48 protein-coding genes and 5 tRNA genes (1 of these 53 running past the window's edge) are annotated in these 54321 nt (G+C 71.7%); 40 read left to right on the top strand and 13 right to left on the bottom strand.

Going from position 1 to position 54321, the window contains the following annotated elements:
• A partial coding sequence (locus ABT084_RS09605) for a sensor histidine kinase (RefSeq protein WP_351040093.1) occupies positions 1 to 2577 on the bottom strand: 2577 nt, incomplete at its 3' end.
• A 583-nt stretch (positions 2578 to 3160) separates the two neighbouring features.
• On the opposite strand from ABT084_RS09605, the gene ABT084_RS09600 reads away from it, so the two are divergent.
• The 9 genes from ABT084_RS09600 (at position 3161) to ABT084_RS09560 (ending at position 7184) form a co-directional block, all read left to right on the top strand.
• Positions 3161 to 3355 carry a hypothetical protein gene (locus tag ABT084_RS09600; protein ID WP_351040090.1) on the top strand — a complete coding sequence of 65 codons (195 nt, stop codon included), beginning with the start codon at positions 3161 to 3163 and terminating at the stop codon, positions 3353 to 3355.
• 132 nt (positions 3356 to 3487) lie between these two features.
• Positions 3488 to 4291 carry a fumarylacetoacetate hydrolase family protein gene (locus ABT084_RS09595; RefSeq protein WP_351040087.1) on the top strand — a complete coding sequence of 268 codons (804 nt, stop codon included), beginning with the start codon at positions 3488 to 3490 and terminating at the stop codon, positions 4289 to 4291.
• Positions 4284 to 5759, top strand: coding sequence for a glutamate--tRNA ligase (gene gltX, locus ABT084_RS09590; RefSeq protein WP_351040084.1), 1476 nt, complete (start codon positions 4284 to 4286; stop codon positions 5757 to 5759). Before ABT084_RS09595 ends, gltX begins: the two co-directional genes overlap by 8 nt.
• A 94-nt stretch (positions 5760 to 5853) precedes the next feature.
• A complete protein-coding gene (locus tag ABT084_RS09585) occupies positions 5854 to 6606 on the top strand; it encodes an HAD family hydrolase (RefSeq protein ID WP_351040081.1) in 753 nt (250 codons plus the stop codon).
• Between the two features lie 86 nt (positions 6607 to 6692).
• Positions 6693 to 6764 (top strand) — tRNA-Gln (locus ABT084_RS09580).
• A gap of 27 nt (positions 6765 to 6791) precedes the next feature.
• Positions 6792 to 6864 (top strand) — tRNA-Glu (locus tag ABT084_RS09575).
• 60 nt (positions 6865 to 6924) lie between these two features.
• Positions 6925 to 6997: transfer RNA gene (locus tag ABT084_RS09570), tRNA-Glu, on the top strand.
• A gap of 24 nt (positions 6998 to 7021) precedes the next feature.
• Positions 7022 to 7093 (top strand) — tRNA-Gln (locus tag ABT084_RS09565).
• Positions 7094 to 7111: 18 nt separating this feature from the next.
• Positions 7112 to 7184 (top strand) — tRNA-Glu (locus tag ABT084_RS09560).
• A gap of 172 nt (positions 7185 to 7356) precedes the next feature.
• Here the strand turns inward: ABT084_RS09560 and ndgR are convergent.
• Positions 7357 to 8073, bottom strand: coding sequence for an IclR family transcriptional regulator NdgR (gene ndgR / locus ABT084_RS09555; RefSeq protein ID WP_073911130.1), 717 nt, complete (start codon positions 8071 to 8073; stop codon positions 7357 to 7359).
• Between the two features lie 119 nt (positions 8074 to 8192).
• On the opposite strand from ndgR, the gene leuC reads away from it, so the two are divergent.
• The 4 genes from leuC to ABT084_RS09535 all read left to right on the top strand — a co-directional run bounded on the left by leuC (position 8193) and on the right by ABT084_RS09535 (position 11391).
• Positions 8193 to 9620, top strand: coding sequence for a 3-isopropylmalate dehydratase large subunit (leuC, locus tag ABT084_RS09550; RefSeq protein WP_351040078.1), 1428 nt, complete (start codon positions 8193 to 8195; stop codon positions 9618 to 9620).
• Positions 9621 to 9622: 2 nt separating this feature from the next.
• Positions 9623 to 10216, top strand: coding sequence for a 3-isopropylmalate dehydratase small subunit (gene leuD, locus ABT084_RS09545; protein WP_351040076.1), 594 nt, complete (start codon positions 9623 to 9625; stop codon positions 10214 to 10216).
• A 125-nt stretch (positions 10217 to 10341) separates the two neighbouring features.
• Entirely contained in the window at positions 10342 to 10569 is a 228-nt protein-coding gene (locus tag ABT084_RS09540; RefSeq protein WP_330332835.1) for an SCO5555 family protein, read from the top strand.
• Positions 10570 to 10713: 144 nt separating this feature from the next.
• The gene (locus ABT084_RS09535; protein ID WP_351040072.1) at positions 10714 to 11391 is read left to right on the top strand and encodes an HU family DNA-binding protein; all 678 of its coding nucleotides are present in this window, start codon (positions 10714 to 10716) and stop codon (positions 11389 to 11391) included.
• A gap of 96 nt (positions 11392 to 11487) precedes the next feature.
• Here ABT084_RS09535 and ABT084_RS09530 read toward each other — a convergent pair whose 3' ends face one another.
• The gene (locus ABT084_RS09530; protein ID WP_351040069.1) at positions 11488 to 11694 is read right to left on the bottom strand and encodes a hypothetical protein; all 207 of its coding nucleotides are present in this window, start codon (positions 11692 to 11694) and stop codon (positions 11488 to 11490) included.
• Positions 11695 to 11703: 9 nt separating this feature from the next.
• The gene (gene cofC / locus ABT084_RS09525; RefSeq protein WP_351040066.1) at positions 11704 to 12345 is read right to left on the bottom strand and encodes a 2-phospho-L-lactate guanylyltransferase; all 642 of its coding nucleotides are present in this window, start codon (positions 12343 to 12345) and stop codon (positions 11704 to 11706) included.
• A gap of 221 nt (positions 12346 to 12566) precedes the next feature.
• On the opposite strand from cofC, the gene ABT084_RS09520 reads away from it, so the two are divergent.
• Genes ABT084_RS09520 through ABT084_RS09510 form a run of 3 tightly spaced genes read left to right on the top strand, consistent with a single transcriptional unit; the run spans position 12567 to position 15523 of the window.
• Positions 12567 to 13319: a lysophospholipid acyltransferase family protein gene (locus ABT084_RS09520; RefSeq protein WP_351040064.1), complete on the top strand. Its 753-nt coding sequence runs from the start codon at positions 12567 to 12569 to the stop codon at positions 13317 to 13319.
• A complete protein-coding gene (locus tag ABT084_RS09515; protein ID WP_351040062.1) occupies positions 13316 to 14326 on the top strand; it encodes an NAD(P)H-dependent glycerol-3-phosphate dehydrogenase in 1011 nt (336 codons plus the stop codon). Before ABT084_RS09520 ends, ABT084_RS09515 begins: the two co-directional genes overlap by 4 nt.
• Positions 14327 to 14365: 39 nt before the next feature.
• Complete coding sequence (locus ABT084_RS09510) at positions 14366 to 15523, top strand: D-alanine--D-alanine ligase family protein (protein ID WP_351040060.1); 1158 nt, start codon at positions 14366 to 14368, stop codon at positions 15521 to 15523.
• A gap of 66 nt (positions 15524 to 15589) precedes the next feature.
• Here ABT084_RS09510 and ABT084_RS09505 read toward each other — a convergent pair whose 3' ends face one another.
• Entirely contained in the window at positions 15590 to 16090 is a 501-nt protein-coding gene (locus tag ABT084_RS09505) for a DUF3515 domain-containing protein (RefSeq protein WP_351040058.1), read from the bottom strand.
• Positions 16091 to 16113: 23 nt separating this feature from the next.
• Positions 16114 to 16347: an Lrp/AsnC ligand binding domain-containing protein gene (locus ABT084_RS09500; protein ID WP_351040055.1), complete on the bottom strand. Its 234-nt coding sequence runs from the start codon at positions 16345 to 16347 to the stop codon at positions 16114 to 16116.
• Between the two features lie 236 nt (positions 16348 to 16583).
• On the opposite strand from ABT084_RS09500, the gene ABT084_RS09495 reads away from it, so the two are divergent.
• Both ABT084_RS09495 and thiD read left to right on the top strand, forming a co-directional pair.
• Positions 16584 to 17561 (top strand): thiamine-phosphate kinase, encoded by a 978-nt coding sequence (locus ABT084_RS09495; RefSeq protein ID WP_351040052.1) that lies wholly within the window; start codon positions 16584 to 16586, stop codon positions 17559 to 17561.
• On the top strand, positions 17558 to 18355 hold the full coding sequence (gene thiD, locus ABT084_RS09490) for a bifunctional hydroxymethylpyrimidine kinase/phosphomethylpyrimidine kinase (RefSeq protein ID WP_351040050.1): 798 nt from the start codon (positions 17558 to 17560) through the stop codon (positions 18353 to 18355). The genes ABT084_RS09495 and thiD overlap by 4 nt, the downstream gene beginning before the upstream one ends.
• 131 nt (positions 18356 to 18486) lie before the next feature.
• On the opposite strand, the gene rpmB is transcribed toward thiD, so the two are convergent.
• Positions 18487 to 18672 carry a 50S ribosomal protein L28 gene (rpmB, locus tag ABT084_RS09485; protein WP_073911113.1) on the bottom strand — a complete coding sequence of 62 codons (186 nt, stop codon included), beginning with the start codon at positions 18670 to 18672 and terminating at the stop codon, positions 18487 to 18489.
• A gap of 147 nt (positions 18673 to 18819) precedes the next feature.
• Here rpmB and ABT084_RS09480 point away from each other — a divergent pair, with 147 nt between their 5' ends.
• The 9 genes from ABT084_RS09480 (at position 18820) to mutM (ending at position 28080) form a co-directional block, all read left to right on the top strand.
• Positions 18820 to 20607 (top strand): DAK2 domain-containing protein, encoded by a 1788-nt coding sequence (locus ABT084_RS09480; protein ID WP_502968879.1) that lies wholly within the window; start codon positions 18820 to 18822, stop codon positions 20605 to 20607.
• A 68-nt stretch (positions 20608 to 20675) separates the two neighbouring features.
• On the top strand, positions 20676 to 22889 hold the full coding sequence (gene recG / locus ABT084_RS09475) for an ATP-dependent DNA helicase RecG (RefSeq protein ID WP_351040045.1): 2214 nt from the start codon (positions 20676 to 20678) through the stop codon (positions 22887 to 22889).
• 67 nt (positions 22890 to 22956) lie between these two features.
• On the top strand, positions 22957 to 23535 hold the full coding sequence (gene rsmD, locus ABT084_RS09470) for a 16S rRNA (guanine(966)-N(2))-methyltransferase RsmD (protein WP_351040043.1): 579 nt from the start codon (positions 22957 to 22959) through the stop codon (positions 23533 to 23535).
• Between the two features lie 29 nt (positions 23536 to 23564).
• Positions 23565 to 24044 (top strand): pantetheine-phosphate adenylyltransferase, encoded by a 480-nt coding sequence (gene coaD, locus ABT084_RS09465; protein ID WP_351040129.1) that lies wholly within the window; start codon positions 23565 to 23567, stop codon positions 24042 to 24044.
• 95 nt (positions 24045 to 24139) lie between these two features.
• The gene (locus ABT084_RS09460; protein WP_351040126.1) at positions 24140 to 25255 is read left to right on the top strand and encodes a cell division initiation protein; all 1116 of its coding nucleotides are present in this window, start codon (positions 24140 to 24142) and stop codon (positions 25253 to 25255) included.
• A 155-nt stretch (positions 25256 to 25410) separates the two neighbouring features.
• Positions 25411 to 26058, top strand: a complete 648-nt coding sequence (locus ABT084_RS09455) for a YceD family protein (RefSeq protein WP_351040123.1) — start codon at positions 25411 to 25413, stop codon at positions 26056 to 26058.
• A gap of 2 nt (positions 26059 to 26060) precedes the next feature.
• Positions 26061 to 26234: a 50S ribosomal protein L32 gene (gene rpmF / locus ABT084_RS09450; RefSeq protein WP_003965982.1), complete on the top strand. Its 174-nt coding sequence runs from the start codon at positions 26061 to 26063 to the stop codon at positions 26232 to 26234.
• A 19-nt stretch (positions 26235 to 26253) separates the two neighbouring features.
• Positions 26254 to 27093 carry a ribonuclease III gene (gene rnc, locus ABT084_RS09445; protein WP_351040040.1) on the top strand — a complete coding sequence of 280 codons (840 nt, stop codon included), beginning with the start codon at positions 26254 to 26256 and terminating at the stop codon, positions 27091 to 27093.
• A 120-nt stretch (positions 27094 to 27213) separates the two neighbouring features.
• A complete protein-coding gene (gene mutM / locus ABT084_RS09440) occupies positions 27214 to 28080 on the top strand; it encodes a bifunctional DNA-formamidopyrimidine glycosylase/DNA-(apurinic or apyrimidinic site) lyase (RefSeq protein WP_351040037.1) in 867 nt (288 codons plus the stop codon).
• Here the strand turns inward: mutM and ABT084_RS09435 are convergent.
• The gene (locus ABT084_RS09435) at positions 28053 to 28460 is read right to left on the bottom strand and encodes a winged helix-turn-helix transcriptional regulator (protein WP_351040034.1); all 408 of its coding nucleotides are present in this window, start codon (positions 28458 to 28460) and stop codon (positions 28053 to 28055) included. The two genes, mutM and ABT084_RS09435, sit on opposite strands and share 28 nt — an antisense overlap.
• A gap of 105 nt (positions 28461 to 28565) precedes the next feature.
• On the opposite strand from ABT084_RS09435, the gene ABT084_RS09430 reads away from it, so the two are divergent.
• Positions 28566 to 29183 (top strand): flavodoxin family protein, encoded by a 618-nt coding sequence (locus tag ABT084_RS09430; protein ID WP_351040031.1) that lies wholly within the window; start codon positions 28566 to 28568, stop codon positions 29181 to 29183.
• A 57-nt stretch (positions 29184 to 29240) separates the two neighbouring features.
• Here the strand turns inward: ABT084_RS09430 and ABT084_RS09425 are convergent, their stop codons facing one another.
• The gene (locus tag ABT084_RS09425; protein ID WP_351040029.1) at positions 29241 to 30119 is read right to left on the bottom strand and encodes a CAP domain-containing protein; all 879 of its coding nucleotides are present in this window, start codon (positions 30117 to 30119) and stop codon (positions 29241 to 29243) included.
• Between the two features lie 124 nt (positions 30120 to 30243).
• Between ABT084_RS09425 and ABT084_RS09420 the strand changes: the two genes are divergently transcribed.
• From ABT084_RS09420 to ABT084_RS09405, 4 genes are all read left to right on the top strand, one after another.
• Positions 30244 to 30525, top strand: a complete 282-nt coding sequence (locus ABT084_RS09420; RefSeq protein WP_283459998.1) for an acylphosphatase — start codon at positions 30244 to 30246, stop codon at positions 30523 to 30525.
• A 314-nt stretch (positions 30526 to 30839) separates the two neighbouring features.
• The gene (locus ABT084_RS09415; RefSeq protein ID WP_351040026.1) at positions 30840 to 31055 is read left to right on the top strand and encodes a hypothetical protein; all 216 of its coding nucleotides are present in this window, start codon (positions 30840 to 30842) and stop codon (positions 31053 to 31055) included.
• A gap of 224 nt (positions 31056 to 31279) precedes the next feature.
• A complete protein-coding gene (locus ABT084_RS09410) occupies positions 31280 to 35584 on the top strand; it encodes an AAA family ATPase (RefSeq protein WP_351040023.1) in 4305 nt (1434 codons plus the stop codon).
• Positions 35585 to 35824: 240 nt separating this feature from the next.
• On the top strand, positions 35825 to 37267 hold the full coding sequence (locus ABT084_RS09405; RefSeq protein ID WP_502968878.1) for a sugar porter family MFS transporter: 1443 nt from the start codon (positions 35825 to 35827) through the stop codon (positions 37265 to 37267).
• A 45-nt stretch (positions 37268 to 37312) separates the two neighbouring features.
• Here the strand turns inward: ABT084_RS09405 and ABT084_RS09400 are convergent, their stop codons facing one another.
• Positions 37313 to 38299: an LLM class flavin-dependent oxidoreductase gene (locus ABT084_RS09400; RefSeq protein WP_351040020.1), complete on the bottom strand. Its 987-nt coding sequence runs from the start codon at positions 38297 to 38299 to the stop codon at positions 37313 to 37315.
• A gap of 71 nt (positions 38300 to 38370) precedes the next feature.
• Entirely contained in the window at positions 38371 to 39840 is a 1470-nt protein-coding gene (locus tag ABT084_RS09395; RefSeq protein ID WP_351040017.1) for a cytosine permease, read from the bottom strand.
• A gap of 227 nt (positions 39841 to 40067) precedes the next feature.
• On the opposite strand from ABT084_RS09395, the gene ftsY reads away from it, so the two are divergent.
• The gene (gene ftsY, locus ABT084_RS09390; RefSeq protein ID WP_351040014.1) at positions 40068 to 41291 is read left to right on the top strand and encodes a signal recognition particle-docking protein FtsY; all 1224 of its coding nucleotides are present in this window, start codon (positions 40068 to 40070) and stop codon (positions 41289 to 41291) included.
• An 84-nt stretch (positions 41292 to 41375) separates the two neighbouring features.
• Here the strand turns inward: ftsY and ABT084_RS09385 are convergent, their stop codons facing one another.
• Positions 41376 to 42044: a bifunctional DNA primase/polymerase gene (locus ABT084_RS09385; protein WP_351040011.1), complete on the bottom strand. Its 669-nt coding sequence runs from the start codon at positions 42042 to 42044 to the stop codon at positions 41376 to 41378.
• A 397-nt stretch (positions 42045 to 42441) separates the two neighbouring features.
• Between ABT084_RS09385 and nsdA the strand changes: the two genes are divergently transcribed.
• The 6 genes from nsdA (at position 42442) to ftsH (ending at position 52422) form a co-directional block, all read left to right on the top strand.
• Positions 42442 to 43968, top strand: coding sequence for a transcriptional repressor NsdA (gene nsdA, locus ABT084_RS09380; RefSeq protein WP_502968877.1), 1527 nt, complete (start codon positions 42442 to 42444; stop codon positions 43966 to 43968).
• A 280-nt stretch (positions 43969 to 44248) separates the two neighbouring features.
• Entirely contained in the window at positions 44249 to 45592 is a 1344-nt protein-coding gene (locus ABT084_RS09375) for an ammonium transporter (protein ID WP_351040008.1), read from the top strand.
• On the top strand, positions 45589 to 45927 hold the full coding sequence (locus tag ABT084_RS09370; protein WP_351040006.1) for a P-II family nitrogen regulator: 339 nt from the start codon (positions 45589 to 45591) through the stop codon (positions 45925 to 45927). The genes ABT084_RS09375 and ABT084_RS09370 overlap by 4 nt, the downstream gene beginning before the upstream one ends.
• A gap of 17 nt (positions 45928 to 45944) precedes the next feature.
• Positions 45945 to 48380: a [protein-PII] uridylyltransferase gene (locus ABT084_RS09365; RefSeq protein ID WP_351040004.1), complete on the top strand. Its 2436-nt coding sequence runs from the start codon at positions 45945 to 45947 to the stop codon at positions 48378 to 48380.
• A gap of 393 nt (positions 48381 to 48773) precedes the next feature.
• Entirely contained in the window at positions 48774 to 50345 is a 1572-nt protein-coding gene (gene ffh, locus ABT084_RS09360; RefSeq protein WP_351040002.1) for a signal recognition particle protein, read from the top strand.
• Positions 50346 to 50463: 118 nt separating this feature from the next.
• Positions 50464 to 52422 carry an ATP-dependent zinc metalloprotease FtsH gene (gene ftsH, locus ABT084_RS09355; RefSeq protein ID WP_502968876.1) on the top strand — a complete coding sequence of 653 codons (1959 nt, stop codon included), beginning with the start codon at positions 50464 to 50466 and terminating at the stop codon, positions 52420 to 52422.
• Positions 52423 to 52469: 47 nt separating this feature from the next.
• On the opposite strand, the gene ABT084_RS09350 is transcribed toward ftsH, so the two are convergent.
• Positions 52470 to 53153, bottom strand: a complete 684-nt coding sequence (locus ABT084_RS09350; RefSeq protein ID WP_351039998.1) for a methyltransferase type 11 — start codon at positions 53151 to 53153, stop codon at positions 52470 to 52472.
• Between the two features lie 132 nt (positions 53154 to 53285).
• On the opposite strand from ABT084_RS09350, the gene proS reads away from it, so the two are divergent.
• Positions 53286 to 54321 carry the 5' portion of a proline--tRNA ligase gene (gene proS, locus ABT084_RS09345; RefSeq protein ID WP_351039996.1) on the top strand. The gene runs 377 nt beyond the window's last position, so only the first 1036 of its 1413 coding nucleotides appear in the window; the start codon lies at positions 53286 to 53288; its stop codon lies beyond the right edge, outside the window.

The raw sequence follows: 54321 nt of genomic DNA, 5'->3' as shown, positions 1-54321 counted from the left end.
GGTCCGTGGGGCAGTCCGCCGAGGCCGGCCGGCTGCGGCTGCTCGCCGACGATCTGGTGGCGCTGCTCGACACGCAGATGCCGCACCTGGTCGCGGCTGACCCCGGCCGCCCTGCTGGTTCTGCTGGCCCTGCTGTCCCTGGGGACGCTGCTGGCCGGAGCTGTCGCGACCCGGCAGCGCGGCGCGCTGACCGCCGCCGGCGACCTGGCCGCGCTGCGGCGCCGCGCCCACGGGGGGACGCGCGCCCTGACCCGCGACCGCGCCCTGCTGGCCGGCCGCGCCCGGGATGCCCGGGGCGCCCTGGCCCGCCATGGGAGCCGGCTTCTTGCCGCCCTGGGCCACATCGACCGGGAGCATGACGAGTGCCGTCGTACCGCCCGAGTCGGAGGGACGCAGCTGGATCCGGATGCCGTGTCGCAGGGACAGGCGGCCGACCACGAACAGGCCCATGCGGCGCGAGACCGAGACGTCCACGGTGGGCGGCGAGGCGAGCCGCTCGTTGATCGCGGCCAGGTCCTCGGGGGACAGGCCGATGCCGGTGTCGTGGATCTCGACCAGCACGCGGCCGTCGGGCAGTGCGTGACCGGTGACCTTCACCTTGGTCTGCGGGGAGGAGAACGACGTGGCGTTCTCCAGCAGCTCGGCGAGCAGGTGCACGAGGTCGTTGACGACGCGGCCGGCGACGTCGGTGCCGGGCACCGACGAGAGTTCGATGCGCTCGTACTGCTCCACCTCGGACGCCGCGGCGCGGAGCACGTCGACGAGCGGGACGGGGCGGGTCCACCGGCGGCCCGGCTCCTCGCCCGCGAGGACGAGGAGGTTTTCGCCGTTACGGCGCATGCGGGTCGCGAGGTGGTCGAGCTTGAAGAGCGAGGACAGCTGGTCCGGGTCGGCCTCGCGCGACTCCAGCTCGGAGATGAGCGAGAGCTGGCGCTGGATGAGGCCCTGCGAACGGCGCGAGAGGTTGGTGAACATCGCGTTGACGTTGCCCCGCAGGAGGGCCTGCTCGGCGGCGAGGCGGACGGCCTCGCGGTGCACGTCGTCGAAGGCCGCGGCCACCTGGCCGATCTCGTCGCGCGAGTGCACACCGACCGACTCCACGGAGGTGTCGACGTCCTGCGGGTCGGTCTCCGAGAGCTGCTTGACCAGCTCGGGCAGACGTTCCTGGGCGACCCGGGTCGCGGTGTCCTGCAGGCGGCGCAGCGAGCGGATCATCGAGCGGGCCATGACGAAGGCGCCGACGAGGGAGACACCGAGGACGAGGAGGATCAGCGCACCGTTGATGATGGCGTCCTGCTGCGACTCGGTCTTGAGCTCGCGGGCCTTCTGCTCCATGTCGTCGAGCAGGGTGAGCTCGATGACCTTCATGGCCGCGAGCTTGGTGTCGTCGGCGTCGTACCAGTCCATCCAGGACCGGTTCTTCTCCTTGCCGAACTGGCCCTCGGTGGTCAGCACGCGGCGGGCGTAGTGGTCGGCGGTGCCGATCTCGCTGTTGCCGTCGCCGAGCGACTGGAGGAGCTCTTCGGGCTTGCCCTGGTAGACGAGTTCGAAGGTCTTCTTCGCCTGGCTCTCGCCGCGCTGGGCGGCCAGGGCGTACAGACGGTCGTTCTCGCTGAGCTTGCCGGGCTTGTCGCCGGTCTCGGGCAGCGCCGCGGCGATGACCGCGCGCTGGATCGAGGCGTACTCCTTGGCGGAGGAGAAGGCGGCCAGGGCGCGCGTGCGCTTGATCATCTCCGGGCTGGAGGTGGCCTGGGCCATGTCCTGGGAGAGCGAGAGCAGTGAGACGATCAGACCGTTGTACTCGGAGACCGTCTGCTGGGCGCTGTTCTGGTACGCCTTCTTGCGGATGTCCTCGATGCCCGAGAGCTGGCGGCCGATCTGCAGGACGTTGTTGCGGATCGACTTGAGGGTGTCGTCCTTGTCCTGGGCGCTGTCGATCTTGTCGGTCGCGCTGGCGAAGGCGGTCGCCGCGGCGTCCGTCTGGTCGCGCACGCCCTCGACGAGGCTGTTGGCCTGAGCCGGCGCCGCGGGCTGGCCGGCCGTGCCCGCCTGGCCCGCCTGCGCGGCCGCGGCGGCCTTGGCCACCGACAGCGGACCCGCGGACTTGTCGCGCTCCTCCTGGAGCGCGGCGGCCAGGTTGGTGGCCTGCCGGGTCATCGTCGTCAGCAGCTGCATGTGGTCCAGCTGCGCGATGTCGTTCATCGAGTCGTTGATGCGGAAGCCACCGAGCGTGGTGGCGGCGACGACCGGCAGGGTCAGCAGCGACACCAGTCGCGTGCTGATGCGCCAGTTCTGCAGGGCGAGCCGGGATCCGGGCCCACTGGGGGCCTTCGGTATCGCCTGGTCCCGCTCGGCGGACTCCTCCAAGGCGGTCTTGCCGCTCGCCTTGGCCTTCGTCTTCGCCTTGGGGGTCTTGCCCCTGCCCTTCGCCTTCACGGCGGGGGGCGTGTCGGGGCCCGTGCCACCGGCAGCCGGCCCGCGGTTCTGGGCGTGCTGGGGCGAGGAGCCACGGTCGGTCCCGCTGCGCGGCTCCTGCTCCGCCGCAGCGCTGCCATCCCTCTTGAAACGTCCCTGCACTAGCTCGCAACCTCTGGACCAGGCGTCCCTCCGGGCGACCGGCGGGACGGTGTCGAGTCGTGGGGCACTGACGGCCCCATGGTGGTCGTCGGTGACCGGCGCGTCTCCCTCTCCTTACCGCCGCGCTCGGCGCTGAGTCGCGCCGCTTGCGCGCCGGCTGATTCCCGCGGCGGTCCCGCGAATTCCAGCACAGTGCCGGATCTCCAACAAGGTGCGAGGGCTCCCTCGGAGAGTCGGTGACGACTTGTGACAGAGGTGCTACCGGTTGTGGGACCGCTTTCGGGAGAAAGCGGACTTTAACTGTGTAAACGCTATGACCGACCCGGTGTCCCAGTCGCGATGATCGGGAGCGGAATGGCGCATTCAGTGGCGCAATGTCCGTTTCTGGAACTTGAATTGACTGACCGTAATGACCGGAATGCCCGGTCGTTGGTGAGCAAACTCACACAGCCATGGCCATTACTTCTCCGTTCCTCGGGGGATTCAGATGTTTAGCCTGGCTCTTTACAGGGATGGCACGCCCGACAACCGGCGCCCACGAGGTGCGTCCGGTCCACAACCGACCGAGGGTTCCGATACTCCGATGAGTACGCAGAAGACGACGATGATGTTCCGCAACATAGCCAACCCGCGCCGCACCACCCTCGCGCACCTGAAGGACGCCGAGGAGCTGCAGTCGGTTGAGACGCCGGAGCACTCGGTCGACCTGCCCACCCAGACCGCGAACCCGCGCCGCACCATCCTGATGGACGCCCCGGTGGCCCCCGCCGCGCCGTAACCCCGCACCGAGGTCACCCCGCAGCGCGCGGAAACCGAGCGAAGTGCCCCGGTCCGCCGCGTTAGCCTGGAGTCCGCAGACTCCGGCCCACACGGGCCGCGCAGCGGACGGACAGAGGGGCAGACGCAACACGTGCGCATCGCCAGGTTCTCGATCGACGGAAATGTCGCCTTCGGCGCGGTCGAGGGCGACGCAGCCCCCGGCGCCGAGGGCGGGCTCGTCCTCGACATCATCAAGGGCATCCCGTACGGGGACTTCGAACTGTCGGGGACGAAGGTCCCGCTGGACCCGTCCTCCCGGGACCGGGTCCGGCTGCTCCCGCCCGTGCTGCCGAGCAAGATCGTGGCCATCGGCCGCAACTACGCCGAGCACGCCGCCGAGCTGGGCAACGAGGTCCCGGACGCGCCGATCACCTTCTTCAAGCCCTCCACCTCGGTGGTGGGCCCGGGCGATCCGATCGCGTACCCCTCCTTCTCCCAGGACGTCCACCACGAGGCCGAGCTGGCCGTGGTGATCGGCCGGATGTGCCGTGACGTCCCGCGCGAGCGCGTCAAGGACGTCATCCTCGGCTACACCTGCGCCAACGACCTCACCGCGCGCGACGTCCAGCAGCGTGAGAAGCAGTGGGCCCGCGCCAAGGGCTTCGACGGCGCCTGCCCGCTCGGCCCCTGGATCGAGACCGACCTCGACCCGAGCGACCTGGCCATCCAGTGCACCGTGAACGGCGAACAGCGCCAGCTCGGCCGCACCAGCGACATGGTCCGCTCCATCGAGGACCTGATCGTGCACATCACCGAGGCCATGACGCTGCTCCCGGGCGACGTCATCCTCACGGGGACCCCGGCCGGAGTCGGACCCCTCAACGTCGGCGACGAGGTCGCCGTCACCATCGAAGGCATCGGCACTCTCACCAACAAGGTGATCAAGCGTGGTTAACGCACCAGTCCGCGTACGTTTCTGTCCCTCCCCGACCGGCAACCCCCACGTGGGTCTGGTCCGGACGGCTCTGTTCAACTGGGCGTTCGCCCGCCACCACGGCGGTACGTTCGTCTTCCGCATCGAGGACACCGACGCGGCCCGCGACTCCGAGGAGTCCTACGCCCAGCTGCTGGACTCGCTGCGCTGGCTCGGCTTCACCTGGGACGAGGGCCCCGAGGTGGGCGGCCCGCACGCCCCGTACCGCCAGTCCGAGCGCATGGACATCTACGCGGACGTCGCGAAGAAGCTCCTGGACGGCGGCTACGCCTACGCGTGCTACTGCACCACGGAGGAGCTGGACGCGCGCCGCGACGCCGCCCGCGCCGCCGGCAAGCCCTCCGGCTACGACGGCCACTGCCGTGAGCTGAGCGCCGAGCAGGTGGCGGCGTACCAGGCCGAGGGCCGCTCCTCGATCGTCCGCTTCCGGATGCCCGACGAGACCATCACCTTCACGGACCTGGTCCGCGGCGAGATCTCCGTCACCCCCGAGAACGTGCCGGACTTCGGCATCGTCCGGGCCAACGGCGCTCCGCTGTACACCCTGGTCAACCCGGTCGACGACGCGCTGATGGAGATCACGCACGTGCTGCGCGGCGAGGACCTGCTGTCCTCCACCCCGCGCCAGATCGCGCTCTACGGCGCCCTCATCGAGCTCGGCATCGCCAAGGCGGTCCCCGCCTTCGGGCACCTGCCGTACGTGATGGGCGAGGGCAACAAGAAGCTCTCCAAGCGCGACCCGGAGTCCTCGCTCAACCTGTACCGCGAGCGCGGCTTCCTCCCCGAGGGCCTGCTGAACTACCTCTCGCTGCTCGGCTGGTCCTTCTCCAAGGACCAGGACGTCTTCTCGATCGAGGAGATGGTGGCGAAGTTCGACATCCCGGACGTCAACGCCAACCCGGCGCGCTTCGACCTCAAGAAGGCCGAGTCGATCAACGGCGACCACATCCGCATGCTGGACGTGAAGGCCTTCACCGAGGCCTGCACCCCCTGGCTGCGCGCCCCGCACGCCCCGTGGGCCCCCGAGGCCTTCGACCAGGCGGCCTGGGAGGCCATCGCCCCCCACGCGCAGACCCGCATGGCGGTCCTGTCGGAGATCACGGCCAACGTCGACTTCCTCTTCCTCGACGAGCCGGTCTTCGACCAGCCCTCGTGGGACAAGGCGATGAAGGGCGAGCCCGCGGCCCTGCTGACCACGGCCCGCGCCAACCTGGAAGCGGCCGACTGGAGCGACCCCGAGTCGCTCAAGCAGGCCGTCCTGGCCGCCGGCGAGGTCCACGGCCTCAAGCTCGGCAAGGCGCAGGCCCCGGTCCGCGTCGCGGTCACCGGCCGCACGGTGGGCCTGCCGCTCTTCGAGTCGCTGGAGATCCTGGGCAAGGACAAGTCCCTGTCCCGCATCGACGCGGCCCTGGCGAAGCTGTCCGCGTAGACACCACCCCGCATCACGCATCACGCACCACCTCCCCGGGGGCGGCAGCCGCAAAGGCCGCCGCCCCCGCGGCTTTGCGACGTAGGGTCGGGGCATGGCGATACGCGCGGTGCTGTGGGACGTCGACGACACGCTCTTCGACTACACCGGGGCCGACACGGCCGGCCTCCGCGTCCATCTGGAGCGCGAGGGGATCGCCGGGCGGTACGGGGCGCCGCACGAGGCGCTGGCGCTCTGGCGTGCGCACACCGACCGGCACTGGGCCCGCTTCGCCGCCGGTGAGACCGACTTCCAGGAGCAGCGCCGGGACCGGGTGCGGGACTTCCTCGGCCAGCCCGCGCTGAGCGGCGCCGAGGCCGACGCGTGGTTCGCCCGGTACGTCGAGCACTACCAGGCCGCCTGGACCGTCTTCCCGGACGTGGTGCCCGTACTGGACGCGCTGGCCCGCAGCCACCGGCACGGCGTGCTCTCGAACTCCTCCCTGGTCAACCAGGACCCCAAGCTGCGCCGGCTCGGCCTGCGCGAGCGCTTCGAGGTGCTCGTGTGCGCCGTCGAGCTGGGCGTCAGCAAGCCCGAGGCGGGGGCGTTCCTGGCGGCCTGCGAGGCGCTCGACCTCGCGCCGGAGGAGGTGGCGTACGTGGGGGACCACCCGGAGATCGACGGGCGCGGGGCGCGCGACGCGGGGCTCGTCGCGGTCTGGCTCGACCGGGCCGGAGGCCACGTTCCCGCGGGCGGTCCGGGGCGCGGGCCCGCACCTCAGGGGGTGTACCGGATCACCGGTCTCGCACAGCTTCCGGCCGTGCTGGCCGGGGATACCCGTTTTGGAGCACGGTCAGGCATCCGGTAATGTTCTTTCTGCGCCGCCGGTGCGGGCCGCAAGGCCGGAACGGAAGCGCAACCCAAACAAACCCCCCGCAAGGGGTTGTGTTTTGGTGGGCTATAGTGTAATTGGCAACACGAGGGTTTCTGGTTCCCTTATTCTAGGTTCGAGTCCTGGTAGCCCAGCGCAGTGCAGAAGTAACGCAGTGCTTTGCCCCCGTTGTGTAGCGGCCTAGCACGCCGCCCTCTCAAGGCGGTAGCGCCGGTTCGAATCCGGTCGGGGGTACAGATCCTTCCCGCGAGATCTCCAGGGTCGCACCCGGACTCTTGATGCAGGATCGCTAGGGCCCCCGTTGTGTAGCGGCCTAGCACGCCGCCCTCTCAAGGCGGTAGCGCCGGTTCGAATCCGGTCGGGGGTACTGTCTAGCTGGTCTAGACCACTATGGGCTATAGTGTAATTGGCAACACGAGGGTTTCTGGTTCCCTTATTCTAGGTTCGAGTCCTGGTAGCCCAGCGCAGTAACTGCAGGCAGGCCCCCGTTGTGTAGCGGCCTAGCACGCCGCCCTCTCAAGGCGGTAGCGCCGGTTCGAATCCGGTCGGGGGTACATACAGAAGAGGCCCTCCGCGATCATCGCGGAGGGCCTCTTCGCTGTTTCCGGCACCGGTCCGGCCCGGGCATAAGTACGGGCCCGGAGGCGCGCGTTCGGACGTGTGCGGCGTCGTACGCGCCCCCGGGCCCGGGGGAGTGTGAAGGGGAAGGTCGCAGGCCGGGAGGGCTCAGCCGGAGCGGCGCAGGGCCTCGCTCAGCCGGGCGGCCGCGTCGATGACGGCCTGGGCGTGCATGCGCCCCGGGTGCCGGGTCAGCCGCTCGATCGGCCCGGAGACCGATACGGAGGCCACCACCCGGTTCGAGGGGCCGCGCACCGGCGCCGACACGGAGGCCACGCCGGGCTCCCGCTCGCCGATCGACTGGGCCCAGCCGCGGCGACGTACGCCGGACAGGGCCGTGGCCGTGAACCGCGCGCCCTGCAGGCCCCGGTGGAGCCGCTCGGGCTCTTCCCAGGCCATCAGGATCTGCGCGGCCGAACCGGCCTTCATCGGAAGCGTGGAGCCGACCGGGACGGTGTCCCGCAGACCCGACAGCCGCTCGGCCGCCGCCACGCAGATGCGCATGTCGCCTTGACGCCGGTAGAGCTGAGCGCTCTCGCCCGTCACGTCACGGAGGTGCGTGAGCACCGGTCCCGCCGTGGCCAGCAGGCGGTCCTCGCCGGCCGCGGCGGCGAGCTCCGCCAGCCGCGGTCCGAGGATGAACCGGCCCTGCATGTCCCTCGCCACCATCCGGTGGTGTTCCAGTGCCACGGCAAGGCGATGTGCCGTGGGTCGTGCGAGCCCTGTCGCCGCGACCAGCCCGGCGAGGGTGGCCGGACCGGACTCCAGTGCGCTCAATACCAGAGCTGCCTTGTCGAGAACGCCGACGCCGCTAGAGTTGTCCATGAAACGATATTCGCGTCTCACACTGTGAAACGCAAGTTCAATTTTTCCAAGAAACAGCGAGTCTGTATGTACGGGTCCACGAACCACTGGGTCCGGGACGGTGAGCCGGAGGGAAAGCGATGGGTAGGACACTCGCGGAGAAGGTCTGGGACGACCATGTCGTCCGGCGCGCCGAGGGCGAGCCCGACCTCCTCTACATCGATCTGCACCTGCTGCACGAGGTGACCAGCCCCCAGGCCTTCGAAGGCCTGCGGCAGGCGGGCCGCCCGGTGCGGCGCCTCGACCTCACCATCGCCACCGAGGACCACAACACCCCCACGATCGACATCGACAAGCCGATCGCGGACCCGGTCTCCCGGGCCCAACTGGAGACGCTGCGCAAGAACTGCGCGGAGTTCGGCGTCCGGCTGCATTCGCTGGGTGACGTCGAGCAGGGCGTCGTCCACGTCGTGGGACCCCAGCTGGGCCTGACCCAGCCGGGCACCACCGTGGTCTGCGGCGACTCGCACACCTCCACGCACGGCGCCTTCGGCGCGCTGGCCTTCGGCATCGGCACCAGCCAGGTCGAGCACGTGCTGGCCACCCAGACGCTGCCGCTGGGCCGCCCCAAGACGATGGCGATCACGGTCGAGGGCGAACTGGCCGAGGGCGTCACCGCCAAGGATCTGATCCTGGCGATCATCGCCCGGATCGGCACCGGCGGCGGCCAGGGCTACATCCTGGAATACCGCGGCGCCGCCATCGAGAAGCTGTCGATGGAAGCCCGCATGACCATCTGCAACATGTCGATCGAGGCGGGCGCCCGCGCGGGCATGATCGCCCCGGACGCCACCACCTTCGCGTACCTCAAGGGCCGCGACCACGCCCCGGTCGGTGCCGAGTGGGACGCGGCGGTCGCCTACTGGGAGACGCTGCGCTCGGACGACGACGCGGCCTTCGACGCCGAGGTCGTCATCGACGGCACCACGCTGTCCCCCTTCGTCACCTGGGGCACCAACCCGGGTCAGGGCGCGCCGCTGTCGGCCAACGTCCCCGATCCCGCTTCGTACGAGGACGCTTCGGAGCGCAACGCCGCCGAAAAGGCCCTGGAGTACATGGGGTTGACCGCCGGACAGCCGCTGCGCGACATCAAGGTCGACACCGTCTTCGTAGGTTCCTGCACCAACGGCCGCATCGAGGACCTGCGCGCCGTCGCGGGCATCATCGAGGGCCGCAAAGTCGCCGACGGCGTACGGATGCTGGTCGTCCCGGGTTCGGTCCGGGTCGCGCTGGAAGCGGTGGCCGAGGGCCTGGACAAGGTCTTCAAGGAGGCCGGCGCCGAATGGCGGCACGCGGGCTGTTCGATGTGCCTGGGCATGAACCCCGACCAACTGGCCCCTGGCGAGCGCTCCGCGTCCACCTCCAACCGCAACTTCGAGGGCCGGCAGGGCAAGGGCGGACGGACCCACCTGGTCTCCCCGCAGGTGGCCGCGGCCACCGCGGTGCTCGGCCATCTGGCCTCTCCCGCCGACCTGACCGACGCCAACGCGACCGCCGGAGCCCGATAACCATGGAAGCCTTCACCACCCACACCGGCCGGGCCGTGCCGCTGCGCCGCAGCAACGTCGACACCGACCAGATCATCCCGGCCCACTGGCTGAAGAAGATCACCCGCGACGGGTTCGAGGACGGTCTCTTCGAGGCCTGGCGCAAGGACCCCTCGTTCATCACGAACCAGCCGGAGCGCGCGGGCGCGACCGTCCTGGTCGCCGGTCCCGACTTCGGCACCGGTTCCTCCCGCGAACACGCCGTCTGGGCCCTGCAGAACTTCGGCTTCAAGACCGTGATCTCTTCGCGCTTCGCCGACATCTTCCGCGGGAATTCCCTCAAGAACGGTCTGCTGACCGTGGTGCTGCCGCAGGAGACGGTCGATCGGCTGTGGGCGCTGACCGAGGCCGATCCCACCGCCGAGATCACGGTGGACCTGGTCGCCCGGGAGGTCCGAGCCGAAGGCGTCGTGGCTGAGTTCGAACTGGACGACAATGCCCGTTGGCGTCTTCTGGAGGGTCTGGACGACATCTCCCTCACCCTTCAGAACGAAGCGGACATCGCGACCTACGAAAGCGTCCGGCCGAGCTTCAAACCGCGCACGATTCAGGCCTGATCAGCGCTTATTCATCCGGGGCTAACGCGTCCCGGCTCCTGTGCCCCCCGCCTTCCGGCGGGGGGCACAGCCGTTTGTTGAGGCCCCATGAGGCGACAACTCGCCCCAGATGGCACAATCTGTGCATGGAACGCGACAGTCAACTCGAGCTCTACGGACTTGTCGCGGACCGGCTGAAAGAAGCGCACACAAGGGTGCGCTCGCTGCAAGTCCCGGAGGGCGTAAGGATGGCGCTGTCCCGGAAGCTGTTGGTCGCCACGGCAGCGGCGAAGCACGATCTCGCCGATGCGGCAAGGCGCCTGGACAGGTTGATGAAGGACCTCGACGAGGGTCGATTCCCTGAAGGCGACTGATGCGAAGGAACTCCGTAACGGCCTACATCGTTGCGGCACTAGGGTGATTAGCCCGTTTCGTGTTTGATTTGCGGTATATATCCGCCTAACGTGCGAAATAAGCTTGAACACATTCGTTCTGGCGAAGTCTCCGAAGGGGAAGACGTGAACAAGGCGCAGCTCGTAGAAGCGATTGCCGACAAGGTGGGCGGCCGTCAGCAGGCCGCGGACGCTGTCGACGCGGTACTCGACGCGATCGTCCGTGCGGTGGTCGCCGGCGACCGGGTCTCGGTCACGGGCTTCGGCTCGTTCGAGAAGGTCGACCGCCCGGCCCGCTACGCCCGGAACCCGCAGACGGGTGAGCGCGTCCGGGTCAAGAAGACCTCGGTTCCCCGCTTCCGCGCGGGCCAGGGCTTCAAGGACCTGGTCAGCGGCACCAAGAAGCTCCCCAAGGGTGGCGAGGTCTCGGTCAAGAAGGCGCCCAAGGGCAGCCTGACCGGCGGCGCTTCCGCGACGGTCAAGAAGGCCGCCGCCAAGAAGGCCACCACCGCCAAGAAGGCGGCGGCGAAGACCGCGGTCGCCAAGAAGACCACGGCGAAGAAGACCACCGCCACGGTGGTCAAGAAGTCGGCCGCGAAGACCACGGTCGCCAAGAAGGCCACGCCGGCCGCCAAGAAGGCCAGCACGGCCAAGAAGGCCGTCGCGACCGCCAAGAAGGCCACGGCCACGGCCAAGAAGACCGCTCCGGCGGCCAAGAAGGCCACCGCCGCGACGAAGGCTCCGGCGAAGAAGACGGCGACGCGCAAGGCCACCGCGAAGAAGACCACCGCCCGCAAGAAGTAAGCAGGCGTACGTCACACACGTCGGGCCGGCCCCCCACGGCAGGGGGGCCGGCCCGCGGTGCTGTCCGGACCCGGACGGCCCTGCGCGAAGGCGCCCCTAAACGAAGGTCTGCAAGGTGATCAGGGTGATCCGCAGGTCCGCGCCCGCGCCCTCGGTCTCGATCCGCACCCGCTGTCCCGCGCGCAGCAGCCGCAGGCCGCCCGCGTCGAACGCCGCGGCCCCGAAGGGCACCGGGGTGCCGTCGTCTAGCAGCACACTTCCGCCGCGGGTCTGGGAGTCGTAGGTGAACGCCGTTGCCTGCATGAGCGCAGGCTATCGGGCCTCCGGGCGGACCGCGGGCACCCGGGCCCGCAGCCGGGCCGCGCAGCGCCCCGTGTACGGCCCGGGGCCCAGCACCAGCGCCTCGCGCAGGTCCGCCGCCGTATCCACGTCCCGGCGCACGCTGTCGACGCCCCGGAGCGTGATTTCCACCGCCCCCGACGCGGAATGCCGGGCCCGGGACGGGCCGCCGAACGCGGGGGACAATTCCACGCCCGGTGCGGCGGAAAGCAGCGTCGTCCCGATTCCTGCCGCGTCCGCCAGGAATGCCCGGGGAAATACCGCCGCGTTTTCGAGCACCCGTAGCAATTCCGGTGGCCGCAGCGCGGGCAGATCCGCGTTCATCGCGGCCACCGCCGCACCCGGCCGCAGCGCCCGGACCGCCCGCGCGCCATGGGCCAGCGCCGCGTTGAGCCCGGCGGCCGGCCGGTCCGCCACGATCCGCGCGCCCAGTGCGGCCAGTTCCGCCCCGGCCAGCGGATCGTCCGTGACGACCACCACATCCCGGACCGCCGCGCAGGCCAGCGCCGCCGCCACGGTGTCCTGCGCGAACGCCAGCGCGAGCCGGGGCCGGTCGGCCCCGGCCGCCGCCGCCAGACGGCTCTTGGCCACGGACAGCGGCTTGAGCGGGATCACCAGGCTCCAGACGGCGTTCGTGGCCGGCCCCTTTCCCGTGGACGTGTCATGGACGCGTTCTCGCACATACGTCGGCCATTGTCACCCCCCTCCCGGGCAGCCCGGCGGCCCGGTCGCGCGAGCGGGGCGTACGGTGTTCTCGACAGAGACCGGACCCGGGGAGAGACTTGTCCCGGCCAGGTGCCCAAGGCGCGCACCCGGTCCTAGAGGAAGGTGTCCGAGTGTCCCGCCGCAGAATCGGCTTCTGGTACCGCCTGGCGGCGGTCATCGCAAAGCCGCCGCTGGTACTGCTCTTCAAGCGGGACTGGCGGGGAATGGAGCACATTCCGGCCGAGGGCGGATTTATCACCGCCGTCAATCACAACTCGTATCTGGACCCGCTCTCCTACGCGCACTTCCAGTACAACACCGGCCGGGTGCCCCGATTGCTCGCGAAGGCCGCCCTCTTCAAGGTGCCGATTGTCGGCTCGATCCTGCGCGGATCCGGCCAGATCCCCGTCTACCGCGAGACCACCAACGCCCTGGACGCATTCCGGGCCGCCGTGGCCGCGATCGAGCGGGGGGAATGCGTGGCCTTTTATCCGGAGGGCACCCTCACCCGGGATCCCGACCAGTGGCCCATGGCCGGCAAGACCGGCGCCGCCCGGGTCGCCCTCCTGACGAAGGCCCCCGTCATCCCGGTGGCCCAGTGGGGCGCGAACCTCGCGGTGCCGCCGTACGCCAAGGAGAACAGGGTCCGGCTCTTCCCGCGCAAGACCCTCCAGGTGCTCGCCGGACCGCCCGTGGACCTCTCCGAGTTCCACGGTCTGGAGCCCACCCCCGACGTCCTCAAGGCCGTCACCGAAGTCATCATGGCGGCCATCACGGAGCTGCTGGAGGAACTGCGCGGAGAGACCGCTCCCGCGCAGCCGTACGACCACCGCAAGGCCAGGGTGGAACAGCGGCGCAAGGCCGCGGGGGAGGACAGCAAGTGACGCCCACCGTCAAGGCGGCCGTGTTCGGAACCGGCTCCTGGGGCACGGCCTTCGGCATGGTCCTCGCCGACGCCGGCTGCGAGGTGACCCTGTGGGGCCGCCGCGCCGAGGTGGTCGACGCCATCAACACCGGCCGGACCAACCCGGACTACTTCCCCGGGGTCGAGCTGCCCGCGAACCTGCGCGCCACCACCGACGCGGCCGAGGCCGCCCGCGGCGCCGACTTCGTCGTCCTCGCCGTCCCCTCCCAGACCCTGCGCGGCAACCTCGCCGAATGGGCCCCGCTGCTCCCCGCCGGCGCCGTGCTCGTCTCCCTGATGAAGGGCATCGAACTCGGCAGCGCCAAGCGGATGAGCGAGGTCATCGAAGAGGTGGCCAAGGTCCCCTCCGAGCGCGTCGCCGTGGTCACCGGGCCCAACCTGGCCCGCGAGATCGCCGCCCGGCAGCCCGCCGCCGCCGTGGTCGCCTGCGTCGACGAGGGCGTCGCCCAGCGCCTGCAGGCCGCCTGCCACACCCCGTACTTCCGCCCGTACACCAGCACCGACGTCATCGGCTGCGAGCTGGGCGGCGCCGTCAAGAACGTCATCGGCCTCGCCGTGGGCATCGCCGACGGCATGGGCCTCGGCGACAACACCAAGGGGTCCCTGATCACCCGCGGCCTGGCCGAAGCCACCCGGCTGGGCCTGGCGATGGGCGCCGACCCGCTCACCTTCTCCGGCCTCGCGGGCCTCGGCGACCTGGTCGCCACCTGCTCCTCGCCGCTCTCCCGGAACCACACCTTCGGCACCAACCTCGGCCGCGGGATGACCCTGGAGGAGACCATCGCGGTCACCCGGCAGACCGCCGAGGGGGTCAAGTCCTGCGAATCGGTGGCCGACCTGGGGCGCCGCCACGGAGTGGACATGCCCATCACGGACACCGTGGTCGACATCGTCCACCACGGCAAGCCGCCGCTGGTCGCGCTGAAGGAACTCATGGGCCGCAGTGCCAAACCGGAACGCCGCTGACTCCGTTCCGGTACGCGGACCGGGTACTCTCGGACCGATATGAGCAGCCAGAACTCCTCCCAGAGCCCTGACCAGCAGGGTCGCAAGCCGCGTGTGGCCGTCGTGTTCGGCGGCCGCAGCTCCGAACACGCCATCTCGGTCGTCACTGCGGGCGCGGTTCTGCGCTCCATCGACCGGTCCAAGTACGAGGTGCTGCCCATCGGCATCACCGCGGACGGCCGGTGGGCCCTGACGGCCGACGAGCCCGAGCGGATGGCCATCACCGACCGCCGGCTCCCCAGCGTCGAGGAGCTGTCCGAATCCGCCGAGGGCGCCGTGGTGCTCCCGGTCGACCCGGCCAGTCGCGAGGTCGTCTACACCGAACCCGGCGCCGTGCCCAAGGCGCTGGGCGAGGTCGACGTCGTCTTCCCCGTCCTGCACGGCCCCTACGGCGAGGACGGCACCCTCCAGGGCCTCCTCGAACTGTCCGGCATCCCGTACGTCGGCTCGGGCGTCCTCGCCTCGGCCGTCGGCCAGGACAAGGACTACATGAAGCGGGTGTTCACCTCCTTCGGGCTGCGCGTCGGCCCGTACGTGACCATCCGCCCCCGCGAGTGGGAGCAGGACGAGAGCGCCGCCCGCGCGAAGATCCTGGGCTTCGCCGCCGAACACGGCTGGCCGCTGTTCGTCAAGCCCGCCCGCGCCGGGTCCTCCATCGGCATCACCAAGGTCGACGACCCGTCCGGCCTCGACGACGCCCTCAAGGAAGCCCAGCGCCACGACCCGAAGGTCATCGTGGAGGCGCTGCTGCGCGGCCGCGAGATCGAGTGCGGAGTGCTGGAGTTCGAGGACGGTCCGCGCGCGAGCGTGCCCGCCGAGATCCCGCCGGTCTCCAGCCACGACTTCTACGACTTCGAGGCGAAGTACATCGACTCCGCCTCCGGCCTGGTCCCCGCCCCGCTGACCCCGGAGCAGACCGCCGAGGTCCAGCGGCTCGCGATCGAGGCCTTCGAGGCCGCGTCCTGCGAGGGCCTGGTGCGCGCCGACTTCTTCCTCACGGAGGACGGCACCTTCGTCATCAACGAGATCAACACGATGCCGGGGTTCACCCCCATCTCCATGTACCCGCGCATGTGGCAGGAGAGCGGCATCGAGTACCCGGAGCTGGTGGACCGCCTGCTCCAGGCGGCCCTGCGCCGCTCCACCGGGCTGCGCTAGCCGACACCGCAGTACGGGACGACGTACGAGCGACCGCCCGCCGGGTCATGATCCGGCGGGCGGTTCTCAGTAGGAGGAGATGCCCTCGGGCACCGACTTCTTCACGGCGGCCGACAGCGGCACCAGGAAACCGGTGTCCTTGGCGTGCTCCTTGTCCACCGTGACCTCGGTGTACGCGAGCCGCAGCCCGGAAGTGAAACGGAAACCGCCGTCCTTGAGCGGCTCCAGCAGCCACCCCACACCGTTGACCTCGACGCCGTCCTGCGACGGATCCGACATCGTGGGGGGCTTGGGGATACCGCACCGCAGTACGATCGCCGAGCCGCCCCACGCGGCGGTCAGGTCGGAACGCGGTGCGGTGTCGGTCCGCTCCAGGCCGGCCACCGTTTCGGGGAGCCCCTCGTGCAGCGTGGCACAGAGCCCCGCGACATCGGCGGGCGGCGCGGGCGGGGGATCGACCCGGGCCCGGGCGGTACCCCCGGAGCAGCCCGCGAGGACTGCCACGGCGAGTACGGCCATCGGGGCGGGCAGGGCCAGCAGACGGACGGGCCGGCGGTGGAGGGACATCACCGGCCAAGAGTAGACGGGGGCTACAAATGGACGACCGGGCAGGTCAGGGTGCGGGTGATTCCTTCCACCTGCTGGACCTTGGCGACCACCATGCGGCCGAGTTCGTCCACGGTGTCGGCCTGGGCGCGCACGATCACGTCGTACGGCCCCGTCACGTCCTCGGCCTGGATCACCCCCTGGATCCGGCCGATCGACTCGGCCACCACCGATGCCTTGCCCACCTCGGTCTGGATGAGGATGTACGCCTGTACCACGGAACCTCCAGAGCGGCCGCGAGGATCATTTCCCCTAATCTTCGGGAGGGGTGTCCCGGTCCCGGGGAGAAAGGGACGCCACGGTACCGCGTCGCCGCGCGCCACGGGGAGACCCGGGGGCCCGGCGCCACGCGCAGCGGGGCGTACGGAGAGCAGAAGTTGACGTATCAGTTGACGGTACCCAGAGCTGGGACGGCTCGCGACCGCGAGCGGACTGGGCCAGAAGGAGCACAGCGATGAAGGGCACTGTCGGCGAGCTGGGGGAGTTCGGGCTCATCAAAGAGCTGACCTCACGGCTGACCACCACCCCGGCGGTCCGGCTCGGGCCCGGCGACGACGCCGCGGTCGTGTCCGCGCCCGACCGGCGGGTCGTGGCCAGCACGGACATCCTGCTGGAGGGACGGCACTTCCGGCGCGACTGGTCCACCGCCTACGACGTCGGGCGCAAGGCCGCGGCGCAGAACCTGGCCGACATCGCCGCCATGGGCGCGGTGCCGACGGCGCTGCTGCTCGGCCTCGTCGTACCGGCCGAACTGCCGGTCACCTGGCCGACCGAGCTGATGGACGGGCTGCGCGACGAATGCCAGGTCGCGGGCGCGGCCGTGGTCGGCGGGGACGTCGTCCGCGGGGACACCATCACCGTGGCCATCACCGCCCTCGGCGACCTGCGCAACCACGACCCCGTGCTGCGCTCCGGCGCCCGGCCCGGCGACGTCGTCGCCGTCACCGGCTGGCTCGGCTGGTCCGCGGCCGGATTCGCGGTGCTCTCCCGGGGGTTCCGCTCCCCGCGGGCCTTCGTCGAGGCACACCGGCGGCCCGAGCCGCCGTACCACGCGGGCCCCGCGGCCGCCGGACTCGGCGCCACCGCCATGACCGACGTCAGCGACGGCCTCGTCGCGGACCTCGGGCACATCGCGGAGGCCAGCAAGGTCCGCATCGACCTGCGTTCGGCCGCCGTCGACATCCCGACCCAGATGCACGACATCGGGCAGGCCGTCGGCGTCGACCCGCTCCAGTGGGTCCTCACCGGGGGAGAGGACCACGCGATCGTGGCGACCTTCCCGCCGGACGTGAAGCTCCCGGCCCGCTGGAAGGTCATCGGGGAGGTGCTCAACCGCTCCGCGCTGCCCCAGGTGACCGTGGACGGCGCGCCCTGGACCAGCACCGGCGGCTGGGACCACTTCGGGCCCGACCCGCAGGAACTCCCGCGATGAGCGGTGCGCCACCGCTGTGCCTGACCGTCGCCGGATCCGATTCCGGCGGCGGCGCGGGCATCCAGGCCGACCTCAAGACCATGCTGGCCCTCGGGGTGCACGGGATGAGCGTGGTCACCGCCGTGACCGCCCAGAACTCCCTCGGGGTGCGCGGGGTGTGGGAGCTGCCCCCCGAGGCCGTGACGGCCCAGTACCGGGCCGTGGTGGACGACATCGGGGTCGGGGCGGTCAAGACCGGCATGCTCTCCTCCGCGGTCCTCGTGGAGACCGTGGCCGCGCTGCTGGCGGACACCGCGGCCCCGGCCGTGGTGGACCCCGTCGGGGTCTCCAAGCACGGGGACGCGCTGCTCGCCGCGTCCGCGCTGGAGGCCGTACGGTCACAGCTCCTGCCGCGGGCCACCGTGGCCACCCCGAACCTCGACGAAGTGGCGCAGCTCACGGGCGTACGGGTGGAGAGCGAGGACGACATGCGGCGGGCCGCCGACGCGGTCCTCGGACACGGGCCGCGCTGGGCCCTGATCAAGGGCGGCCACCTCGCGGCCGGACACGAGGCCGTGGACCTGCTGAGCGACGGTGCCACGGAGCTGTGGCTGCGCGCCGCCCGCCACGACAACCGGCACACGCACGGCACCGGCTGCACCCTGGCGAGCGCGATCGCGGCGGGCCTGGCCAAGGGGCTGGACGTCCCGGCGGCGGTCACCGCGGCCAAGGACTACGTCACGGGCGCGGTCGCGGCCGGCTTCGCCCTCGGTGCCGGCATCGGCCCGGTGGACCACGCCTGGCGGTCCCGGTAACGACGTACGGCCGCCCCGGAAGCGATTCCGGGGCGGCCGAAACCGCTCATGACAAGGCAAAAGGCCGGTCCACCGAGGTGGACCGGCCTTTTTGGCAACCGGAAGGGCTGCGCTTACGACGACGGAAGGCGTCAGCGCGAGACCTTGCCGGCCTTGATGCACGAGGTGCAGGCGTTGAGGCGCTTCGGCGTCCCATTGACCACGGCACGGACGCGCTGGATGTTCGGGTTCCAGCGACGCGAGGTGCGGCGGTGCGAGTGGGAGATGCTGTTGCCGAAGCTCGGCCCCTTGGCGCAAACGTCGCAGTTGGCAGCCACAGGTCACTCCAAAGACTTCAGATGCAATTACAGTGAAACCGGCGCACCGGAATCAGAGATCTGAAGTGGTTTGCCGGGGGAATGGCCCGACTCTCATCGGGCAACCGGAGCAGCATACAACGACTGCGTCCGTCCAAGAAAACTACCATGGCCACCACGGGCCCCGCCCCGGGTGCACCCCCCGCCGGGCCCGCCCTTCGTTACCCTGCGGTGAACCCTCGCCCGCCCAAGGAGGAACACCCGGTGCCGCACGAGCCGCTCACCCTGGACGCCGCCGCGGTGCGCACCTGGAGCTCCCTGACCCTGACCGCACTGGGCCGGGCCCGCGAGGACATCGACGCGATCAACGTCTATCCGGTCGCCGACGCCGACACCGGGACCAACCTCTACCTGACCGCCTGCTCGGCCTCCCGCTCGCTGGAAGCCGCCTTCGGGAACCCGGCGGATGTGAGCGAGGGCACAGGGGCCGGAGGTGAGGTCCAGGAGGGCGCCGACGCCGCCGGGGACGGTCCGGCCTCGCTGGCCGTGGCCGTACGCGCCTACGCCCACGGAGCCCTCATAGGCGCCCGGGGGAACTCCGGAACGATCCTCGCGCAGCTGCTGCGCGGGGTGGCCGACGTACTCGGCGGGGAACCCCGCGCGACCACGTCGGGCGGACTGCTGGCCGGGGCCCTGACCCGGGCCGCGGAATCGGCGTACCAGGCCGTCGCGCACCCCGTCGAGGGCACCATGCTCACCGTCGCCGCCGCCGCGGCGCGGGCCGGCGAAGCCGCCGAGGCGGCCGCCGGGAGCGCCGTCGACGTGGCCCGCGCCGCCTACGACGGCGCCCGCGCCGCCCTGGCCGAGACCCCGGGGCAGCTGGCCGCGCTGGGCCGGGCCGGGGTCGTGGACGCGGGGGGCTGCGGCGTGGTCGCCGTGCTCGGGGCGCTGTGGCAGGCCCTGTCCGGCCAGGAGGTGGCCCAGGAACCGGTGCGCGGGCGGGCCGTGGCCGTACCGGCTCCGGCGGAGCCCTGCGCCGAGGAGCCGGACGGGCCCGGGTACGAGGTGATCTACCTGCTGGAGGCCCCGGACGCGGCGGTCGACGGGCTGCGCGAAACGCTGGACCAGCTCGGGGACTCGCTGGTGGTCGTCGGCGGGGACGGGCTGTGGAACGTCCACGTCCATGTCGACGATCCCGGCGCCGCCGTGGAGGCCGGGGTGGTCGCGGGACGGCCGTACCGGATCCGCATCACCCACTTCGGCGACGAGCGGCGCCGCGCCCGCACCGAGCGCGCCCAGCGGGCCGTGGTCGCCGTCGTCCAGGGCGAGGGACTGGCCGGGCTCTGCCAGGAGGCGGGCGCGACCACCGTGCTCGTCCTGCCCGGCGAACCCCCCGCCGCCGCCGAGATCGCCGCCGCCGTCCGGCGGGCCCACGCCCGCGAGGTGGTCCTGCTGCCCGGCGGCGCCGAACAGCGCGCGGCCGCCGTGGCCGCCGCCGAACGGGCGCGCGCCGACGGCGTACGGGTCGCCGTCGTCCCCACCCGGTCGGCCGTCCAGGGCCTCGCCGCCCTCGCCGTGCACGACCCCGACGCCACCTTCGACGAGGACGTGGTCGCCATGACCGCCGCCGCCGGAGCCACCCGCCACGGCGAACTGGCCATCGCCGAGCGGCAGTCCTTCACCTCGGCCGGCATCTGCCAGGCCGGGGACGTCCTCGGGCTCATCGACGGGGACGTCGCGGTCATCGGCTCCGGGCTGGAGGAGACCGCCGAAGCCGTCCTGGAGCGGATGCTGGGCTCCGGCGGCGAACTCGTCACCCTGGTCCTGGGACCGGAGGTGCCGGACGCGCTCGCCGCCCGTCTGGAGGCGTACGTACAGCACGGGCACCTGGCCGTGGACACCGTCACCTACCGCGGCGGGCGGTACTCCGCGCCCCTGCTGATCGGCGTCGAGTAGCCGGGCGGGCCGGGACAGGGCAGCGGAGGGCGGCCGGCCGGGGGTCGGACACCCCCGTTGTCACCGGCATGGTGTGCAATGAACGGGTGCCCGCGCTCGACGAAGACCTCAAGAAGACCCTCGGCCCCGCCACCGCCAAGGTGCTGGCCGAGCAGCTCGGCCTGCACACGGCCCTGGACCTGCTGCACCACTACCCGCGCCGGTACGCCGAGCGCGGCGAGCTGACCTCGCTGGCGGAGCTGGCCGACCAGATCGACGAGCACGTCACCGTCGTCGCCCAGGTCGCCGACGCCCGCGTCCTCACCTTCAACGGCGGGCGCGGCAAGCGGCTGGAGGTGACCATCACCGACGGCAGCGGCCGCCTCCAACTCGTCTTCTTCGGCGCGGGCGTCCACAAACCGCACAAGGACCTGCTCCCCGGCAGCCGCGCGATGTTCGCGGGCAAGGTCTCGATGTTCAACCGCAAGCTCCAGCTCGCCCACCCCGCCTACGAACCCCTGGGCGTGGACGCCAGTACCGCCGACGCCGTGGACGCCTTCGCCCAGCAGCTGATCCCGATCTACCCGGCCTGCAAGCAGCTGGAGTCCTGGAAGATCGCCAAGGCGGTCGACGCGGTCCTGCCCAGCGCCCAGGAGGCCGTGGACCCGCTGCCGCCCGCGCTGCGCGAGGGCCGTGGGATGCTCCCGCTCACCGAAGCCCTGCTGGGGATCCACCGGCCGCGCACCAAGGCCGACGTCGAAGCCGCGCGGCAACGCCTCAAGTGGGACGAGGCCTTCGTCCTGCAGGTCGCCCTGGCCCGCCGCCGGCACGCGGACACCCTGCTCCCCGCCGTCCCGCGCCGCCCGGCCCCCGGCGGCCTGCTGGACGCCTTCGACGCCAAGCTCCCCTTCACCCTCACCGACGGCCAGGTCACGGTCTCCCGCGAGATCTTCGACGACCTCGCCACCGACCACCCCATGCACCGCCTCCTCCAGGGCGAGGTGGGCTCGGGAAAAACAATGGTCGCGCTGCGCGCGATGCTCGCCGTCGTCGACAGCGGCGGACAGGCCGCGATGCTCGCGCCCACCGAGGTGCTCGCCCAGCAGCACCACCGCTCGATCACCGAGATGATGGGCGACCTCGCCGAGGCCGGGCTGCTCGGCGGCTCCGACCGGGGGACCAAGGTGGTGCTGCTCACCGGCTCCATGGGCACCCCGGCCCGGCGCCAGGCGCTCCTCGACCTGATCACCGGCGAGGCCGGGATCGTCATCGGCACCCACGCCCTGATCGAGGACAAGGTCAAGTTCCACGACCTCGGGCTGGTCGTCGTCGACGAGCAGCACCGCTTCGGCGTGGAGCAGCGCGACGCCCTGCGCTCCAAGGGCAAGCAGCCCCCGCACCTGCTCGTGATGACCGCGACCCCGATCCCGCGCACCGTCGCGATGACGGTCTTCGGCGACCTGGAGACCTCCGTCCTGGACCAGCTCCCGGCCGGGCGCTCCCCGATCGCCACCCATGTCGTGCCCGCCAAGGACAAGCCCCACTTCCTGACCCGGGCCTGGGAGCGGGTCCGCGAAGAGGTCGAGAAGGGGCACCAGGCCTACGTGGTCTGCCCGCGCATCGGCGACGGCGAGGACGACCCCAAGGCCGCCAAGAAGAAGGCCGCGGCGGAGGAGGACGGGGACAAGCGCCCGCCGCTCGCCGTGCTGGAGATCGCCGAGCAGCTGGCGAAGGGCCCGCTCGCCGGGCTGTCCGTCGAAGTGCTGCACGGCAGGATGGACCCGGCCGACAAGGACGCCGTGATGCGGCGCTTCGCGGCGGGCGAGGTGAAGGTGCTGGTCGCCACGACCGTCATCGAGGTGGGGGTGAACGTACCGAACTCCACCGTCATGGTGATCATGGACGCGGACCGGTTCGGGGTGTCCCAGCTGCACCAGCTGCGCGGCCGCGTCGGGCGCGGCTCCGCCCCCGGGCTGTGCCTGCTGGTCAGCGAGATGCACGAGGCCAGCCCCGCGCGGGCCCGGCTCGCCGCCGTCGCCGCCACCCTCGACGGCTTCGAGCTCTCCCGGATCGACCTCGAACAGCGCCGCGAGGGCGACGTCCTCGGCCAGGCCCAGTCCGGCGTGCGCTCCTCGCTGCGGATGCTGTCCGTCATCGAGGACGAGGAGGTCATCGCGCAGGCCCGCGAGGAGGCCGCCCGGGTCGTCGCCGAGGACCCCGGGCTGACCGGCCTGCCGGGTCTGCTGACCGCGCTCGACGCGCTGCTCGACACCGAGCGGGAGCAGTACCTGGAGAAGGGCTGACCAGGAGGGTCCGTGCGGGAGGTCCTATCGTGGAGCCGCGAGCATTCCCTGAGCGAAGGACCCCCACATGACCCGCGTGATCGCCGGCAGCGCCGGTGGACGACGCCTCGCCGTGCCGCCCGGCACCGGCACCCGGCCGACCTCCGACCGGATGCGCGAAGGCCTCTTCTCCACCTGGGAGTCGCTGCACGGAGTCGAGGGGGCCCGGGTCCTCGACCTGTACGGCGGCTCCGGCGCGGTCGCTCTGGAGGCCCTCTCGCGCGGCGCCGCGCACGCTCTGCTCGTCGAGGCCGACGCCAAGGCCGCGAAGGCGATCCGCGAGAACATCGCGACGCTGGGCCTGCCGGGAGCCGAGTTCCGGGCGGGCAAGGCGGAGCAGATCGTGGCGGTCCGGGCGTCGGGGGAGCCGTACGACATCGTTTTCCTGGACCCGCCGTACGAGGTCGCGCACGGCGATCTTGCCGAGATCCTGCTCACACTCCGGTCGAATGCCTGGCTCACCGACGATGCGCTCGTCACCGTGGAACGCAGCACCAGAAGCGGTGCGTTCCCCTGGCCCGACGGTTTCGAGCCGCTCCGCTCCCGGCGGTACGGCGAAGGCACCCTTTGGTACGGTCGCGCCGCCAACACCTGCGAAGAGTCATGATGCCCGCACCGGAGAGCGAGGGACCGCAGTTGCGCCGCGCCGTCTGTCCGGGGTCGTTCGACCCCATCACCAACGGACACCTCGACATCATCGGCAGAGCCGCCAGGCTCTACGACGTCGTGCATGTCGCCGTGATGATCAACCAGTCGAAGCAGGGCCTCTTCAGCATCGAGGAGCGGATCGAGCTGATCCGCGAGGCCACCGCCGACTACGGGAACGTCGAGGTCGAGTCCTTCCACGGACTGCTCGTCGACTTCTGCAAGCAGCGCGACATCCCGGCCATCGTCAAGGGGCTGCGCGCGGTCAGCGACTTCGACTACGAGCTCCAGATGGCCCAGATGAACATCGGCCTCACCGGGGTCGAGACGCTCTTCGTGCCGACCAACCCGACCTACAGCTTCCTCTCCTCCTCGCTGGTCAAGGAGGTGGCGACCTGGGGCGGCGACGTCTCCCACCTGCTGCCGGCCTTCGTCCACACCAAGCTCATGGAGCGGCTGCGCGGCAACTGACGCCGCGCGACTCGCTGTCGGCGGGCCACCCGGTGGCCGTACAGTCGACCCGTCCGTCTCAGGAAACGCCTGAGGCCGAGAGAGTGCGAGCCACCGTGGACGTGCAGAAGAAGCTCGACGAGATCGTCGCGTCGGTCGGCGGAGCCCGGTCCATGCCCATGTCCGCCTCGTGCGTGATCAACCGGGCCGAGCTGCTGGCGCAGCTCGAAGAGGTGCGCCAGGCGCTGCCCGGCTCGCTCGCCCAGGCGCGGGAGCTGATCGGCGGGCGCGAGCAGATGGTCGAGGAGGCCCGCCGCGAGGCGGACCGGATCATCGAGTCCGCGCACGCCCAGCGGGGCTCGCTGGTCTCCGACACCGAGGTCGCGCGGCGCTCGCAGGGCGAGGCGGACCGGATCCTGGCGGAGGCCCGCCGGGAGGCCGAGGAGATCCGCGCCGAGGCGGACGACTACGTCGACAGCAAGCTCGCCAACTTCGAGGTGGTCCTCTCCAAGACCATCGGATCCGTGGACCGGGGCCGCGAGAAGCTGCTGGGGCGCGGGCCCGGGCTGGACGAGCACGGGTTCGCGGACGCGGACGCGCCGGAGCGCAGCCAGGACCCCGAGACCCAGCGCCGCCAGGCCGACGCCTACGTCGACACGAAGCTGGCGACCTTCGAGGCGGTGCTGTCCAAGACCCTGGAGGCGGTCGGCCGGGGCCGCCAGAAGCTGACCGGCCGGACGCCCACGGACGAGCTCGGCGCGCACATGGCGGCCCAGGACGCGGCGGGCGGGCAGGCCCACACGACGAGCGACGCGGACTTCCTGGCCGGTCTGGCGGAACCGGTGGCGGTCATTCCGCAGCAGCAGTCCCAGACGCCGCAGGAGCCCGTCTACGACGCCTACGCCTACCAGCAGCCGCCCGCGCAGCCGGCGCACCAGCCGGACGGGTACGGCTACCAGGACGCCTACGGCTACCAGCAGACCCCGCAGCAGCCGGACCCGTACGCCGCGTACCAGCAGCAGCACGCCCGGCAGCCGGACCCGTACGCGGCCTACGAGCAGCAGGGCCAGTCGCAGCAGCGGACCGGGCACCAGCAGCCGGGCCACCAGCAGCCGGGCCACCAGCAGACCGGGCACCCGCAGTCGGGGCAGCAGGCCCTCGACGAGACCAGCCTCTTCGACACCAGCATGATCAACCTGGACCAGCTGCGCCAGTACGAACAGGGCCGCTGAGCTGCGGCTGAGGGATGCCCCGTCCTCGCCCCGGCCCGGATTGGGCTCAGAGCGAAGCGGCGGGTATCCTGGCTCTTCGGTCGCGCGTATGCGCTGCGATCCTTGCTGCCCGCAAGCGGCAAACAGCTCAGCGATTTCTGAAAGCAGGACCAGCCCTGAACACCCACCTCGATCACCGCAACCCCCTCGTGTTCGACACGCACGAGCTGGGTCGGCGTCCTGGTGCGTTGCTGCGGCTGACCCGCGAGGTCGCGGCGCCGGCGGACTTCGGTATCGCCGACGTCATCGGAGTGCCGGCAGGCGCGCCGGTGAAGCTGAAGCTCCGGCTGGAGTCGGTCATGGAAGGGGTGCTTGTCACAGGCACCGCCCGTGCACTGGCCGCCGGAGAGTGCGTAAGGTGTCTGGAGGCCGTGGAGCGCGAGCTCAAGGCGGACTTCCAGGAGATGTTCTCGTACCCTGACGCCGACGACCGGGGCCGTGTGAAAACGGAACCGGGCGACGACGTTGAGAATGATGAGGACATGCTCTTCATCGAGGACGGCTTGTTCGACCTCGAAACAGTGCTGCGTGACGCGGTGGTGCTCGCACTGCCGCTGCAGCCGGTGTGCCGGGAGGACTGTCTCGGACTGTGTCCCGAATGCGGGACCAGTCTGAACGACGACCCGGACCACCACCATGACGCCACCGACATTCGTTGGGCGGCGTTGCAAGGACTCGTCGTGACCGATCAGGACGACGAGAAGGACAACATGAGCGGCGCCGCATCTGACGTCCAGCGCGCCGCCGAGAAGCAGGAGAAGTAGCCGTGGCTGTTCCGAAGCGGAAGATGTCGCGCAGCAACACGCGCCACCGCCGGTCGCAGTGGAAGGCTGCGGTCCCCACCCTGGTTTCGTGCGAGCGTTGCCAGGAGCCGAAGCTCCAGCACATTGCGTGCCCGAGCTGCGGCACCTACAACAAGCGCCAGGTCCTCGAGGTCTGAGCGGCTGGTGAGAGGCGCAATGTCTGAGCTTGCCGGCGGCCAAACGCAGGCAGACACGAACAACGCGGCCTCGTCCCACACGCTTCTGGAAGGGCGGCTCGGGTATCACCTCGAGTCCGCCCTTCTGGTGCGTGCTCTGACCCACCGTTCGTACGCGTACGAGAACGGCGGTCTGCCCACCAACGAGCGGCTGGAGTTCCTCGGGGACTCCGTGCTCGGCCTGGTGGTCACGGACACGCTCTATCGGACCCACCCGGACCTGCCGGAAGGCCAACTGGCCAAACTGCGGGCCGCTGTGGTCAATTCGCGTGCGCTGGCGGAGGTCGGGCGCGGGCTCGAACTCGGTCTCTTCATCCGGCTCGGCCGGGGCGAAGAAGGCACGGGCGGCCGGGACAAGGCCTCCATCCTCGCCGACACCCTTGAAGCGGTGATCGGCGCGGTCTATCTCGACCAGGGCCTCGACGCGGCCTCGGAGCTGGTTCACCGGCTCTTCGACCCGCTCATCGAGAAGTCCTCGAACCTCGGCGCAGGCCTGGACTGGAAGACCAGTCTCCAGGAACTGACCGCGGCCGAGGGGCTCGGCGTACCCGAGTACCTGGTCAGCGAGACCGGACCGGACCACGAGAAGACCTTCACCGCTGCTGCTCGCGTCGGTGGTGTCTCGTACGGCACCGGCACCGGCCGCAGCAAGAAGGAAGCGGAACAGCAGGCTGCGGAGTCCGCGTGGCGCGGCATCCGCGCCGCCGCGGACGAGCGGATCGCGGCGGAAGCCGCTGCCGCCGCCGCACCGGCTGTCGCCGAGGCTCCGGCCGAGGACGGCGGGGCGCCGACGCCCGCCGACCCGACGCCGACCGCCTGACCTTCCTTCGGGAGTTTCCCCGCCCGCCCCTGCTCCGGCAGAGGCGGGCGGACCCGTTTCCGGGCCCGGCGGTAGGCTCGGAGCGAGCCGAGAAAGACCGCCCCTCCGGAGGAGACAACCGTGCCCGAGCTGCCCGAAGTCGAAGTCGTGCGGCGCGGTTTGGCGCGATGGGTGGCAGGGCGGACCGTCGGCTCCGTGGAGGTCCTGCACCCCCGTGCGGTACGCCGCCACCCCGGCGGCGGCGCCGATTTCGGGGCGCGCCTCGCGGGCCGGACCATCGGCGCCCCGCAGCGGCGCGGCAAGTACCTGTGGCTGCCCCTGGACGAGGACCTGTCCGTACTGGCCCACCTCGGCATGAGCGGCCAGCTGCTGGTCCAGCCCACCGGGGCCCCCGACGAGAAGCACCTGCGCATCCGGGTCCGCTTCGCGGACGACGCGGGGACCGAGCTGCGCTTCGTCGACCAGCGGACCTTCGGCGGGCTGTCGCTGCACCAGACCGTCGCCGACGCCCCGGACGGGCTCCCCGACGTCATCGCGCACATCGCGCGCGACCCCCTGGACCCCGCCTTCGACGAGGCCGGCTACCACGCGGCGCTGCGCGCCAAGCGGAGCACGCTCAAGCGGGCGCTGCTGGACCAGTCCCTGATCAGCGGCATCGGCAACATCTACGCGGACGAGGCGCTGTGGCGCGCCAAGCTGCACTACGAGCGCCCCACCGGCACCCTCACGCGCCCCCGGAGCCAGGAACTCCTCGGCCACGTCCGGGACGTGATGAACGCGGCCCTCGCCGTCGGCGGCACCAGCTTCGACAGCCTCTACGTCAACGTGAACGGCGAGTCGGGCTACTTCGACCGCTCGCTCGACGCCTACGGACGCGAGGACGAACGGTGCAGGCGCTGCGGCACCCCCATGCGCCGCCGCCCGTGGATGAACCGGTCCAGCTACTTCTGCCCGCGCTGTCAGCGCCCGCCGCGGCTCTCGTCGTAGCTCTGCCGGGCGGCCAGGACCGGGGTCATGCTGCCCTCGACGAAGTGGATCAGCGACAGCAGCCGCTCGGCGATCTCCCGGCCCAGCGGGGTCAGCTCGTAGTCGACGCGCGGCGGGTTCGTCGGCTGCGCCTCGCGGTGCACGATGCCGTCGCGCTCCAGCGCTTGCAGGGTCTGGGAGAGCATCTTCTCGCTCACTCCGTCGACCCGGCGGCGCAGTTCGTTGAAGCGGCGCGCTCCGTCGTACAGGGCGCCGACCGTCAGGCTGCCCCAGCGCCCGGTGACGTGCTCCAGGGTCTCCCGGGAGGGGCAGTCGCGCGCGAAGACGTCGAACGGCAGTCCGGCTGATGCGGCGCTCTCGGTACAGGCAGGGGTCTCCATGACCCACAGGATACTCTCGCGCAGCGCTAACTAGAAGCTTGCGCTTTCCAAAAGTTAGTGCTTCTCTTCTCCCAACGCACCACCACGTTCCAGAGGAGATCCACCGTGTCCACTGCCCTCCCCGCCCCCGTCGTCTCGATCGCCTACCACTCCGGATACGGGCACACCGCCGTTGTCGCCGAGGCCGTCCGCGCCGGCGCCGCCGATGCCGGTGCGACCGTCCACCTGATCAAGGTCGACGAGATCGACGACGCCCAGTGGGAACTCCTGGACGCCTCCGACGCGATCGTCTTCGGCTCCCCGACCTACATGGGCACCGCCTCCGGCGCCTTCCATGTCTTCGCCGAGGCTTCCTCGAAGCGCTGGTTCGCCAACGCCTGGCAGGACAAGCTGGGTGCGGGCTTCACGAACTCCGCGTCCAAGAGCGGCGACAAGTCCGGCACCCTGGGCTTCTTCCAGACGCTGGCCGCACAGCACGGCATGAGCTGGATCAACCTGGGCCTGAAGCCGGGCTGGAACTCCAGCACCGGCTCCGAGAACGACATCAACCGCCTCGGGTTCTCCAGCGGCGCCGCCGCGCAGAGCAACGCGGACCAGGGCGTCGAGGGCGTGCACAAGGCGGACCTGCTGACGGCCGAGCACCTCGGCCGCCGCGTCGCCGAGACGACCCGTGTCTTCCTCGCGGGCCGCGCGGCCGTGGCCGCGGTCGCGGCCACCGCCTGACGCGCGGCTCCGACGCCTCGCCGGGGTTCCGGCGAGGCGTCGGAGCCGTGACCGGGACTAGAAGCCGAAGTCCTGGGTCCACCAGGGGCCGCCGGAGGCGAGGTACGCGCCGACGCCGAGGGTGCGGAACTCGCAGTTGAGGATGTTGGCCCGGTGTCCCGGGCTGTCCATCCACGCCTTCATGACCGAGTCGGCGTCGCCCTGCCCGCGGGCGATGTTCTCGCCGCCGAGGCTGGTGATCCCGGCGGCGGAGGCGCGGTCCCACGGGGTCTTCCCGTCGGGGTCGGTGTGGTCGAAGAAGCCGCGGACGGCCATGTCCTTGCTGAACGCACCGGCGAGGGCGGCCAGCGGCGGATTCTGGCGCACCGGACCGCAGCCCGCCTGCGCCCGGGCCTGGTTGACCAGCGCCAGTACGGCCGCCTCCTCGGCGGAGTCCCCGCCGGTGGTCGGCACCGAGGGCTTCGCGGGCGGCGGGTCGGCGGGCTTCGGCTTGGGCGGCGCCGGTACGGGCGTCCGCGGAGCCTTCGCCGACGGCGTGGGGGAGGGCGAGGCCGAGGCCGACGCGGAAGCGGAGGCGGAAGGGCTCGGCGAGGCCGAAGCCGAGGGCGACGGCGAGGGTGAGGCGGAAGGGCTCCCGGACGGGGAGGGCGGGGCATCGGGCGAACGGCCGGAAAGGTTCGCCAGGCCGCCCTGGCCGCTCGCGTCGCCCGAGCCGCCGCCGTCGTCGTGCTGGGCGCCCTTGGCCTCGGCCTTGGTGTCCGCGCTCCGGCCGACGTAGGGGAAGCTGCCGCCGACCGGCACCAGGCCGGTGGTCACGGCCGCGGTCCCCAGGACCACTGCCACGCAGGCGCCCAGCAGACCGGTACGCACGGCGGTGCCGCCGCGCTTGCCGCGGCGGCCGTCGTGTTGCGGCGCGGGGAGTCGGTGGCGTCCCATCGGCTGCACCTTCCAAGATCAACCGTTACTCACCCAAATGGGTGAGGCATTGAGGCGCGACTGTAGCCCATGGTGGGGAGGGGGTGAGGTGACCTGAATTCGACCGCCCGGTTAGCGTTCACGCATGAACGAACATGTCCGAGTGACCGCCTGGGTACGCGGCCGGGTACAGGGAGTGGGCTTCCGGTGGTTCACCAGGGCCAATGCGCTGGAGATCGGCGACCTCGTGGGCTTCGCGCTGAACCTCGACGACGGTCGGGTACAGGTGGTCGCCGAAGGTCAACGTGAGAATTGCCACCGGCTGCTCGACTGGCTGCGGTCCGCCGACACGCCCGGGAGGGTGGACGGAGTGACCGAGATCTGGGGAATTCCGCGAGGCGGTTACGACGGGTTCGCGATCCGTTGATCGTGTACTGATCACATCTACACACCGCCGGAACTGCGCATACGTTGCCGAGTGTGGTCATTCGTGGAACGCTCGAAGGTGAGGACGATCTCCCATTCCCTTGCGGGGAACGGGCCGTCCACCGATACAGGGCGTGATCGTGTTGACCGTCAAACTTTTTGGTGAGACGCTGGAAGCCCCGCGCACCTGAGCTGTTTGGCAGTGTTGGCAGTATTGAGCGCAGTGACTGACAGCCACTGCCGGACAACGCGGGTGCGATTCCCTCACGACCCACACCGCTTCGGTCGGTCACTCAGTGTGGAGGACCATCCATCATGGCAAAGGCGCTTCTCGGTTACGTCGGCGGTTCCGACCCGCGACTCCTCGCCGAGATGCGACGGCTTCAGCAGCGCGTCCAGGACCTCGAGTCCGAACTCGGACGAATCCAGTCCGAGAACGACGCTCTGAACGCGGCCGCCGCACAGCACGGAGACTTGCTGCTGGACAGCATCGACATCGACGTATCCCAGGCGGAGCCCGCGCTCACCTGAATCGCGATCTCGTCGCTGTGACTGTCAGCCCGCCCAGCTAACTGTCAGCACCGCTTGATCTGCAAGGGACGCTTCGGCGTCCCTTCTTTTCTTTCCGCTCGCGCTTTCCGCCTCCGCCCGCTGCCGCTTTCCGCCTCCGCGGCCCCTTGGTCATCTCCATTGACGTCAGATGTGCCCTGCACCTTCATGGGTGAAACCGAAGGTGAAAGGTAGAGTCCGGCGGCGTGCATCTCAAGGCCCTGACCCTGCGTGGTTTCAAATCGTTCGCGTCCGCCACCACCCTGCGCTTCGAGCCGGGCATCACCTGTGTGGTCGGCCCCAATGGCTCCGGCAAGTCCAATGTGGTGGACGCGCTCTCCTGGGTCATGGGAGAACAGGGAGCCAAGTCCCTGCGCGGCGGCAAGATGGAAGACGTCATCTTCGCCGGTACCACCGGCCGCCCGCCGCTGGGCCGCGCCGAGGTCTCGCTGACCATCGACAATTCCGACGGCGCGCTGCCGATCGACTATGCCGAGGTCACCATCACCCGGATCATGTTCCGGGGCGGCAGCAGCGAATACCAGATCAATGGGGACACCTGCCGTCTCCTGGACATCCAGGAGCTGCTCTCCGACTCCGGCATCGGCCGCGAGATGCACGTCATCGTCGGCCAGGGCCAGCTGGACTCCGTCCTGCACGCCGATCCGATGGGCCGCCGCGCCTTCATCGAGGAGGCGGCCGGCGTCCTGAAGCACCGCAAGCGCAAGGAGAAGGCGCTGCGGAAACTGGACTCGATGCAGGCGAACCTCGCGCGCGTCCAGGACCTCGGTGACGAACTGCGCCGCCAGCTCAAGCCGCTGGGGCGGCAGGCGGCGGTGGCCCGGCGGGCCGCGGTCATCCAGGCCGACCTGCGGGACGCGCGGCTGCGGCTGCTCGCGGACGACCTCGTCACCCTGAAGGGCGCGCTCGACGCGGAGATCGCGGACGAGGCAGCCCTCAAGGAGCGCAAGGAATCGGCCGAAGCGGAACTGGACGGCGCGCTGCGCCGGGAGGCCGAGCTGGAGGAGGCCGTGCGCGCGCTGGCGCCGCGGCTCCAGCGCGCGCAGCAGACCTGGTACGAGCTGTCGCAGCTGGCCGAACGGGTCCGTGGGACGGCTTCGCTGGCCGAGGCGCGGGTCAGGAGCGCGACGGCGCCGGTCGAGGAGGAGCGGCGCGGCCGCGATCCCGAGGACCTGGAGAGGGAGGCCGCGCGGATCCGTGAGCAGGAAGCGGAGCTGACGGCGGCGCTGGAGGCGGCCACCCGCGCCCTGGAGGACACCTCGGAGCACCGGGCCGAGCTGGAGCGCGCGCTGGAGGGCGAGGAGCGGCGGCTGCGGGACGCGGCGCGGGCCATCGCCGACCGGCGCGAGGGCCTGGCCCGGCTGACCGGCCGCCTGGGCGCGGCCCGTTCCCGGGCCGGGGCCGCGCAGGCGGAGATCGACCGGCTGGTGGCCGCCCGGGACGAAGCGGAATCCCGGTCGGTGGCGGCGCGGGAGGAGTACGAGGCCCTCGCCGAGGAGGTCGGGGCGCTGGATGCGGGGGAGTCCGTGGCCGCGGAGCACGAGCGCGCGCGGGCGGAACTGACGGCGGCCGAGGAAGCGCTCTCGGTGGCCCGGGACGCGCTGGCGGCGGCGGAACGGTCCCGCGCGGCGGTGTCGGCCCGGCGGGAGGCGCTGGCGCTGGGCCTGCGGCGCAAGGACGGCACCGCGGCGGTACTGGCGGCGCGGGAACAGCTGGCGGGCCTGCTGGGTCCGGCGGCGCAGCGGCTCTCCGTGGCGGCGGGGTACGAGGTCGCGGTCGCGGCGGCGCTGGGTGCGGCGGCGGACGCCCTTGCCGTGACCTCCCCATCGGCCGCCGCCGAAGCGATCCGCCACCTCCACCGCGCCGACGCGGGCCGCGCGACGTTCCTGATCACCCCGACCGTCCCGGCCCCGACGGCCGGGGGCCCGCACGCGTCCGCGGCTGAGCCGGGCGCTCCGGCGGGCGTGGGCGCGGGTCGGGACCGGGCCGTGGCCGCCGCTTCGGCGCCGTCCGTCCGGGGCGTGACCGAAGCCCTGCCGCCCGGGCCGGCACCGGAGCCGGGGGACCCGACGCCCGCCCACCCCGCCGCGGCCGTTGGCCCCGCCACACCCCCTCACCAAGGCTCGGCCCCGACCCCCGGCTCCACGGGATCCGCTGGGTCCGGCTGCCCCGCCGGGGCCCACGCGCCCGCCGGCCCCGTGGGCGGCGATGGCCCCGGCGCCTCGGTGCCCCGGCCGTCCGGCCGGGCGTCGGAGTCCGGAGGGGCTCATGTCCCGGGCGCGGCCGTGGACCCCGCCGTGCCGATCGTGCCCGCGGGGTCGGGTGGCCCCGTGGGCGGCGAGGGCCCCGGTGCTTCCGTGCCCCGGCCCTCCGGCTCCTCGCCGGAAGGCGTGGGCCCCGCGCAGGCCGCAGGACCCGGCGCTTCGGTGCCCCGGCCCTTCGGTTCGGCGTCGGAGTCCGGAGGGGCTCCGGTCCCCGGTGCGGCCGGTGCGGCCGGGGAGGCTGCGGTGGCGGGCGGGCCCGCGGGGCCCGCAGGGGCGCACGCGCCCGCCGGCGGCGTGGGCGGCGGCGCGGGTGCTGCGGTGGGCCGGCCCTCCGGCTCCGCGGCGGAGTGCGCGGGTGGGCTGGACCTGGCCGCGGCGGTAGGCCCCGGCGCGTCGGTGGCCCGGCCGTTCGGTGACGACGGGTTCGGGGTGGCCGTCGGGGAGCTGGTCGGGGGAGATGCCGGGCTGCGGCGGGCCGTGGGGTGGGTCGTGCGGGGTTACCGGGTCGTGGCGGATCTGGCCGCCGCCGAGGCGTTGGTGGCGGCGCGGCCCGACTGGGTCGCGGTGACCGTCGGGGGAGACGTCCTCGGTGCGCACCTGGCCCACGGCGGGGCCGCCGGGGCGCCCAGCCTCATCGAGGTGCAGGGCGCCGTCGACGAGGCGGACGCCGACCTGGCCGCTCTGGAGGTCCGTTGCCGGGAGCTGGCCGGGGCCCGGGCCGACGCCGAGGCGGCCCGCCGCGAGCACGCCGGCCTGGTCGAGGAGCTGGCCGAGCGCCGGCGCGCCGGCGAGCGGGCGAAGGCCGGGGTCGCCCAGCAGCTCGGGCGGCTGTCCGGCCAGGCCAAGGGCGCGGCGGGCGAGGCCGAGCGCTGTGCCGCCGCCGCGGCCAAGGCCCAGGACGCGCTGGAGCAGGCGCTGGCCGATGTGGAGGAGTGCGCCGAGCGGCTCGCGGTGGCCGAGGAGATGCCCGGCGAGGAGGAGCCGGACACCTCGGCCCGCGACCGGCTCGCGGCCGACGGCGCCAACGCCCGGCAGACCGAGATGGAGGCCCGGCTCCAACTGCGCACCCACGAGGAGCGGGTCAAGGCCCTGGCGGGCCGGGCCGACTCCCTCGACCGCGCCGCCCGGGCCGAACGCGAGGCCCGCGCCCGCGCCGAGCGCCGCACCGCGCGCCGGCGCCACGAGGCCCGGGTGGCCACGGCGGTGGGCGACGGCGCCCGCCAGTTGCTGGCGCACATCGAGGTGTCGCTGACCCGCGCGGACCGCGAGCGTACGGACGCCGAGTCGGCGAAGGGGGTCCGCGAGCGGGAGCTGGCGCAGGCCCGCACCCGCGGCCGCGACCTCAAGGGTGAGCTCGACAAGCTCACCGACTCCGTGCACCGCGGCGAGGTGCTCGGCGCCGAGAAGCGGCTGCGCATCGAGCAGGTGGAGACGAAGGCGCTGGAGGAGTTCGGGATGGCGGCCGCCGGGCTGGTCGCCGAGTACGGCCCGGACCAGCCGGTCCCCCCGACCCCGCGCGCCGACGACGACGCGCAGGGCGGCGAGGGGCAGGACGCCGACCCCCTGCCGGGTCCCTTCGTACGCGCACAGCAGGAGAAGCGGCTGCGGGCCGCCGAGCGCGCGTACCAGCAGCTCGGCAAGGTGAACCCGCTCGCCCTGGAGGAATTCGCCGCGCTGGAGGAACGGCACAAGTTCCTGAGCGAGCAGCTCGAGGACCTCCGCAAGACCCGGGCGGACCTCCTTCAGGTAGTGAAGGAGGTCGACCAACGTGTCGAGCAGGTGTTCACCGAGGCGTACCTGGACACGGCCCGCGAGTTCGAGGGGGTCTTCTCCCGCCTCTTCCCCGGCGGCGAGGGCCGGCTGATCTTGACCGATCCCGACAACATGCTCACCACCGGAGTGGACGTGGAGGCCCGCCCGCCGGGCAAGAAGGTCAAGCGCCTCTCGCTGCTCTCCGGCGGTGAACGCTCGCTGACGGCCGTGGCCCTGCTGGTCTCCATCTTCAAGGCCCGCCCCAGCCCGTTCTACGTGATGGACGAGGTCGAGGCGGCCCTGGACGACACCAACCTGCAGCGGCTGATCCGGATCATGGAGGAGCTGCAGGAGAGTTCGCAGCTGATCGTGATCACGCACCAGAAGCGGACCATGGAGGTCGCGGACGCGCTCTACGGCGTTTCGATGCAGGGCGACGGGGTATCGAAGGTCATCAGCCAGCGCCTCCGCTGAGGCGTCACCCGACTCTTCCGTTCAAGAGGTGAAGTCACTATCTGTCCACCGTGGGCCGGATGGGCGATCCCGTCGTGATTCAGCGAAGTCCTCACAAAGTCTTGACTTCATAAAATGAACACATAGGCTCGCTCCCGCTGCCCTTCCCTTCGGGTGGTGCCCGATCTTGAACTGTGCGCCACTGGAAGGAATCACCCCCACATCCGCCCGTCACCGCAGCCGGGCACGCAGGAGCAGACCTTGACCAGCAGCTCATCACAGGTGTCCTCGGCAGGCGGCGGACGCACGTCCCGGCCCGACCACCCGGACCACCTCGGCCACGTCATCTTCATCACCGCCGCCGCCGCGATGGGCGGTTTCCTCTTCGGCTACGACAGCTCCGTCATCAACGGCGCCGTCGAGGCCATCCGCGACCGCTTCGACGTCGGTTCGGGGACCCTCGCCCAGGTGATCGCCGCCGCCCTCATCGGCTGCGCCTTCGGCGCCGCCACCGCCGGCCGCATCGCCGACCGGATCGGCCGCATCCGCTGCATGCAGATCGCCGCCGTCCTGTTCACCGCGAGCGCCATCGGCTCGGCCCTGCCGTTCGCCCTGTGGGACCTCGCCATGTGGCGCGTCATCGGAGGCTTCGGCATCGGCATGGCCTCGGTCATCGGCCCGGCCTACATCGCCGAGGTCTCGCCGCCCGCCTACCGGGGGCGGCTGGCCTCCTTCCAGCAGGCCGCGATCGTCATCGGCATCGCCATCTCGCAGCTCGTCAACTGGGGCATCCTGAACCTCGCCGACGGCGACCAGCGCGGCAAGATCGGCGGCCTGGAAGCCTGGCAGTGGATGCTCGGCGTGATGGTGGTCCCGGCCGTGCTCTACGGCCTGCTGTCCTTCGCCATCCCCGAGTCGCCGCGCTTCCTCGTGTCCGTCGGCCGCATGGACAAGGCGAAGACCGTCCTGCGGGAGGTCGAGGGCGACGGCATCGACGCCGACGCCCGGGTCCGCGAGATCGACAACGCCATCCATTCGGAGCAGAAGTCCACCTTCAAGGACCTCCTCGGCGGACGCTTCGCCTTCCTGCCGATCGTCTGGATCGGCATCGGGCTCTCCGTCTTCCAGCAGCTCGTGGGCATCAACGTGATCTTCTACTACAGCTCCTCGCTGTGGCAGTCGGTCGGCATCGACCCGAGCTCCTCGTTCCTGTACTCCTTCGAGACCTCCGTCGTGAACATCATCGGTACGGTCATCGCGATGGTGTTCGTGGACCGCATCGGCCGCAAGCCGCTGGCCCTCATCGGCTCCGCCGGCATGACGATCTCCCTCGCGCTCGCCGCGTGGGCCTTCTCCTACAAGGACACCAGCGGCGGCGACATCGCCCTGCCGCACACCCAGGGGCTGGTGGCCCTCATCGCCGCCAACTTCTTCGTCCTCTTCTTCGCCCTCTCCTGGGGCGTGGTGGTCTGGGTGCTGCTCGGCGAGATGTTCCCGGGCCGGATCCGCGCGGCCGCCCTCGGTGTGGCCGCCGCCGCCCAGTGGATCGCCAACTGGGTCATCACGGTCTCGTTCCCGACGCTCTCCGACTGGAACCTGTCCGGGGCGTACGTGATCTACGCGGTCTTCGCCATGCTCTCGATCCCCTTCATCCTCAAGTGGGTGCCGGAGACCAAGGGCAAGGCGTTGGAGGAGATGGGGTAACCATCCCCCGCCAACACCCCCTCTCCTCCGCGGTGCTGCCCCGGCTCAGTCCTTGAGCCGGGGCAGCACCCGTTCGCAGAGCAGTTCCAGGCTGCGCCGCCCCTCCTCCAGCGGCATCCCGCCGCACAGCGGGTGCAGGACGAGATTGCCCGCCTCGCCCGCGCCCCGGGCGTACGTCACCGCCTCGTCCGGGGTGAGGATCCGGTACACCCCCTCCGCGCGCAGCTCCTCGACCGTGCGGGCGCCGGACCGTACCGCCGAGCGGATGTCCTTGGACTGCCAGGACGCGTACATGCCCGCCTCGTGCAGGAAGTGGTGCCCGTACCGGGCCCACGCGCGGTCCGGGTCCTCGGCGATGTGCAGCAGCGGGGTCTCGGCCGCGGGCATCATGCAGAAGCCCTCGGTGCCGTACTCCGCCAGCCGCGCGAGGTAGTACGCCTCCAGCTCCGGCAGGTGCGCGCTCGGGAAGAACGGCAGGCCGAGCCGGGCCGCGCGGCGCGCCGCCGCCCGCGAACTGCCGCCGACCAGCAGCAGCGGGTGGGGCCGGGTGAACGGGCGCGGGGTGACCTTGACCGTGCGGCCCCGGAAGTCGAAGGGCTCGCCCGTCCACGCCTTGAGCAGGGTCTCCAGCAGCTCGTCCTGGAGCTTGCCGCGCCTGCCCCACTCGACGCCGTGCTGCTCGTACTCCTCGGGCCGGTAGCCGATTCCCGCCACCGTCACCAGCCGGCCGCCGCTCAGCAGGTCCAGGACCGCGATGTCCTCCGCGGCCTTCAGCGGGTCGTAGAGCGGCCCGATGATCGCGGAGACGGTGACCGCGATCCGGCGGGTGGCGCCGAAGACGGCGCCCGCGAAGGCGAAGGGCGAGGGCAGCCAGTTGTTGTCGGTGCCATGGTGCTCCTCGGTCTGGAGGGTGTCGATGCCGTGCTCGTCGGCGTACCGCGCCATCTCCAGCGCCGCCCGGTAGCGGGCGGAGAGGGTCTCGGGCGTGCCGTCCGGGTCGATCAGGTTGAACCGGGCCACGGTGATGGGCATGAAGAAGTCCCCCTTCGCCTTGCTGCTCGCGGTGACGGGCCGGGCGAAGGGGGACGCTAGCTGACGTGGCGTCAGTTGGACAGGGATCCGGCGAGCGCCGATTCCTCCGGGGATGCGGATGCGGATGCGGGAGCCGCCGGCGCCTTGGTGCGCGGCAGTACGGCGTACAGCAGGCCGGAGGTCGCGATGCCCGCGGCCCAGCCCAGGCCGTTCTCGCCGATCCAGCTGCCCGCGAGCGGACCGCCGAACCAGTCGACCTTCGTGAACAGCAGGCCCACGACCAGCGCGAGCGCCCACGCGGTCATCGCCTGCCAGGCGAAGCCGCCCCGGTACCAGTAGGCGCTGGTGCGCCCGGTGTCCAGCAGCGCGTCCGCGTCGTACGTACGCCCGCGCAGCATGTCCACGCCGAAGACGCCGATCCACGCCGAGAACGCCACGGCGAGCAGCGTCAGGAAGGAGATGAACGACCCGAAGAAGCTGGTCGCCACGACCATCAGCAGGAAACCGAAGACCAGGCTGATGACGGCGTTGACGCTGACGGCCCAGGCGCGCGGGACCTTGATGCCGAGGGTCTGCGCGGTGAAGCCCGCCGAGTACATCGACATCGAGTTGATCAGCAGCATCCCGACCAGCGCCACGAGCAGGTACGGGACGGCGATCCAGACCGGCAGCAGCTCGCCGATGAAGGAGACCGGGTCCTGCGCGGTGGCCAGGTCCGGGGTGCCGACCGCCATCACGGCGCCCATCAGGACCATCGGGATGACGACCACGGCCGCGCCGCCGATCGTCGCGCCGACCATCCCCTTGGAGGAGGCCGTGCGCGGCAGGTAGCGGGTGAAGTCGGGGCCCGAGGGCACCCAGCTGATCCCGCCCGCGGCGATGGTGCCGATGCCCGCGACCATCATCGCGGTGGAGCCGGCCGGCTTGTCGAAGACCGCGGACCAGTCGGTCTCGGCGATCAGATAGCCGAGGACGAGCACGCTGAAGGCGCCGAAGAGGTACGTCGACCACGTGGAGCACACGCGCAGCGCGTTGATCCCGAGCCCGGAGACCAGGAAGGTGCAGCCGACGAAGAGCAGCAGGGTCACCACGATCAGCGCGGTGTTCTTCCGGACGCCGAAGAGCAGGTCCAGGACGGTCAGCACGGCGAAGGCGCCGCTGACGGCGTTGATCGTCTCCCAGCCCCAGCGGGCGACCCAGATCAGCGCGCCGGGGAAGAGGTTGCCGCGCTGGCCGAAGACGGCCCGCGACAGGGCCATGCCGGGGGCGCCGCCGCGCTTCCCGGCGATCGATATCAGCCCGACGATCCCGTAGGAGAGGACGGGCGCCGCGACGGCGACGACGAGCACCTGCCAGAAGTTCAGCTTGTTGAAGATGACCAGGCCCGCGCCCATGGTCAGCAGCAGCACGCTGATGTTGGCGGCGACCCAGGTGGGGACGAGTTCACGGACGCGACCCGTGCGCTCGCTGTCCGGGACGGGCTCGAGGCCGCGGGTTTCCATGGCGGTCTCCATGGCCCCGTCGGCGGGCTCGGCAGACATGCGGTACTCCGGGAGGAAGGGGGCAGGGAAGGTCGCCCATCATCGTAGATTTGAGCCGAAAAGCTCAAATAGAGGCTTACGGCCCCTTGTCGCTTCACTCGCCCCCCGGAGGCCCGGGCCGCTCTCGGTGGCGTCGCTCGTCCGCCGCGGAAGGCGGCGCGCGCGCACCATCACGGGTTCGCACGTTCTGCGATTCCCCACCTTCGGTGACCGATACTGGGGTGGTTATGGAAATCCTCATCCTTGCTGTAGTCATCGCCCTGGTCGCGGTCGGCGTGGTCAGCGGGCTCGTGGTCGGCAGCCGCAAGAAGAAGCAGCTGCCCCCCACGGCACCGCCGAGTACGCCGACCATCACTGCCCCGCCCGCCGAGCCGCAGGTCGGGGAAGACGCCGCACCCACGGTGGACGAGCCGCGGCGCACGATCGAGGAGGTCGTGCTCCCCGACGGGGAGTCCGTCGCCGACTCGCCCGTCGCCGTGGAGGACCCCGTCGTCGCGGCGCCCGAAGCGCCCGCCCTGGACGTCCCCGAGCCCACCGCCGGGCGTCTCGTCCGGCTGCGCGCGCGGCTCGCCCGCTCGCAGAACTCGCTGGGCAAGGGGCTGCTGACGCTCCTCTCCCGCGAGCACCTCGACGAGGACACCTGGGAGGAGATCGAGGAGACGCTCCTCATCGCCGACGTCGGCGTCGCCCCCACGCAGGAGCTGGTGGACCGGCTCCGCGAGCGGGTCAAGGTCCTCGGCACCCGCACCCCGGCCGACCTGCGCACCCTCCTGAAGGAGGAGCTGCTCACCCTGCTCGGCACCGACTTCGACCGCGCGGTGAAGACCGAGAGCGGGGTCGACACCCCGGCCGTCGTGATGGTCGTCGGCGTCAACGGCACCGGCAAGACCACCACCACCGGCAAGCTGGCCCGCGTCCTGGTGGCCGACGGCCGCAGCGTGGTGCTCGGCGCGGCCGACACCTTCCGTGCCGCCGCCGCGGATCAGCTCCAGACCTGGGGTGAGCGGGTCGGCGCGCGGACCGTCCGCGGTCCCGAGGGCGGCGACCCGGCGTCGATCGCCTACGACGCCGTCAAGGAGGGCATCGCCGAGGGCGCGGACGTCGTACTGATCGACACCGCGGGCCGGCTGCACACCAAGACCGGTCTGATGGACGAGCTGGGCAAGGTCAAGCGGGTCGTGGAGAAGCACGGCCCGCTGGACGAGGTGCTGCTGGTGCTGGACGCCACCACCGGGCAGAACGGTCTGACCCAGGCGCGTGTCTTCGCCGAGGTCGTGGACATCACCGGCATCGTGCTGACCAAGCTCGACGGCACGGCCAAGGGCGGCATCGTGGTCGCCGTCCAGCGCGAGCTGGGGGTTCCGGTCAAGCTGGTCGGCCTGGGCGAGGGCCCGGACGACCTGGCTCCCTTCGAGCCGGAGGCGTTCGTCGACGCCCTGATCGGCGACTGACCCCTCCCGGCCTCCCGGCCGGTCATCCGGCGGTACGCACCCCAGGGCCCCCGCGCTGCGACAGCGCGGGGGCCCGCGTCGCGCCTAGCGGGTGAAGCGGTGGCAGATGTAGGCCAGCGTGCCCAGGAGCAGGCGGGCCTGCGGGGGGCCGCCCGCGGAGTCGAGGGTGGGCGGGCGCAGCCACACGACCGGGCCGAGGCCCGCGCGGTCGGAGGGCGGGGCCGTGACGAAGGCGCCCTGTCCCAGGGCCCGCAGGTCGAGGTCCGCGTCGTCCCAGCCCATCCGGTACAGCAGCTGCGGCAGCTCGGCCGCCGCCCCCGGGGCCACGAAGAACTGGGCCCGCCCGTCGGGGGTCTCGGTCACCGGACCCAGCGGCAGCCCCATCCGCTCCAGCCGCACCAGCGCCTGCCGCCCGGCCGCCGCGGAGACCTCGATGACGTCGAAGGCGCGGCCCGCGGGGAGCAGCACCGCAGCCCCCGGGAACTCGCCCCAGGCCTCCGTCACCTCGTCCAGCGTGGCCCCCGCACACACCGCCGCCGCGGAGTCCAGCGGGTGCGCCCCGGGGGCCGCGCAGCGCGGGTCGCCGCAGGAGCAGTCGCGGCCGGGGGAGGCGGCCCGGGCGCCGGGAACCGCGTCCCAGCCCCACAGCCCGGTGTACTCGGCCACCGCCGTGCACTCCGACATCCGGCCGCGGCGCCGAGTGCCGGACCGGTACTCCTTGGTGCTCCGGCTGCCGCCGATCGTGAAGCCCATGCCCATGCCCCCTCCAACGGGTCGAACGCGCCGGTGGTTACGACGTCACCGCGACGTAGTCGCCGACCGTGCGGCAGAGGGACCGCGCCCGGCGCACTCCTCGCCGTGCGCGCCCCGGCGTACACCGCTGCGCCGACTACGGGTCATCCCGTGTCAAGTGAATCGTGCTTGGCGCCCGGCGAGTTCATTCGAAGGGGTGGCGAATGGTGGCGATTCCGGATTCGGCCTCGCGGCAGGGGTGATCGTAGGATTACTTTCAGTGCACGAACCCCCGATGGCCGCCCGTCCGTGGGTATGCCGGAGGCAATGTGTGAAGGGCTTGTGAAGGCCCCCTGTGGCTCACCCGGGCCCGGCCAGGGTTTGGTGTGTAAGAGGCAGAGCGGATGGGGGCGTTCCAGTGAGCGGCAGCGACGCAAGCGGAACGGACGCGGAACCAGCCGTCCGCAAGACCGGTGAGGATCCCCGGCCCAACGAGCAGCTGACGTCCTGGTTCGTCCGCAGCGGCTGGTCCAAGGGCGAGCTCGCCCGCCAGGTCAACCGCCGCGCCCGCCAGATGGGCGCGCACCACATCAGCACCGACACCTCCCGGGTGCGCCGCTGGCTCGACGGCGAGCAGCCCCGCGAGCCCGTCCCGCGCATCCTCTCCGAGCTGTTCTCCGAGCGCTTCGGCAGTGTCGTCGCCATCGAGCAGCTCGGCCTGCGCACCGCCCACCAGACGCCGTCCGTCTCCGGCGTGGACCTGCCCTGGGCCGGGGACCAGACCGTCACGCTGCTCGGTGAGTTCTCCCGCAGCGACCTGATGCTCGCCCGCCGCGGGTTCCTCGGAACCTCGCTCGCGCTCTCCGCCGGCCCCGCCCTGATCGAGCCCATGCAGCGCTGGCTCGTCCCGGCCCCGGCCGCCGACCCGGGATCGCGCGAGGCGGGACCGGCGGGCTCCCGGCCCGGGGCCCTCGGCGGCTACCGGCCGCCCCGGCTCTCCGAACCGGAACTCGACCTGCTCGAGGCGACCACCGTCATGTTCCGCCAGTGGGACGCCCAGTGCGGCGGCGGCCTGCGCCGCAAAGCCGTCGTCGGCCAGCTCCACGAGGTCACCGACCTGCTCCAGGAGAACCACCCGGCCCCGGTCATGCGACGGCTCTTCAAGGTCGCCGCGGAACTCGCCGAACTCGCGGGCTGGATGAGCTACGACATCGGGCTGCACCCCACCGCCCAGAAGTACTTCGTGCTGGCCCTGCACGCCTCCAAGGAGGCCGGGGACAAGCCCCTCGGCTCGTACATCCTCTCCAACATGAGCCGCCAGATGATCCACCTCGGCCGCCCCGAGGACGCCCTGGAGCTCATCCACCTCGCCCAGTACGGCAGCCGCGACTGCGCGGGCCCCCGCACCCAGGCCATGCTGTATGCGATGGAGGCGCGCGCCTACGCCAACATGGGCCAGCCCAGCCGCTGCAAGCGGGCCGTGCGGATGGCCGAGGACACCTTCGAGGACGCCGCCCAGGGCGGCGAGACCGAGCCCGACTGGATCCGGTTCTTCTCCGAGGCGGAACTGAGCGGCGAGAACGCCCATTCCTTCCGGGACCTCGCCTACGTCGCCGGCCGCAGCCCCACCTACGCCTCGCTCGCCGAACCCGTCATGCGGCGGGCCGTCGAGCTCTTCTCCAAGGACGAGGAGCACCAGCGCTCCTACGCCCTCAACCTCATCGGCATGGCCACGGTCCACCTGCTCCAGCGCGAGCCCGAGCAGTCCGCCGTCCTCGTCGACCAGGCCCTCGACGTGGCGCGAAAGGTGCGGTCCGAACGCGTGAACACGCGGCTGCGCAAGACCGTCGACACCGCCGCCCGTGAGTACGGTCACGTCGCCGACGTGGTCCGGCTCACCGACCACCTCGCGGCCCGCCTCCCGGAGTCCGCGGAAGCCGTCTGAGGCCTCTCTTCGCGGCTGAACCGCCGCCGCTCTCGCGGAGGTGGTTGCCCGCCGTCGTGGTTCCTCAATTGATGGTCGCTGTGTTCATCAGGCCGTAACAGCCCAGACGCCTTCGTCATCGGCGCGAAACACCCAGCGGCGCCGCCGGAAACCGGCCTGCGCGAATCTCAGGGCCAATAACCGGCCAGCCCCGGCCCGCTCTCCAGGCCGGGCCCCCTTAACGCCGCTCAGGTTTTCACGATCGCCCGCACGCGAACGTACCGACGACGAGGAGACGCCGATGGCATCAGCCATCACGACCCTCGCGGCAGACGCCCCGACGCTGTCTGCCGCGAACACCGGGTTCATGCTCATCTGCTCCGCCCTGGTCATGCTGATGACCCCGGGACTCGCCTTCTTCTACGGAGGCATGGTCCGCGTCAAGAGCAGCCTCAACATGCTGATGATGAGCTTCATCAGCCTCGGGATCGTCACGATCCTGTGGGTCCTCTACGGATTCAGCCTCGCCTTCGGCACCGACAAGGGCTCCGTGATCGGCTGGACCTCCGACTACGTCGGCCTCAGCGGCATCGGCATCACCGAGCTGTGGGACGGCTACACGATCCCCGTGTACGTCTTCGCCGTCTTCCAGCTGATGTTCGCGATCATCACACCGGCCCTGATAAGCGGTGCGCTCGCCGACCGCGTCAAGTTCAGCGCCTGGGCCCTCTTCATCACCCTCTGGGTCACGATCGTCTACTTCCCCGTCGCCCACTGGGTCTGGGGCGCGGGCGGCTGGCTCTTCGAGCTCGGCGTCATCGACTTCGCGGGCGGCACCGCCGTCCACATCAACGCGGGCGCCGCGGCCCTCGGCGTCATCCTCGTCATCGGCAAGCGCGTCGGCTTCAAGAAGGACCCGATGCGCCCGCACAGCCTCCCGCTCGTGATGCTCGGCGCGGGCCTGCTCTGGTTCGGCTGGTTCGGCTTCAACGCCGGTTCCTGGCTCGGCAACGACGACGGCGTCGGCGCCGTCATGTTCGTCAACACCCAGGTCGCCACCGCCGCCGCCATGCTGGCCTGGCTCGGCTACGAGAAGCTGCGCCACGGCTCCTTCACCACCCTGGGCGCCGCCTCCGGCGCGGTCGCGGGCCTCGTCGCCATCACTCCCTCCGGTGGCTCCTGCTCGCCGCTCGGCGCGATCGCCATCGGCGCCATCGCCGGTGTCGTCTGCGCCATGGCCGTCGGCCTGAAGTACCGCTTCAACTTCGACGACTCCCTCGACGTGGTCGGCGTACACCTGGTCGGCGGTGTCCTCGGCTCCCTGCTCATCGGCTTCTTCGCCACCGGCGGGGTGCAGTCCGACGCGGCCGGTCTCTTCTACGGCGGCGGGCTCGGGCAGCTCGGCAAGCAGGCCATCGGGGTCTTCTCGGTCCTCGCGTACTCTCTCGTCGCGTCCGCGGTCCTCGCCTTCCTCCTCGACAAGACGATGGGCATGCGCGTCACCGAGGACGACGAGGTCTCCGGCATCGACCAGGTCGAGCACGCCGAGACCGCCTACGACTTCAGCGGAGCCGGTGGCGGTGCCTCCTCCCGGCCCGCGGGCTCCCTCTCCGTCGCCGCTGCCAGCAAGAAGGTGGATGCATGAAGCTCATCACCGCGATCGTCAAGCCGCACCGGCTCGACGAGATCAAGGAGGCCCTGCAGACCTTCGGAGTCCACGGTCTGACCGTCTCCGAGGCCAGCGGGTACGGCCGCCAGCGCGGGCACACCGAGGTCTACCGGGGTGCCGAGTACACCGTGGACCTCGTCCCGAAGATCCGCATCGAGGTGGTCGTCGAGGACGACGCGGCCGAGGACGTCATGCACGTCGTCGTCGAGGCCGCCCGCACCGGCAAGATCGGTGACGGCAAGGTGTGGAGTGTCCCCGTGGACTCGGTCGTCCGGGTCCGCACCGGCGAGCGCGGCGCTGACGCGCTTTAGCTGACAGGAGCCCCCGGGTGACGAGCGTCGACAACACGACCGGCACGGCCGACTCGGGACCCAGCGGTTACGCCGCGGCCCGGCTGCGACTCCTCCAGGAGGAGTCGCGGTCCGGGCCCGCGCGGCGTTCCGCCCTCTCGGGGCTGACCGACGACTGGCTGAACGCCCTCTTCGCGACCGCCGTGCGCGAGAGCGGGGTCCGGGGCGCCACCCTGGTCGCCGTCGGCGGCTACGGGCGCGGCGAACTCTCCCCGCGCAGCGACCTCGACCTGCTCCTGCTGCACGACGGCAAGGCGGACCCCAAGGCGCTGAGCGCGCTGGCCGACCGGATCTGGTACCCGGTGTGGGACCTGGGCGTCGCCCTCGACCACTCCGTGCGCACCCCCGGCGAAGCCCGCAAGACCGCCGCCGAGGACCTCAAGGTGCACCTCGGGCTGCTGGACGCGCGCCCCGTCGCCGGAGACGTCGGACTCCTCGCGGGGCTGCGCACCTCGGTCCTCGCCGACTGGCGCAACCAGGCCGTCAAGCGCCTTCCCGAGCTGCACGCGCTGTGCCGGGAGCGGGCCGAGCGGAACGGGGAGCTGCGCTTCCTGCTCGAACCCGACCTCAAGGAGGCCCGCGGCGGGCTCCGCGACGTCACCGCGCTGCGGGCCGTGGCGGCCTCCTGGCTGGCCGACGCCCCGCGCGAGGGGCTGGCCGAGGCCCGGCGGCGGCTCCTGGACGCCCGCGACGCGCTGCACCTGGTGACCGGGCGGGCCACCGACCGGCTCTCCCTCCAGGAACAGGACCCGGTGGCCGCGCAGCTCGGCCTGCTGGACGCGGACGCGCTGCTGCGCGAGGTGTACGAGGCGGCGCGGGTCGTCTCGTACGCCGGTGACGTCACCTGGCGCGAGGTCGGCCGGGTGCTGCGGGCCCGGGCCTCCCGGCCACGGCTGCGCGGCCTGCTCGGCACCCGGGGGACGAGCGCCGTGGAGCGGGCCCCGCTCGCCGAGGGGGTCGTGGAACAGGACGGCGAGGCCGTCCTGGCCCTGGCCGCCCGGCCCGAACGGGACCCGGTGCTGCCCCTGCGGCTCGCCGCCGCCGCCGCGCAGGCCGGCCTCCCGGTCTCCCTGCACGCCGTACGACGCCTGGCCGCGCAGGGGAAACCGCTGCCCGTGCCCTGGCCGGCCGATGCCCGCGAGCAGCTGCTGACCCTGTTGGGCGCGGGGGAGCCCACCGTGGCCGTCTGGGAGGCGCTCGAAGCGGAAGGGCTCATCACCCGGCTGCTGCCCGACTGGGAACGGGTGCGCTGCCGGCCCCAGCGCAACCCCGTCCACACCTGGACCGTCGACCGGCACCTCATCGAGACCGCGGTACGGGCCTCCGCGCTCACCCGCCGGGTCGGCCGCCCGGACCTGCTGCTCATGGCCGCCCTCCTGCACGACATCGGCAAGGGCTGGCCCGGGGACCACTCGGTCGCGGGCGAGACCATCGCGCGCGACGTCGCCGTGCGGGTGGGCTTCGACGCGGAGGACGTCGCCGTGCTGAGCACCCTCGTACGGCACCACCTGCTGCTCATCGACACCGCCACCCGGCGCGACCTGGACGACCCGGCGACCGTGCGCGCGGTCGCCGACGCGGTGGGTTCGGCGGGCACGCTGGAACTCCTGCACGCCCTCACCGAGGCGGACGCGCTGGCCACCGGGCCCGCCGCGTGGAGCACCTGGCGGGGCTCGCTCGTCGCCGACCTGGTGCGCCGGGCGGGCGCCCTCCTCGCCGGGACCGCGGTCCCGCCCGACGCCTCCGGGACGCCGCGGCCGCCGGGCGCGGAGCAGGAACGCCTCGCGGTGGAGGCGCTGCGCACGGGGGAGCCGGCGCTGGCCCTGTACGCCCGCCAGGAGGAGGAGGACGCGGTCGGCGTCGAGCTGATCGTGGCCGTCCCCGACCAGCCGGGGGTGCTGCCCGCGGCGGCCGGGGTGCTGGCCCTGCACCGGCTCACGGTCCGGGCCGCCGATCTGCGCACGCTGGAACTCCCGGACGAGCTGGGCGAGGTGCTGGTGCTGCGGTGGCGGGTCGCCGCGGAGTACGGGTCCCTGCCGCAGGGGGCGCGGCTGCGGCAGGACCTGATCCGGGCCCTGGACGGCTCGCTGGACGTGCCGGCGCGGCTGGCCGACCGCGAGGCGGCCTACCCCCGGCGGCGGGGGGTCGTACCGCCGCCGCCGCGGGTCGCCGTCGTCGCGGACGTCTCCTCGCTGGCCACGGTGCTGGAGGTACGGGCCCCGGACGCGGTGGGGCTGCTGCACCGGATCGGGCGGGCGCTGGACGCGGGGGGTGTGCGGGTGCGCAGTGCGCATGTGTCCACGCTGGGGGCGAACGCGGTGGACACCCTGTACGTGACGGACGTCGAGGGCAAACCCCTGGCCCCGGCGGAGGCCACCCTCCTGGCCACCGCGATCGAGTCGTCCCTGTCCTGACCCGCCTCCATCGCGGGCGAGGCTGGGTGTGGCCCCCCTGGGCGGCAATTCCAGCGCCCGGCGCTTGAGGGCAATTCCAGCCTGCCCGGCGTTTGAGGGCATCGGTTCGGCCGCGCCCCCGGCCTGCCTCCGGCGGCGCCTCAATCGCCGGCGGGGCTGAATATGGCCCCGCCCGGTGTTCGGCTGCGGGGGCAATTCCAGCCTGCCCGGCGTTTGAGGGCAGCGGTTCGGCGGGGCGGGGAGGGGGCGGCCTCGTCGGGGTTTGGGGCGCCGCCGGGGGGCATGTCCGGCGGCCGGGGGGAGAGGGCGGTGCCCCGCAGGGTTCGGGACGCGGCGCGGCCCGATACCCTGGGGGGCGACCACACGCCCCCGACCCGAGGAATCGCGACTACCGTGTTCGATACGCTTTCCGACCGCCTCAGCGCGACCTTCAAGAGCCTCCGGGGCAAAGGTCGCCTCTCCGAGCAGGACATCGACGCTGCGGCCCGGGAAATCCGTATCGCCCTCCTCGAGGCAGACGTCGCCCTCCCCGTCGTCCGGTCCTTCATCGCGAAGGTCAAGGAGCGTTCGCTCGGGGTAGAGGTCTCCAAGGCCCTCAACCCCGGCCAGCAGGTCCTCAAGATCGTCAACGAGGAGCTCGTCGGGATCCTCGGCGGCGAGACCCGCCGCCTGCGGTTCGCCAAGACCGCCCCCACCGTGATCATGCTCGCGGGTCTCCAGGGCGCCGGTAAGACCACCCTCGCCGGAAAGCTCGGCTTCTGGCTCAAGGGCCAGGGTCACGCCCCGCTGCTCGTCGCCTGCGACCTCCAGCGCCCGAACGCGGTCAACCAGCTGAGCGTGGTCGCCGAGCGCGCGGGCGTCTCCATCTACGCGCCCGAGCCCGGCAACGGCGTCGGCAACCCCGTCCAGGTCGCCAAGGACTCCATCGAGTACGCCCGTACCAAGCAGTTCGACGTCGTGATCGTCGACACCGCGGGCCGCCTCGGCATCGACGCCGAGCTGATGCAGCAGGCCGCGGACATCCGCGACGCCGTCAGCCCGGACGAGATCCTCTTCGTCGTCGACGCGATGATCGGTCAGGACGCGGTCAACACCGCCGAGGCCTTCCGCGACGGCGTCGGCTTCGACGGCGTGGTGCTCTCCAAGCTCGACGGCGACGCCCGCGGCGGCGCCGCGCTCTCCATCGCGCACGTCACCGGCAAGCAGATCATGTTCGCCTCGAACGGCGAGAAGCTCGACGAGTTCGACGCCTTCCACCCGGACCGCATGGCCGGCCGGATCCTCGACATGGGTGACATGCTCACCCTCATCGAGCAGGCCGAGAAGACCTTCTCGCAGGCCGAGGCCGAGAAGATGGCGGCCAAGCTCGCCAAGGGTCCCAAGGAGTTCACGCTCGACGACTTCCTGGCCCAGATGGAGCAGGTCCGCAAGATGGGCTCCATCTCGAAGCTGCTCGGCATGCTGCCCGGCATGGGGCAGATCAAGGACCAGATCAACAACATCGACGAGCGCGACGTCGACCGCACCGCGGCCGTCATCAAGTCGATGACCCCGGCCGAGCGCCAGGACCCGACGATCATCAACGGCTCGCGCCGCGCCCGTATCGCCAAGGGTGCCGGTGTCGAGGTCAGCGCGGTGAAGTCGCTCGTCGAGCGCTTCTTCGAAGCCCGCAAGATGATGTCCCGGATGGCCCAGGGCGGCGGAATGCCCGGGATGCCGGGCATGCCGGGCATGGGCGGCGGCCCCGGCCGTCAGAAGAAGCAGATCAAGCAGGCCAAGGGCAAGCGCAAGAGCGGCAACCCGATGAAGCGCAAGGAAGAGGAGGCCGCGGCCGCCCTCCGCAAGGAGCAGGGGCCGCAGGCCGCCGAGCCGGGCGGCGACGCGGGCAACCCGTTCGGCCTGCCCACCGGGCTGGCCGGGCAGGACTTCGAACTCCCCGACGAGTTCAAGAAGTTCATGAAGTAGCACGTCAGAGGCGCGCCGACAGGCGTACGCAGCTCCCGGGCCCCGGTCGCGACAAGCGGCCGGGGCCCTTCCCGTCCGCGGGGCCGCTTCATCCGGCGATTATCCGGTTTGTGACTTAATGTCGGCCGGGAGGACGGCAGAAGGAGGCCTCGTGCCCAGCCCCACCCCCGTACCGCCGCGCGACCGTGCCGACACGCCTTGGCGCTCCGAGGGCGCACCGCCCACCCCGCCGCCCAAGAAGAAGATGCCCGGTGGCTGGCGCGGGCTGATCCTGACCGCGCTCATCGTCTACCTGCTGACCAACCTGGTGCTCTCCCTGTTCAACGGAGACGACGAGCCCACCATCCCGTACACCGAGTTCAGCAAACAGGTCACCAGCGGCAACGTCTCGAAGATCTATTCCAAGGGCGACGCCATCCAGGGCGAGCTGAAAAGCAAGCAGCCCAGGCCCGCCGGTGACGGGGACGGCGACTACACCAAATTCGTCACGCAGCGCCCCGCCTTCGCGGACGACCAGCTCTGGTCCAACCTGACGGCCAAGGGCGTCGTCGTCACCGCCTCCCCGGTGGTCGAACACCGCAGCTTCCTGGCCAACCTGCTGATCTCGCTCGCCCCGATGCTTCTGCTCGTCGGCCTCTGGGTGCTCGTCGCCCGCCGGATGAGCGCCGGCGGCCTGGGCGGCGCCGGCGGGCTCGGCCGCAAACAGCCCCCCAAGCCGGTCGAGCTGGAGGGGAGCAAGCGCACCACCTTCGAGGACGTGGCGGGCATCGACGAGGTCGAGGGCGAGCTGAGCGAGGTCGTCGACTTCCTCAAGAACCCCGAGCGCTACCACCGGATGGGCGCGCGGATGCCCGGCGGCGTACTGCTCGCGGGCCCTCCCGGTACCGGCAAGACCCTGCTGGCGCGCGCGGTCGCGGGCGAGGCCGGAGTGCCCTTCTTCTCCGCTTCCGCGTCCGAGTTCATCGAGATGATCGTCGGCGTCGGCGCCTCCCGGGTCCGCGAACTGTTCACCGAGGCCCGCAAGGTGGCCCCCGCCATCATCTTCATCGACGAGATCGACACCATCGGCCGGGCCCGCGGCGGCGGCTCGGGCATGGGCGGCCACGACGAGCGCGAACAGACGCTGAACCAGATCCTCACCGAGATGGACGGCTTCTCCGGCTCCGAGGGCGTCGTCGTCATCGCCGCCACCAACCGCGCCGACGTGCTCGACCCCGCCCTCACCCGGCCCGGCCGCTTCGACCGCATCGTCGTGGTCTCCCCGCCCGACCGCGGCGGCCGCGAGGCCATCCTGCGCATCCACACCCGCGACATCCCGCTGGCCCAGGAGGTGAGTCTGGCCCAGGTGGCCCGTACGACCCCGGGGATGACCGGCGCCGAGCTCGCCAACCTCGCCAACGAGGCCGCCCTGCTCGCGGTGAAGCGGGAGCAGCAGGCCGTCACCCAGACGGACCTGTCCGACGCCCTGGAGAAGGTCCAGCTCGGCGCGGAGCGGCCGCTGGTGATGCCGGAGGAGGAGCGCCGCCGCACGGCGTACCACGAGAGCGGCCACGCGCTGCTGGGCATGCTCCAGCCGGGCGCCGACCCGGTCCGCAAGATCACCATCGTGCCGCGCGGCCGGGCGCTGGGCGTCACCCTCTCCACCCCGGACGCCGACCGGTACGCGTACACCGAGGAGTACCTGCGCGGCCGGATCATCGGCGCCCTCGGCGGGATGGCCGCCGAACAGGTGGTCTACGGGGTCATCACCACCGGCGCCGAGAACGACCTCGAACAGGTGACCAACCTCGCCCGGGGCATGGTCGCCCGCTGGGGCATGAGCGAACGCGTCGGCAGGCTGACCGCGATCCCCTCCGACGGACAGAGCCCCTACGGTCTCTCCGCGGCCCCCGCCACCCTCGACGCGGTGGACCACGAGATGCGGCGGATCGTGGACGAGTGCTACGCGCAGGCCTGTCGCCTGCTGAGCGAGAACCGCGACAAGCTGGACGCGCTCGCCGAGGCGCTGCTGGCGAACGAGACCCTTGAGGAGGCGGCGGCGTACGAGGCGGCCGGCATCACCCGGCTGACGAAGTAGCGGGGGCTCCGCGCCCCCGCCCCGCGTCCCGCCGCGCGCCCGTCTTGCTAGACCGTACGGGCGATCACGTACCGGAAGATGTTCGCCAGCCACACGGACCCGTCGGGTCGCTCGAACGGGTGCAGCGCCTCCGCCAGTTCCTTCTCGGCCTGCACCGGGTCGGACCGGTCGTACAGCCCGGTCGACAGCAGGCCGCGCGTCGCGCTCTCCATGTCCGCGTACCCGAACGGGCAGAACACCCGCCCCGAGCCGTCCGGCCGCAGCCCGGCCCGCTCCACCAGCGCGTCCAGGTCCGCCGGCGCGGGCCCGCCGCCCGGCAGCGCGGGGACCGTGCACCGCTCCGGCGGCCCCCAGTCGGCCAGCACCACCGCCGCGCCGCGGCGCAGCGGACCCAGGGCCGCGGGCAGCGCCCGGGGATCCGGACCCACGCAGGTCAGCACGTCGTACGGGCGCAGCCCCGGCCCCGCCACGGGCGGCGCGGCCAGCACCTCCAGCACCCGCTCCCCGGCCAGGGACCGCAGCGCGGGCCGCCCCTCGACCCCGGTCACCCGGGCGCCCCGGCCCGCGGCCAGCAACAGCCCGAGTCCGGCCCCGCAGTCCAGGCCGAGCAGCCGGTCACCCGGCCCGACCTCCAGCCGGTCGTAAACCGCTTCGTAGAGCGGTACCAGCATCCGTTCCTGGATCTCCGCCCAGTCCCGGGCAACGAGCGTCGCCGTCGGCGTCGGTGTCATCGAAAGAGCGCTCCTGATTCCGTGTCGCCCCCTTGGCCCCCGTTGCCAGGGAACTCCCCATTCGCCCCCGCGTCCAGAGGAGCGCCGGACCCGATTCACGTTCGGCGCGCCCGGCGCCGTACCATTCGCGCCATGGCAAAGGCACCCGTTCTCACCCCCCAGGCGGAGGATTTCCCCCGCTGGTACCAGGATCTGATCAACAAGGCCGAGCTGGCCGACAACGGTCCGGTGCGCGGCACCATGGTCATCCGGCCGTACGGCTACGGCCTGTGGGAGCGGATGCAGCAGGAGATGGACGCGCGCATCAAGGACGCGGGCGCCCAGAACGCGTACTTCCCGCTGTTCATCCCGCAGTCCTACCTGACGCGCGAGGCCGAGCACGTCGAGGGCTTCGCCCCCGAGCTGGCGGTCGTCACGCACGGCGGCGGCAAGGAGCTGGACGAGCCGGTCGTCGTCCGCCCCACCTCCGAGACGATCATCAACGACTACTTCTCGAAGTGGGTCCAGAGCTACCGCGACCTGCCCCTGCTGATCAACCAGTGGGCGAACGTGGTCCGCTGGGAGATGCGTCCGCGCGTCTTCCTCCGTACGAGCGAGTTCCTCTGGCAGGAGGGCCACACGGCCCACGCCACCTACGAGGACGCCCGCGAGTACGCCGCCCGGATCCACCGCGACGTCTACGGCGACTTCATGACGAACGTGCTCGGCATCGATGTCGTGCTCGGCCGCAAGACCGCCAAGGAGCGCTTCGCCGGCGCCATCAACACCCTCACCCTCGAGGGCATGATGGGCGACGGCAAGGCGCTGCAGCTGGGCACGAGCCACGAACTGGGCACCAACTTCGCCAAGGCCTTCAACACGCAGTACCTGTCGAAGGAAGGCAAGCAGGAGCTCGTCTGGCAGACCTCGTGGGGCGTCTCGACCCGCATGGTCGGCGGTCTGATCATGTCCCACGGCGACGACAACGGTCTGCGGGTGCCGCCGCGGCTGGCCGCCGTCCAGGTCGTCGTCATGGCGATCAAGGGCGACGAGGCCGTCGCGAAGGTGCGCGAGCTGGGCGACCAGCTGAAGGCCGCGGGCATCCGCGTGCAGGTCGACGACCGCGTCGACACCCCCTTCGGCCGCCGCGCCGTGGACTGGGAGCTCAAGGGCGTACCGGTCCGCATCG

It is taken from the genome of Streptomyces sp. NPDC002138 (assembly GCF_040296485.1).
Lineage (GTDB): Bacteria > Actinomycetota > Actinomycetes > Streptomycetales > Streptomycetaceae > Streptomyces.
This window is presented reverse-complemented; position numbering and strand designations above follow the sequence as displayed.

Bases quoted from the DNA above. Each gene is read 5' to 3' on its own strand.
- rsmD (WP_351040043.1), top strand. From the start codon at position 22,957: ATGACCCGCGTGATCGCCGGCAGCGCCGGTGGACGACGCCTCGCCGTG.
- ftsY (WP_351040014.1), top strand. From the start codon at position 40,068: ATGGAAATCCTCATCCTTGCTGTAGTCATCGCCCTGGTCGCGGTCGGC.
- ABT084_RS09370 (WP_351040006.1), top strand. From the start codon at position 45,589: ATGAAGCTCATCACCGCGATCGTCAAGCCGCACCGGCTCGACGAGATC.
- rnc (WP_351040040.1), top strand. From the start codon at position 26,254: ATGTCTGAGCTTGCCGGCGGCCAAACGCAGGCAGACACGAACAACGCG.
- ABT084_RS09385 (WP_351040011.1), bottom strand. From the start codon at position 42,044: ATGGGCTTCACGATCGGCGGCAGCCGGAGCACCAAGGAGTACCGGTCC.
- ABT084_RS09425 (WP_351040029.1), bottom strand. From the start codon at position 30,119: ATGGGACGCCACCGACTCCCCGCGCCGCAACACGACGGCCGCCGCGGC.
- ABT084_RS09350 (WP_351039998.1), bottom strand. From the start codon at position 53,153: ATGACACCGACGCCGACGGCGACGCTCGTTGCCCGGGACTGGGCGGAG.
- recG (WP_351040045.1), top strand. From the start codon at position 20,676: ATGGTGTGCAATGAACGGGTGCCCGCGCTCGACGAAGACCTCAAGAAG.
- ABT084_RS09415 (WP_351040026.1), top strand. From the start codon at position 30,840: ATGGCAAAGGCGCTTCTCGGTTACGTCGGCGGTTCCGACCCGCGACTC.
- ABT084_RS09420 (WP_283459998.1), top strand. From the start codon at position 30,244: ATGAACGAACATGTCCGAGTGACCGCCTGGGTACGCGGCCGGGTACAG.
- ABT084_RS09435 (WP_351040034.1), bottom strand. From the start codon at position 28,460: ATGGAGACCCCTGCCTGTACCGAGAGCGCCGCATCAGCCGGACTGCCG.
- ABT084_RS09530 (WP_351040069.1), bottom strand. From the start codon at position 11,694: ATGCAGGCAACGGCGTTCACCTACGACTCCCAGACCCGCGGCGGAAGT.
- ABT084_RS09375 (WP_351040008.1), top strand. From the start codon at position 44,249: ATGGCATCAGCCATCACGACCCTCGCGGCAGACGCCCCGACGCTGTCT.
- ABT084_RS09400 (WP_351040020.1), bottom strand. From the start codon at position 38,299: ATGCCCATCACCGTGGCCCGGTTCAACCTGATCGACCCGGACGGCACG.
- ABT084_RS09510 (WP_351040060.1), top strand. From the start codon at position 14,366: ATGAGCAGCCAGAACTCCTCCCAGAGCCCTGACCAGCAGGGTCGCAAG.
- ndgR (WP_073911130.1), bottom strand. From the start codon at position 8,073: ATGGACAACTCTAGCGGCGTCGGCGTTCTCGACAAGGCAGCTCTGGTA.
- ABT084_RS09395 (WP_351040017.1), bottom strand. From the start codon at position 39,840: ATGTCTGCCGAGCCCGCCGACGGGGCCATGGAGACCGCCATGGAAACC.
- ABT084_RS09480 (WP_502968879.1), top strand. From the start codon at position 18,820: ATGGCCACCACGGGCCCCGCCCCGGGTGCACCCCCCGCCGGGCCCGCC.
- ABT084_RS09540 (WP_330332835.1), top strand. From the start codon at position 10,342: ATGGAACGCGACAGTCAACTCGAGCTCTACGGACTTGTCGCGGACCGG.
- ABT084_RS09585 (WP_351040081.1), top strand. From the start codon at position 5,854: ATGGCGATACGCGCGGTGCTGTGGGACGTCGACGACACGCTCTTCGAC.
- thiD (WP_351040050.1), top strand. From the start codon at position 17,558: ATGAGCGGTGCGCCACCGCTGTGCCTGACCGTCGCCGGATCCGATTCC.
- leuC (WP_351040078.1), top strand. From the start codon at position 8,193: ATGGGTAGGACACTCGCGGAGAAGGTCTGGGACGACCATGTCGTCCGG.
- ABT084_RS09600 (WP_351040090.1), top strand. From the start codon at position 3,161: ATGAGTACGCAGAAGACGACGATGATGTTCCGCAACATAGCCAACCCG.
- ftsH (WP_502968876.1), top strand. From the start codon at position 50,464: ATGTCGGCCGGGAGGACGGCAGAAGGAGGCCTCGTGCCCAGCCCCACC.
- ABT084_RS09505 (WP_351040058.1), bottom strand. From the start codon at position 16,090: ATGTCCCTCCACCGCCGGCCCGTCCGTCTGCTGGCCCTGCCCGCCCCG.
- ABT084_RS09495 (WP_351040052.1), top strand. From the start codon at position 16,584: ATGAAGGGCACTGTCGGCGAGCTGGGGGAGTTCGGGCTCATCAAAGAG.
- leuD (WP_351040076.1), top strand. From the start codon at position 9,623: ATGGAAGCCTTCACCACCCACACCGGCCGGGCCGTGCCGCTGCGCCGC.